Consider the following 42,932-nt stretch of genomic DNA (forward strand, 5'->3'; position numbering starts at 1 on the left):
CTTTGGTACTAAGCTCCATGCTCTTAAGCCTTCCCGAACAAGGAGGTTTTGCATAAATCTTGACATCCCGGGGCAGACTTGTACACTGTAGATAGGAATATTCCTATTTAGCCAACGGTTTATTCGCCAGGGTTCTGTCATATCCATAAGTGACGAATCCTAAGAGAAGGAGATGTTCATCCATGAGAACCCTTGTGATGGCGGTAGTGGTGTCTTTGTTCATATCGACCCCTTGTCTGGCTGGCCCGTTAAAAGTGGGGGCTAGCATTTTCCCCGTTTACGATTTTCTCTGCCAGATCATGGATCCTGCTTCCGTCCAGTTGATTCTACCCCCCGGGACCGATCCCCATCATTATGAGCTGGGTCCCCGGGATATTATCCGTTTGCAGGAACTGGATCTCATTTTTTACGTAGGTTTCGGGATGGAGTATTGGTTGGAGAGTTCCTTGAAACTAATCGACCCGGTGCGGGTGGTGTGTTTGGGTGAGGGCTTGGCGGAAAAGAAGGGAAACGAGGTGGACTATCACCTTTGGCTGGATCCCTTGATCGCCAAGGAGATGGTAAAGAGGATCGGGCAGGCTTTGAGCAGTGCGGACCCTGCCAATGGAACGCGATACCAGCAAGCGGTGGATCGCTATGTGCAGGAATTGGAACGGCTCCACCAGGAGTATGTCCAGGCCCTGAAACCCTGGCAAGGCCAGGCCTTTTTAGTGTCCCACGGGGCCTTTGGGTATTTGGCCCGGCGCTATGGGCTGGTACAGTTGGCGGTAATGGGTGTTTCCGCGGAGGAGCAGCCTTCGGCCAAAAGACTAGCGGAGATTGTCACCGAGGCTCGCAGGCTGCGATGCAAGGCCGTTTTCTACGAACCGTGGGGAGAGCGGAAGACGGTGGAGCTTTTGGCCCAGGAACTGGGTGTTACCCCCCTGGAATTGCATCCTTTGGGTACGGTAATGCCCTCGGAGCTGGGCAAGCGAACCTATCTTTCGATTATGCGGGATAACCTCACCAATCTGCTAAAGGGTTTTTCCGGGGGTAAATAGACATGTCCGAAGTCCTGTTGCTGCAAGGGGTTACCCACTTTTACAACGGTCTGTGCTCGTTGGAAGAGGTGAGCTTAAAGGTCCAACGGGGGGAATTCGTTGGCTTGGTGGGACCCAATGGTTCCGGGAAGACTACGTTGATCAAGATCATCTTGGGGCTTTTAAAGCCCACGGCGGGGATGGTGAGGCTTTTGTCCCAGCCACCGGAAAGGAGTCGGGGGAAATATGTGGGCTATTTACCCCAAGATGCCGTGCATTTTAATCCCTTGTTTCCTGCCACCGTGGAAGAGGTAATCCGCAGTGGATTGGTGCAGAAGAAGTCTGTAGACGAGAAAGCTGTCGCCCAGGTGATGGAAGAACTCCATTTACTTCCCCTCCGCCAACGGCCCATTGGTCATCTTTCCGGTGGACAGAAGCAACGGGTCCTTATTGCCCGCACTTTGGTGCGGGATCCCCAGTTGCTCATCCTTGATGAGCCTGCCACCGGGGTGGACTTCGGTGCACAGGAGGAACTGATGGCTCTCCTTGCCCGGTTGAACCAAAAGCGGGGTATTACCATCCTCATGAGTGGCCATGATCTAAATCAACTGCTCCGCTATGCTAAACGGGTGGTGTGTCTGAACCGGCGAGTGCTTTATGATGGTGCCACCGCGGAGCTTTCTACCGAGGATCTTGTGGCCACATTGTTCAGCGGCCTTGGTAAACCTACAGCAAAGGACGGAAACCTGTGAGCTTATTGGTTGAGATGTTCAGTTACTCTTTTATGCAAAGGGCCCTTCTTGCTGGCATACTGGTGGGGATCAGCTACCCGGTGTTGGGGGTGTTCTTGATCCTGCGCCGGATGCCCTTTTTGGGCAACACCATTGGTCATGTGGCCTTCACTGGAGTGGCTCTGGGTTTGTTGCTCGGTGTCAGTCCCTTAGGGATGGCCCTAGTGGCCGCCTGTGTGGCCGCCATCGGCATCGAACGGTTAGGCAGGGTGTATACCACTTTCGGAGAGCTTAGCACCGCGCTGATTTTGGCGGTAGCCCTTTCTTTGGGCATTGTATTTGTAGGGCTAGGCAAGGGTTTCGGTGTCAATGTGATGGGGTATCTTTTTGGCAGCATTCTCACCGTCACCACCGCGGAATTGTGGCTCATTGTGGCTTTGACCGTGGGCAGTCTTGCCTTCGTCCTATTTACCTACCGTTCCCTCTTCGCTATTGCCTTCCACCAGGAGTCGGCCCGGGTGGCGGGGGTCCCGGTGGATGGATTGAACCTGGCTTTCAGTATCATTGTAGCTTTGGTGACTGGTGCCGCGTTGAAAATAGTGGGGGTTTTTCTGGTTTCTGCCCTCTTGGTTCTGCCCGCGGGGGCTGCGGTGAGGGTGGCCAGGAGTTTTCGCCAAGCCCTGGTACTTAGCGCCCTTTTTGGTGTCATTTCCGTTTTTGGTGGTTTGTATATTTCCTTTGCTTTCAATCTGGCAGCCGGTGGTGCCATTGGAATCGTGGCCGGTGTAGTGTTGTTGATGGCCTTGGTCTTCAGTGGCCGGACCGGCAGGTAGGGGTGCTTGTCTGTGGATGCGTTGGAAAAGACCTACGCAAGATTAAAGACTTTGGGGTACCGGCTGACCGACCAGCGTAAAGAGATCTTGAAAGTGTTGGGCCAGGCTCCGGGGCCTCTGACCGCGCAAGAAGTCCAAACTCTGGTGAGCCAGCAGTTGCCCCAGGTGAGTTTGGATACAGTCTACCGGAACCTTGCGTTGTTAGGTGAATTAGGAATTGTGCAACAGGGGTACCTGGGGGATCGGGTGGCCAGATTCGCCCTCCAGACCGGCCAGGAACACCATCATCATCTGGTCTGTGTCCGTTGTGGCCAGCTTCGCCAGGTGGATCTTTGTCCCATGGAAGAGCTCGCGGCCAGGTTGAAGGAGGAATGGGACTTTTACGTCACGGGCCATTCCTTCCAGGTGTACGGGTTCTGTAAGGAATGCCGGTAGCGGGAGCCAAGCTCCCGCCTCAGTCAGAAACAGGTTCCCGGCGCTCCGCCGAAAGCTGGGCATAAAGGGCCCAACGGGTGGTGGCGAAGATATCCTCAGCCTTAATGGGTGTAGCCCCCTCACCCCTCAGATAACTAATAAACTGGGCGAACAGGGAAGGGACTTTCTTCGACGTTTCTTCCAACGTAAGGTCTGTGCTAATGTCGAGATAGTTTTCATCGAGTCTGGCCTCCAGGGTGCCTTTGGTGCCTACGATCCGGATCCGGTCGTCCCCATGGGTTTTTGCCCTGGGGTGGCGGTGGTAGTCGTAAGATATGATGGCACTGCCCCCGTCAGCAAAGGCGAAATGCAGTGTGCCAGCGCTGTCCAGGTTGGGATATTCGGGCAACAGGTGTTGGGTATGGGCCTCCACCTGGCAGAACTCCTTGCCCGTGAGGAACCTCGTCCAGTCGATGGCGTGGATGGCCACCCATAGGATGCTGCTTCCGTATAAAGCCGGGTCATTGAACCATTGGGGGCGGGAGCCAAATTTGTAGGACTTTTGTCCGAAGGCCAGAGCAATTTCCCCCAGGGTTCCCTGTTCGATCAGCTGTTTTGCCCGCTGGACCAAGGGATGGGTTCGGGTGTCCAGCATGCAGCCGAAGGGCAACCCACGTTCGATGACCAGTCTTTCCAACTGCGCCAGTTCCTCCAGGTTTGTGGCCACGGGCTTTTCGCAGTAGATGGGTAGGTTCCGCTCCGCGGCCTGGATGCAGAACTTGCCGTGGAAACCATAGACACTGTCTACGATCACCAGGTCCAGGTTTTGATCTAGCAGCTCCTCGGGAGACGCAAAAAGCTGTGTATGTTCCTGAAAGGCCCGATGGGTGGGGATCCTTTCCGCTGGATGGCTCTTGGCAAATCCCACCAATTGTAATTGCGGATCCTGGGCGATGATATCCAGCGCATACCCATAATGCCCCGAAGACCCGATAAGACCAATTTTGATCATTCTAACTGTGCAACCTCCTAAGCTCAATTACTCCGATCAGGGATGAAGGGGAGAATCTTCTGAACCAGGTTTACCACCGGCATGGTCTGGAGCCACACGCGTCCTGGGCCCCGCAGCACCGCGAAGAAATATTCGCCGCCGAAAAGCAGGTTGGTGAACCCCTTGACCAGTTCCACATCGAAACTGACTGTTGGTTCGAACATGGCCACATGTCCCGTATCCACCTTGATGATTTCGTTGGGCCCCAGGTTCCGTTCGATCACTTCACCGTCGATTTCCAAGAAGGCATAACCGGGTCCGGTGAGACTTTGGAGGATGAAACCTTCTCCCCCGAACAGTCCCCGGGCCAGTTTCTTGCGGAAGTGGATGCCTAGTTGTACCGACTCTTCACTGCACAAAAAGGCTCCCTTCTGGCAGATCATCTGCTGTCCGGGTTCCAAGTGAAGGGGAATGATGTTCCCAGGAAAACCCGCCGAAAAGGCAATTTGGCCCATATCACGGTAACAGGTGTACCGGGTGAGGAACATGGATTCACCTGCAAGGGCCCGTTTGAAGCCTCCCAACAACCCTCCAGCCATGTTGGTTTCCATGTGGAAGTTGTCGGTCATCCAGGTCATTCCGCCGGCTTGGGTGACCACGGTCTCCCCGGGATTCAGGGTGAGGGTGACCACCTGCATTACTTTCCCACTGATTTCGTACTTCATAGCCATTCCTCCCGAGCTCAAGGCATGATTATCGGTAGGGCCTGCTTTAGGTTCCGGATCTCAATAGTCCGGGGCAACTCTACCGGGTTACCGTCAATTTGGGCGGTGATGGGCCCACGGCCGTGGATGATCACCTCCCTGGCCTGGGATTGGATCAGACCCTTGGGCGGAATCCCGGCCCGAGCCTCCAGCAGCAAAGCCGCCACATCAAGTTTGGACATGTGGGGAATCACGTTTACTTCCAAGGATCCGTCGGTGTAATCTGCATGGGGATTTACGGGCATGGTGGCATAGAAGGGCAGGTTACTAAGGGCGAAGAGCCAGATGCCCTCCAAATCCATCTTGGTACCGTCTGCTTCCACCGTCAGATCAAAGGGTACGAAAGAGCTCCAGCAGTCCAAAATAGCGTGGAGATATCCTAACCTTCTTAATCTCCGCAGGCGCGGCGAGTGATAAACCAGCCTGGCCACATAGGCATCTAAGCCGATGCCAAAGTAGTTTAGGGCGTATTGAACATGGTCCGTGACGGTGATTTCCATCACATCCATCGAGGTGATGGTGCCATGCAGTAGATTGTGGTATGCCCTTTGGGGCTGAAGGGTGGCATCGATGGTCCGGGCCAGATCGTTGCCAGTGCCGGCGGGGATGATGGCAATGGGTACTCCTTTGTCCTGGGTCATAAGGACTTGGACCGATTCGTTGATGGTTCCATCGCCGCCAATGATCGCCAGACGATCAACATTTTGCCGCAGCAATTGGGCACACACCCGGGAAACCTGGCCTGGACGACTGGTTTTGTAGGCACAGTAGTTCAGCTGATCCCGTTTGAGCAGGGGACGGATCTTCTCCCAGATCCTTTGACCCTGTCCTCCGCCGGAGGAAGGGTTGATGAGAAATCCGATTTTCATTATCCTTAGACGACCCAACCCCCGGGAGGTTTCCTGGGGACAGTCGTCTCACCGCCTTTCCGGTGGCGTCAACTAGTACCACACTATATATATTCGCTTCTAAAGCAAAGATCCTTCTATTGTTTTCCCCAATGGGCTATAATGACATCTAGACAATCGCGGCACTTCAGGGAGGTAATCCGATTGATACAGCTTTATCCTTTCACATTCCAGCCGGTATACCAAGAACGGCTCTGGGGCGGTACGGGATTACGCAAGTACCGGCCGGATGTGCCCGGAGACCGCATCGGTGAAAGCTGGGAGATCTCTGCCCATGAGCACGGGGCAAGCTTAGTGGCCAATGGTCCTTTGCGCGGTGAGTCCCTGGACCGATTAGTGGCCCAATTCCCTGAAGAACTCCTGGGTTCACAGGAAGCGCAATTTCCCCTTCTGCTGAAGCTTATCTCTTCCCGGGATACCCTTTCGGTGCAAGTGCATCCCCAAGATCACTATGCCCAGATTCATGAAGAGGGTAGCCTGGGTAAACACGAACTTTGGTATGTCTTGGATGCGGAGCCTGGTGCCTGGATCGTTTACGGATTGAAACCAGAGGTCACTTCCTTTGAGTTCCGACAAGCCATCGCCGGCGGTAGAGTACCGGAGACACTGCGCAAGGTGTCGGTAAAACCGGGAGACGTCTTTGACATTCCCCCAGGCCTGGTACATGCCTTGGGTCCCGGCGTAACCTTGGCGGAAATCCAACAAAGCTCCGATGTTACCTATCGGGTGTACGATTGGGATCGGGTGGATGCCAATGGCAAACCCAGGGAGTTGCATATAGAAAAGGCCCTAGATGTCATCGATTTTGGTCTGCGTCCGAAGCTGGACAGTCCGGGCTTGGGCTATGGCCTGCCCGGCGGACGGGTGCAGATCCGGGGAGCAAATCCTTATTTTGCCGTAGAAGAACTCACCTGTGAGGGACAGATATCCTGGACCGAACCGGTGCGTCGCTTTGTTCTGTATTTCCTTCTGGAGGGCAACCTGGAGCTCATGTGGTCTGCGGGGCAGCTGCCCGTGGATCGGGGAGCCACGATCCTGGTGCCCGCAGCGGTGAATGAGTACACCTTTGGGGGTAAGGGTAAGCTTCTGCGCTTTTATGTTCCAGAACTGAAGCAGGATGTGCTTTCTCCTCTGCAGGCGGAAGGATTCAATCGGGAGGAAATACTCTCGGCCATTGCAGGCCTTGATGCCAGCATGCTTTAGTGATGATCTAAATGGTCGGCCAAGAAGGCCGACCATTTTATTCCCGTTCCTCGAGGGGAATGTACTCGTTGCCGACAGGACCGGAATATACCGCTCGGGGTCGGAAGATCCGATTGTTCTCCAAATACTCCAAACAACGGGCCACCCAGCCTACTACCCGGCTGACCGCGAAGATGGGTGTGAACATGCAGGGTTCGAAACCAAGGCCCTTGTAGATGAGACCGGAATAGTAGTCTACGTTGGGGAAGATCTTTTTCTCTTGGCCTAGTTCTTTGATTACCACCTCTTCCAGTTTCAAGGCAGTCTCGTAAAGCCGGGTGATTTCCGGATTGTCCTTGGTAACCAACTCTGCCAAGGGTTTTAGCACCCGGGCCCGGGGGTCATAGGTCTTGTAAACCCGATGGCCAAAGCCCATGATTTTCCGCTTTTCGGCCCGGGCTTTGCGGAACCAGTCCTCTACGTTTTCGGGCCCGCCGATCTCCTCTAGCATATGGACCACCGCTTCGTTGGCACCGCCATGTAAGGGGCCGCTCAAAGCACCGATCCCCGCCCCTACACAGTGGAAGAGATCCGACTGGGTAGAGGCCACCAGCATTGCGGCGAAGGTGGAGGCGTTCATGCCGTGGTCCATGTGCAGGATGAGACTAATGTCCATCAAACGCTCGGCAGTCTTGCTAGGCCGCTGTCCGGTGGTCATATATAGGAAATTGGCGGCGAAGCCTAACTCAGGATCCGGCTCGATGGGCAAACGCCCCTGACGGATCCGGGCAATGGCGGCGGTGATGGTGCCCAGGCCCGCCACCAGGCGGTAGGCGATTTCCAGATTGTCCTCGGTGTTACCCTTGGCCTTGTACTCCAACTCTTCTCCGTTGGCGCCAATTTCTGCCACCGTATCCGCGTCGGTATCCACCGGGGTACGGGGCCGTTTGGGGCTGGTGCCCCCGGTCAGAATGGTACGCATGGCGTCGATACCGATGCTTAGGGCGGCCATGGGGCTGTATTGCTCCAACGGCAAGCTACCGATGGTCCGGATGGTCCTAGGTAGTTCCCTATAGGTTACCAGTTTTTCCTTGAAAGCCGCCAGTTCCGCATCATTAGGTAGCTTACCGTGAATGATTAAGTACGCGGTTTCTTCAAAAGTGGAATAGGCGGCAAGATCGAAGATGTCGTAGCCGCGATAAACCAACCGGCCCTCTGCGCCGTTTACATATCCGATTTTGGTTTCACAGGCGATGGCTCCCTCCAGACCCCGGTCGATGGTACAGGTCACGGGCCACTCCACCGACCTCAGCAACGCCGCTTCCTTGTGTAGATCCGGTTCTTTGATGTCCTTCATGGAGTCCTTCAGGAGTTTTGCCGTCTTGTTAATGATCGTCATGCTTTGGTATCGGCCTCCTTTCGCATCATTGCGTTTCCATCATTTATACCATAGCTTGCAGAGCTTGGGAAGGCTTTCCCTAATCAATCCTCCACGAACTTGGCCAGGATAAGCTCCTCTAAAGGCCGTTTGGGCACGTGATGCACTTGGTTCTCATCCCGCCAGTACTTAATACTGTCGGTGGCGGTGGTGATGGTCACCTGCTCCACAGGTTTGCCCAGGGCCAACACCAGCAAGATCGCGTAGCGTTCCGGGATATTTAGGATTGTCCTGAGGGACTCGCGTTTTACCGACCCGATTATACAGCCACCATAGCCCAACTCCACGGCCTGCAGGAGGATGGTCTGGGCCGCGATACCGTGATCACAACCGAAGTCTGTGGAGATCTCCTGATCCCCCAGGATGACGATATATGCTGCGGGGCGTTCGCCCTCTTCGGGCCCTGGCCAGTGGGTCAGATACCCCGCCCAAGCCAGGGTGGAGAAAACCTGTCTGTTGAGCTCCCGTTGGTTGCAGCAGATATACTTCAGGGGTTGTTTGTTCGATGCGGAAGGGGATAGTCGCGCTGCTTCGATCATCTGTTCCAAGGCTTCTTTCGGTACACTGATGTTTTCATCGAACCGACGATAACTCCGATTACGGCGGACTAAATCAATGAACATGGAAACTCACCCCTTACCAGGTTTATGGTCAGTCTTAGGATAGCATACTTCCAAGGTCACTGCCAAGGATAGCCAGGTCTTTCCGCCTCCAGAGGAATCCTCGTGGGTCTGCCAAGGGAAGGAGTACCATTTGTCTTTGACGAACCTAACTATTGCGAAACAATGGGACCTGCCCCGGGTTCAACAGACTGTTGCCCTTTGACAACCACATAGTAATTCCACAGTATTGGGTGGAGCTTCCCTGCAAATTGGGGTTTGCCACCGATGGTGGTTCCTAGGGAATAGACCCAGTGGCGCAAAGGCCTGCGATGGGGGTTTTGGCGAGTTCCTATCGTTGCCTGTGGGAACGTGTCCCTAGGATTCCTTTGTTCTGTGGGGTATGGAGACTGTCAGGGAAGTCGATGGCCTCCGCGGCGCTTTTTTGCAGTTTGTCATTGAATCCTAAGGTCTGGCAATATGTCACCGGCATCGGGATAAGGAATGGGTTGAGTTTTCCCCCGCCGGATCGAGCCCGCCAAAGTATAGGCCGATGGCGCCTTTTGGCTTTGTTTCCAAGTCCAGGATGAGTCTTTTGGATTCCTTGTTCCAAGGTTCTAGTTTGAGGTTCTTATTCTCTTTTTGGGCGCAATGCTCTTGTAAAAATCCGAAGGAAACCGGCGGGTTTACGAGAACAATAGAATGTTTCTGTGGAATTACTTCGTGGTTGTCGAAGGAGCGGACTTTGGTTCTGTGGCATGTCCACAACATATTTACAAGGAGGGTACGTTGATGTCCAAGTACAGAGTTGGTGTTGTTGGTCTGGTGCACGGACATATCTGGGGACTACTTAAGGAATGGAATGCGGATCCCAGAGCGGAACTGGTAGCGGTGGCCGAGGCGGATCCGCAGCTGCTGCAGCAGGCTACTGCCTACGGACTCACAAAACACTATACTTCCTGGCAGGAAATGTTGGAAAAGGAAGAGTTGGATATCCTCCAGCTGGGCAATGAAAACAACGCGGCCACCGAGGTGGTGGAAGCCGCTGCCGCTCGGGGGATCCATTGCATCTTGGAAAAACCCATGGCGGCTACCTATGAGCAGGCCCAGCGAATGTATGATGCTTGCAAGCAGGCTTCGGTGCAGCTGATGGTCAACTGGTGGACCAACTGGGTTCCCGCAATTCACCGGGCCATGGAAATGGCGAAGGCTCAAAAGATCGGACAGGTGGTGCAGATCTCCTTCCGCGTGGGTCATGCGGGGCCCAAGGAGATCGGTTGTTCTCCCGCCTTTTACAACTGGCTCTACGACCCGGAGAAAAACGGTGCCGGTGCCTACATGGACTTTTGTGGTTATGGTGCCGCTATCTGCGCTTGGGTCTTGGGCGAAGCCCCGGAATGCCTGGCGGTGGCGGGTCGGTTGGCTAAAGATTACATTGAAACGGACGACAATGGTATCTTAATCCTAAAGTATCCCAAAGCCATCGGCCTTTGTGAAGGAACCTGGACCCAGATCGGTCCCGTGCCGAAGGAAAACCCCGTATTTTACGGTAGTGAGGGTACTTTGAAGGTGGTGGGGGATAAGATCCACTGGTACAAACCAGGGGCGAAGACACCGGAGATTATTGATCCCGAACCCTTGCCTCCGGGCAGGGCCAAAGCGGTGGAGTATTTCCTCACCTGTCTTGACGAAGGAACACCGGTGGACGGGATGTGTAGTGCCGAGGTGGGGCTCATGTCCCAAGCTATGTTGCAGAAGGGTTTGGATTACTTAAGCAAATAATCGGTAAGGGGACTTCGGTCCCCTTACTTGATGGTCTGTGTTGTACGATCCCGCCTTTTTTCCTTCAGCCAACCTGCTTTTTGTAAAGGGTCATTCGCTTTTTCCGGAACAGACCTATCGTGTAAGGGAAGACTCTAGTGTAGGTGTGGCTGAGCAAGACAGCGATTGAGCAGCTGTACCTACACCCTTGCCTTCCTTGGGAGAGAGGGCGGTGGATGAGGAGGCCAAAGAAAGTGGAACGGGGAAGAATCAGGCTCGAAAAGGTCCGCAAGGACTTCACCATGGGCGATGAGACCATTACCATCCTGAAGGACGTGAATTGGGAAATCAGCAGTGGAGAGGTGGTTGCCATTGTTGGTCCTTCGGGCAGTGGAAAAAGTACACTTCTGGGCATCATGGCCGGTCTTGATCGACCCACCGGCGGAGAAGTCTGGCTGGGGGATATCAGGATTACGAAGCTTCCGGAGAAAAAACTGGCTACGATCCGGGGTCAGTTCCTCGGGGTTGTGTTTCAAAACTACAACCTGATCCCGCGTCTTAGCGCGTACGAGAATATTGAATTGGCCCTGATTTTGAACAACAAATTGAAGCACAGGGATCGCCGGGTGCGGGAGCTTCTGGAGGCGGTGGGCCTTGGGGCCCGCAAGGACCATCTGCCGGGACAGATGTCCGGAGGAGAACAGCAGCGGGTGGCCCTCGCTCGGGCCCTGGCCTGTGACCCGCCCATCATCTTGGCCGACGAGCCCACGGGTAATCTTGATCGCAAGTCCAGCCAACAAGTTGCAGACCTGTTGTTTGACAGTTGCCGGGAGGCAGGACGTACTTTGGTGGTGGTCACCCATGATCTGAACCTAGCCGAACGGGCCGATTACATCCTGCGGATCGAAGATGGTGTCCTGGTTAAGGAGGTAGCTTAAGTGACGCTGATCCTCTACGCCTTGCGGAAATTTCCCAAGGAGTTTTTCTACCAGAAGCAAAGAGCCCTGGTGGTGATCCTTTGTGTGGCCGTTGGAGTCTCCTCGGTGGCTGCGGTGCAGATCTTTGGCCGTTCGATTATTGAGTACTATCGGAGCAATGGGCAGATGATCACCGGAGGCGATCTGGTGGTTACCACCCGCCGGTTGTCTACCGAACAGCTGCAACAGCTGGCCGGAGCGGAAGGCCTTACGTACACCATCGTCACCACAGACAACCAGGTGGCCTTTCATCCGGAGAAACGGAAGACCATGCTGGTGGAGATCCAAGGGGTAGACCCGGAAGTCTATCCCCTGTATGGTGAGCTGGTCCTACAATACCACTCCGGTTTGGCGGCGGCCCTTAGAGACGGTAAAGCGGTGATCTGCCAGGCCACCCAAGCTGCGTTGAATGCGGACGTCGGGGATCAGATCTGGTTGGGCCAGAGGGTTTATACCGTTGGTGATATCCTCTTGGAACAGCCCAATCCGCAGGGCGCGGGGCTGTTCGGTACAGTCTTGGTGCCCCTAGAAAGGGAGACCCTTGTGGATCAGGAGCAGCCCATGCGCCTGTTATTCAAACTGGAATCGGACGCCGATCTGGAGGCGGTGGCCAATTGGCTAAGAGAGGTGTTTCCCTATAGTAGGGTGCAGACCTATCTAGACTATTTTGCACGCTTTGAGGAGGCGGCCACTCGGGTCAACAGCTTTGTTCTGGTCGTCGCTATGATTTCCCTCCTGCTTGGGGGATTGGGTGTCGCCAGTGCTGCCCAGGTTATGATGCGCCAACGGCTGCCAGAGTTGGCGATTATGAAGTCCGTGGGGGGGAGGACCGGCCAGGTGATCGCCTACTTTCTCACCCAGGTTCTGCTTTTGGGCTTGATTGGTACAGGGCTTGGCCTTTTCCTCGGTGCCATCGTGGTACAATTGCTGCCTGATCTTTTGGGGGTGCTGCCCATCCGGCCGGAATTCTCTGTAACCTTGCCGGTGGTATTCGTGTCCGCCCTCTTGGGTTTGTCGGTTACTTTGGTTTTCTCCCTATTGCCGGTGGTACGGGGAGCCTATGCCCGTCCTTTGCCCATTTTGAAGGGTGAGGAACAGCTTTCCGATGGGAAGAGGAGTCGCTGGCAACAAGGAGGCACAGTACTACTATTGGCCTTCTTCTTTGGTTTGGTGGTCTCCTATTTGGTTTCCTCGCTGCGCCTGGGCCTGGGGTTTGTCTTTGCGATGTTGATCCTGACGGGGATCCTGTGGCTGATGATTCGCGGGCTCATTAGGCTTGTGGCTTCCCTGCCCATCTTTTGGGGACGCAGTGGGCTGCTGGTGAAAAGCAGCTTGCAAAGCCAGGGAGGCCGTTTGGTGGCTTCCATTTGTGTGCTTACCATCGGATTGGGTGCCGTTTCCGTTGTGTTGTTCCTCCAGCAGAATGTCATTGGTCTTTTGGAGGAGACCCTCCAGGATGCCAGAGCGTACAATATTGTCATCGCGGGGGTCCCCGGGGAAGATACCGATAGCCTTGTGGAATTCCTCCAGGAACACCCCGGGGTGGAGCAGTATGTGGAGATCGCCTCCGTACGGGCGCGGGCCCGGGTAAGCAAGGAAGCTGCGACAGGGGTGGAGCCAGTACAATCGTCATTCATCCTGAGTCTTCTGGGGGTAGATCCAGCGGATTCCTATTTTTCCCGCCACATTGTGGCCGGAAGGGATTTGGGAGAAGACGCCGTGGAGGAGGTTGTGCTAAGGCTGGAAATCGCCCAAAGATACGGCATTGAACTAGGGGATGAATTGCTCCTGGAACTAGGTACCACCACGGTGCGGTGTGTGGTGGTGGGTGTGGAAGAGTCTGCAGAGGGTGTGGGAATCGGTGTGAGCTTCGGACAGGGGGCTTATGTAAATAAGGCGTTGATTGGGCAGACCGATGCGGAGGTGGAAAGCCTATTCATGGCCCGTAGCCCCGACGGGGCGGCGGAAGTGGTCAATGACCTCCGGTTTGCCTTTCCCAAGATAGCCCTGATCCTTGATGTGGGGCAGTTATTGGATATCTTCTACCGGATCTTCAGTGCCGTTACCACTTTTGTTCAGTTTCTGGGACTGTTTAGTATCGTAACGGGGTTTGTGATCCTGGCTGGTTCGATACTGTTGTATAAGATGGAAAGACGAAGGGAGATCGCGGTGATCCGTTGTCTCGGTGGCGACACCCGCACGCTTCTGTTCCAGTATTTGGCCGAAAGCGGACTGACGGGTCTACTGGCAGCCCTACTTGGTATCGGTACCGCCCACTTGGTGACTTGGGTGCTGACGACAAAGTTGCTTTCGGGGTACTACCGATTTGATGGGTTGTTCTCCTTTGGGGTCGGGGGCGGCGTGATCGTGCTTGCTGCGGCCATCGGCTTCTTGTCCATTGTGGATGTGCTGCGGGAAAAACCTTTAACAGTCCTGAGGAACGAATAGCAGAAGAACACCCCAGGACAGGATCTTCTGTCCTGGGGTGTGGTCGCGATTACAAAAGAGGTTTCAGGACTGGTTCTAAGGCCGCGGCCATGCGCATAAAACCTAGGTCCGTGGGATGGGAACTGTCCACGGTGCCTTCCCCGTCGGTGCCGAAGAGTTCCTCCCCGGGGACATAGTACAGGTCCTGCATCCCTGCTTGTTGGAGTTGTTCGAAGGCGGCCCTAAGGGCTGCCCGCCGTCCTTGGTGAGCCCGTTGTACGTCGGGACGGAAGTAGCTATTGGCGAGACTCCGGTCTTCCACCAATACGATGGGTGTGGTGGGACGGGCCGCCCGCAGGGTCTGTACCAAAGGGACTGTCCGTTCCCGGACCAGCTGTTCACTCATGTTCGGAAGACAATCAATGACGTAGACCCGCGGATCCAGCTCCGCAAGGAGTGCAGCTACTTCTGGTTCCATGATGCCGTTACCCGAGAACCCCAGGTTGATTACCGGTACGTCCAGACGGCGGCCCAGAATTCCCACATGATGCATGCCGGGCCGGGAGGCGGAGGCCCCGTGGGTGATAGAGGTTCCATAAAAGACAATGGGTTTGTCCTCCCGAGGGGCTAAAGGCGTGAAGCTAGCCTCTTCGTTCACCCCGATCTCCACCCGGTGTACGCCGTTGTACAGGGGGAGGTAGAGCATGAACTCTCGGGACACCGGTTCCAGGCCTTGGATGATGACCGCTTCTGCATTTTGGCCCGTGGGAATTCCCACACCTACCCAACGCCACTTACCCTCGTGATCCCGCGCGTACAGATCGACGCCACTGACTCCGGTACTTGGCATGTGGGCTAAGGCCAAATTAGCGGATGTTAACCCCCAGCGGACCCGGACGGTGGTGGCATCGGTGCGAAACCGGACCACCATCCCTGCTGAATGGCGACTGAGTTCCCATACGGGTTGCCGGACCACTCCCTCGGCCTTGGCGGGCAACCGGTCATAATAGGCCTTGGTATCTTGCCAGCCCTTGCCTTCCACGCCCCAACTTTCCACATCGAACCATCGTATTTCACTCATAGTGTTCCTGCCTCACTTCTTTTCTTATTGGTAACCCTTGGGTGATGTGTATCTATTTAGATACAAGAATGAAGATCCCTGCGTCCTAGGTGATTCGTTTTGTATTATCTATCTGTATCGAAGTCTAGGTTTATCCTTTGCTGACGGGGGCTTTGCCGAGAAGATGGGGAAGAGCATAGGGATTGTTTAACGGATAAATCGAATATTGTACATAAAAGCTCTGTCCTTTCACGATAAATTGACAGGACAAGCTTTATTTACATACAATGAATCTGTGAGTCCTCGCTCGGTCCCTCCGGCACTTTTCGAGAGTGCTTTGACGGCACGCAACCTCGGTTAGCGTGGGCGGACTTCACCAGTACATATTATTTTGGAGGGATAGTATGCCTGCTTCTCCGAGGGAACACTCTACGGTCAATCTGGGTCTGAAGAAGGTCATTCAGGAGCGTCCTTGTATGGTCTGCGGCCATATTTATTCCAACAGTACTCTTAATCTAGTTAGTGATGGTCGGGACACCGTTGCTGTTTGCGAGCATTGTTCCGACCGATTTGGACTTTATCGCTGTCCCGTTTGTCAACGCTTGGTAGTGCATTTGTACGAAGGATTGAATGGACTTGCCTGCTGTTTGATGTGCCTGTAGCGTTCATGGGGAAAGGGGTTCGGCATGCTGGAAACAGGTACTGCTGTAGAGCGGGAACTGTTGATGGACTTCGTACGGGTTACTGAGGCGGCAGCCCTCCGGGCCGCCTCCTTTATGGGTAAAGGAACCGCGGAAGCGGCGGCGAGGGCGGCTGTTGATGGGATGCTGGGGATGTTCTCGCTGGTAAATATTGATGGCGTGATCAAGCATCCCCAGGGCAAACCGGAGTTTGCTCCTTTGCTGGATTACGGTACTGCCGTGGGTAGGGGAGTGGGGCCCAAGTTGGACGTGGTGCCTCTTCCCATCGATGGCAGTCGGCTAGTGGCTTTGGGTTTGCCTAACGCCCTCTCGGTTTTAGTGGTGGCCCGGCGGGGTAGTTTTCACAATATTCCAACTAAATATGTGCTGAAGCTTGCTGTGGGTCCCAAGGCCCGGGGACATATTGATTTGTCTTTGTCTATCCGTGACAATTTGCGAATCATTGCCCGGGTGTTGCGCCGAAAACTGAAGCATTTGACTGTGGCAGTGCTGGATCGTCCCCGAAACCAACCGTTAATCAACGAGGTACTCCAAACCGGTGTCCGGATCAAACTCATTTCCGACGGTGATGTGGCCGCAGGATTGGCTGCGGCCTTGGAATACACCGGTGTCGATGCCCTTTACGGGATCGGTGGGGCCATGGAGGCGGTGGTTACCGCGGCGGCTTTGAAATGTCTGGAGGGGGAAATCCAGGTGCAACCCTGGCCGTTGGCCGAGGAGGAGGTCCCCTGGACCGGAGCCCGGCTTCCGGTGCTTACCACCGAACAGTTGATTTGTGGGGAGGATCTGGTGTTTTGTGCCACCGGTATTACCGATGGGGATATTCTTCATGGGGTGCGCTATTACGGCGCTCGGGCGGTGACCCATTCCATCGTGTTGCGGGCCAAGACCGGTACCCTGCGGGTGATCGAGACTAGCCACAACCTGCGCAGGAAAACCCTTCGGTCCCAAAGAACAGGCAGGGAAGTCTCACTTTAGCACGAATATACCAATAGCAAGAGAAAACCGATGTGCTATAAACGGGCGAGTTGATCCTGGCACAGGGGGCGAGGGATTCACTGTCATGTCTTCGGTAATTCCTTGCCGGTTTATGCTGTGATCAGGTATGGGAAAAAGAACGAAGTCCAATAAGCCACGAAAGGAGCGAGGGCGGCAGAGCTTCTGGAAAGACCAGGGTAGCTCTGCCTCACCAAGGAGTATGGGTTTTCAGGTGAAAGATTTTGCTGTGCCACCGAAGGAGTTCAGGCCGGTGCCCTTTTGGTCCTGGAACGATGATCTACAGGAGGAAGAGCTGATCCGACAGATTGCCATGATGGACGAGCAGGGGTGGGGTGGGTTTTTCATGCACTCCCGCATTGGACTGCGCACTCCGTACCTGACGGAGGAATGGATGCATCTGGTCAAGGTCTGCGTGGAAGAAGCCAAAAAGCGGGGAATGAGTGCTTGGCTTTACGATGAAGATCGTTGGCCCAGTGGATTTGGTGGGGGAGCGGTACCTGCCCTAGGTGAGCGGTATCGGATGAAGAATCTGGTCTTGGCCATTGATGAGATTGCTGACCCTGAGGACTTGGTGGAGATTTACCGGGTGTACCGGTGTACCTTGGATGGGGATCAGCCTCGGAACATTGAGGAGATTTCCTTGGAAGAGGCGGATGTAGCCAAGGCTGATGGATTTACAGTGCTGTATGTATATCAGCGGACTTGTCCCATCGGTCACCGTTGGTTCAACGGTTATTGTTACCCCGATTTGTTGGATCCAGTCGTTACTGATGCCTTTTTGGAGTCTACATATGAGCGTTATAAGCAGTATCTACAAGAGGACTTTGGTGGGGCGGTTCCCGGCTTTTTTACGGACGAGCCGGCCTGTCACTATCGGAATCATGCGCCGCGCCAGAGCTATCAGTGGACTCCCGCCTTTCCCCAGTGGTTTCAGGAGAAATATGGATATGATCTTACTGATCATTTCTTGTCCCTGTTTTTCGATTTAGGTGACTACCAGAGAATCCGCTACGATTTTTGGAAGTTGCTGACCGAGTGTTTCGTGGAGAATTTCTCCAAACGGGTCTATCAGTGGTGCGAGACTCATAAGTTGAAACTGACCGGCCATTATATGGCGGAAGAGACCTTTGTCAGTCAGATGGAATGGATCTGCAGTGCCATGCCCCATTACGAGTATATGCATGTTCCGGGCATTGACCATCTGGCGCGCAACATCAACAATGATATTACGGCCAAGCAATGTAGCAGTGTGGCGCACCAGTTGGGCAAAAAACGGGTGCTTTCTGAGATGTTTGGGGTTAGCGGCCAGAATATGTCCATGGAAGACATGAAATGGATCGCGGACTGGCACTTTGTCCATGGTATCAACCTGGTGAACCCCCATTTGTCCCTGTACAGTTTCCGGGGTTGTCGCAAACGGGATTATCCGCCGAACATTTTCTTCCAGCAGCCATACTGGCCCGATATGCGAGGTCTATCCGATTATCTGTCGCGAACTTCCTATGTGTTATCCTGTGGTCGGCGGGTAACGGAGGTGCTGCTGCTGCACCCCATTGAGACTGCGTGGACGCTTTATACGCCGGGGGCAGGCCAGCGGGTCGAGGAATATTACAAGGACTTTGTGGAGATTATCGAGCAGCTTCTCCGTCAACAGATCGATTTTGATCTAGGGGATGAGGGGCTCATCGCCAAGTATGGTAAGGTAGTCGATGGCCGCTTCCAAGTAGGTATGCAGGATTACGGTGTGGTGGTGGCACCGCCTATGCTGACCATACGTTCCAGTACATTGGAACTGTTGACCCGGTTCGCCCAAGAGGGCGGCGTTGTGCTCTTCGTGGATCAGGTGCCAAGTCTAGTTGACGGCCGACCGTCGGATCTGTTGGTGGACCAAGAGTGGATTGCCATGGAGCAATTGACGGCAGTGCTGGAAGGTCACTTGCAGGAACGGGTCCGATTGCAGGCTCCCAAGGAGGAACTTCGCCAGGCCATCTGGTACCAGCACCGTCGTCTGGACAATGGCGACGAGATCTGGTTCTTTGCCAATACCAGTCGGGACCAGGGTGGACCAGTCCATTTGCAGCTGCCTGGTAAGAAACATCTGTTGCGTCTGGACAGTGAGTCGGGGCAGCTGTATCAGTTGGACAATGACAATTCCGTGACCGAGAGCTTTATCTGGAACTTTGCCCCGGCGGGTTCCCTTTTGCTCTTGGCTACTGCCGAGCCCCAACGCTATGGGTTCGTCTATCGAACTCGCAAGGAGTTCATTCCCCGCAGGGTATTGGAGCTCGATGAACCATGGTCCTTTGAGCGCCTGGCTCCCAACGCCCTGTGCCTGGACTTCTGCCAGTACCGGGTTGGTAACGGCCAGTGGAGCGAGCCGATGTTTGTTCTCTTTGCCCTTGGGGAATTGTACCAGCTGGGTAAGACTCAGGGAGAATTTCCATTCGGCATCCGTCAGGTGTTCCAGGTGGAACAATTGCCATCCAGGGTGGCTTTGGCCATGGAGAGCCCCAGCGCGTATAGTGTGTTCCTGAACGGGCGGCGAGTTTTCACCAACGATGACGGGTATTGGCTGGATCCATCCCTCCGCAAGAAAGATGTGACCTATCTAGTGCAGGAGGGTGAGAATGTATTGGAGTACTATGGGGTGTACCGGGATCCCGAAGGTCTGAACGAGCTGTATTTCAACTGGCATTCCGGTTACATCCCTGAGCCTTTAGATCCTTCCCGTCCCTCCAGGGTGCCATCTACGGAGATCGACGCAGTCTTTGTGATTGGTGATTTCGCCCTAAAGCAGCGGGAAGGGCGGTTCGTGATTGTGAAGGAGCCCCAAGGTTTGCAGCCGATGGATATTACGAAGCAGGGTTATCCCTTCTACGCTGGGAAGGTTCGGCTGAGTACAACGGTGGAACTTGCCCAAGTGCCCCGGCGAGCCCGTCTAGTCTTTGATGGGTTTGCCGCCACGGTCGCAGAGCTAGTGGTTAACGGTGAGCATCTGGGGAAACTCATATTCGGTCCCCGGAGCTTTGATTTGGGTCAAACCCTGCGGGCCGGGACCAATCGGATTGAAGTCATCGTGACGAACAACCTACGGAATCTCCTGGGTCCCCATCATCATGTTGGGGTCGAGCTGAAATCTGTTGGCCCTGGTACCTTTGTGGATCGTAGGAACTGGACCGACGAGTACAAATTTACGCCGGTGGGGCTTGGACGGGTGCGCTTGGAATTGGCATAGCAGTCTATCGCGAAATGTCTAGAGTAAGGAGGGGTTGGCATGTTTTGGGATAATCCGGGACCGGAGAACACACAAGCCACACTGGAAATAGCTTGCAGGGAGGCAGTTGCCCGCAACATCCGGCATCTGGTGGTAGCCTCGAATGAGGGCAATACCATCCGTCAACTCTTGGCAGATTTCGACGTTGATAATCTGAATATCGTCTGCGTTACCCACCACGTGGGTTTCCGCGGCCCTGGGGTGGACGAGATGTCGGCGGAGGTACGGGAGGAATTGGCTAGTAAAGGGGTGAAGTTGCTTACCACCACCCACCTGCTGGCAGGGATTAACCGGGGTCTTCGCTATGAATTTGGCGGACTTTATCCGCCGGAGATTATCGCCAATACTTTGCGAATGTTTGGGCAGGGTGTAAAGGTTTGTGTGGAGGTTAGCATGATGGCCCTTGACGCGGGTCTTGTGCCCTATGGGGAGGATGTGATTGCCGTGGCAGGCAAAAGTAGGGGTGCCGACACGGCTTGCGTGGTCAGGCCTGCCCATTCTACTGCCGTATTCGAGACCAAGGTCAAAGAGATTCTTTGCCGCCCGCGCCTGTAATCAGGCGGATTCCCTGGTAATCCGTTGCTCCGAGGGAAGGGGTGAAAAGACGTCTGTTAAAACGTTGTATCAAGCCCGCGTCGTCCGAAATGATGGGAAAACCTGTAGATGCTGCATTTTTTGATGCAGAAGGAAGGATTTGATGCAGGACGCGACGAATAACTCAAAGAAACTTATAAAGGTTTTGTGTCCTGGAACCAGATTTGGTCAAGGATGTCATGGGTGGTAGTAGAGGTTGGAGTCGCTAATTCCAAGTGGTTACTTAGACCTCCTTATTTGCGCGGGCAATGGATCGATTGCCAGATAAGAAAATGAAGAGGTGTCGAAGGATGAGAAAGCTAGGTTATGTCTTAATGACGGTGCTCATTACAATCGGCTGTTTTACGGCGATGGGAGCAGCGTTTCAGATCGGCTACGTCTTAGATCCGGAATCGCCGAATATCCGCGTGCCCTCTCCCTTAGGTTATGTCTATGAGCGGGAGATCCGGGATGTAGGCCTTGACAATCCGGTGGACCTGTTCATCGACAAGCATGATAATATCTATGTCGTTGACACCTTGAATAATAGGATTGTCAAACTGGATCTCCAGGGCAATGTCCTGGCGACCTATGGCCAGTCCTTCGGTGAAGGTCGGCTGAACAGACCTGAGGGCGTCCATGTGGATGAAGAAGGCAACGTCTGGGTAGCTGATACCCAGAATGCCCGCGTTGTAAGGTTCAATCCCGAAGGAGAGGTTACCTTAGTCTTGGGTCGGCCGCAGCACGAACTCCTCGGTGAGGATTTTCAGTATCGTCCGACCAAGCTGACCGTGGATAGTACGGGCAAAGTCTACGTGATCAACAGCAACGACTACCGAGGCATTGTCGTTCTCGACCAGCAAGGCAATTTCGTAGAATTCTTTGCCCATAACCCTGTGGGGTGGAGCTTGAGACGTCTATTGATCCGGCTCTTTGCTACCGAAGCGCAAAAAGAGAGGTTTGCCCGTGACCTGCCACCGCCCCACTCCAATATTTTCTTGCGGGATGACGGCTTCTTCTACACCACTACCATCTATGAGACCACCAATCAAATCAAGCGGTTAAGTCCTGTAGGGGTGAACGTTTATCCCGCCGGCTTTTATGGAGAAAGGGTCCGACAGGGCTGGCAGTGGGTGATGCCGCGGTTCATCGATCTGACAGTGAACCAGTATGGCGTAATCTCTGCTTTGGACTCTTCGTCCAGTAAGGTCTACCAGTACGACCAGGATGGGAATTTGCTGCTGGTCTTCGGTAACAAGGGCGAAGGCAAGGGCTTTGTAAGTAATGCCGCCAGTATCGACGTGGACTCCAACGGACTCCTATATATCCTTGACAAAGATCGGGCCCGTATCCAGATCTTCAGACCTACGGAGTTTGCGAATCTTGTACATTTGGCAACTCAGTTGTATTACGAAGGCCGCTATGAAGAGGCGGCGATTCCCTGGCAGCAGGTAATCGAACTGAACAGCAACTATACCATGGGTTACGTTGGTATGGGTAAGGTGTATCATCGTCAGGAGAACTACGACCTGGCTATGAAATACTATGAGCTTGGTAATGATAAGGCAGGATACAGTAAGTCCTTCTCTGAGAAACGGCTTATCTTGCTACGGGAGAACTTCGGCTGGCTTATCATCGGAGTCATCGTTCTCTTTATCCTAGTGTCATTGCTTGTGCGGGCTATGCGCTGGTTGTTGTCGAAGCCCGACGAAGAGACAGGCAAGTTTGGTCGAGCGATCAAGCTGATTTACATGTGTATGTTCCATCCCGGTGAGGGCTTCCTGCGTGCAAAGCAAGAGGTTAGTCTAACGGCGAGCTTGATCTTACTGTTCTTGTTCCTTGCCGCACGCTTCTTTACGTTGAAGTTCACCCACTTCCCACTTCAATCGGTGGATCCGGCTAAAGTGCATGAACTGGTGGAATTGGGTAGGATGCTTCTGCCCTTCGGAGTGTGGGTGTTTGCCAACTGGGCCGTTACCGCCATTGCTGGTAGTGAAGCATCTCTAAAAGACGTGTTTATCGGTTCATCGATATGTATTGTTCCTTATATAATCGTAGTACCTCTGTTGACCATTTTCAGCCATATCTGCTGTGCCCATGAGGCAGGGCTGTACGCTTCGATTCTTTCTATCATGAACTTTGCCATGGTTATGATGTTCCTAAACATGGTAAGGGTCATGCACAACTACAATTGGAAACGCACCATCGGTATTTCCATCATGTCCATTATTTGTATGGCTTTCTTCGTGGGTGGCGCAGCCCTGGTGTTTGGACTAATCAACCAGATGGTGGATTTCATCAAGGAGGTCATTATCGAGATTTCGATCCGATAAGCAGATATCCACGAAGTTCAGATATTTATCGAACGGCTCTGGTTGGAGGAGGTTAATAGCGTGAGGAAAGGCAACCTAATCTTGTTCATGCTGGCTGTTATAATCTTGGGGGCGATTGGCATCGTAGGAGCATCGTCCCGACCGGAAGGGGTTCCGCCTGAGTATGTTCAGGCGGCATCCAGTAGAAATCTTGAGCTCTATGTTGATATGGAGACTGCCAAGTTTATCGTTTATGACAAGAGGAACGGTATGCTTTGGCGTACTTCTCCGGAATCTAACCCCCAGTACACCATGACGGAGTTGTGGGAAGGCCATATCAACTCCAACTTCATCTTGCACTATGTAGATGAAAAGAAACGGAACCCGCGGCAGACTAACCCGTATTCCCAGAATGCCATCATCGATTACGAACAGATCCCAAACGGGGTGCGGGTTCACTACAATCTTAAAGCTGACTTGGGCATCGCTTTAGCCCTAGACTTTACCATTGGTGATGACTACTTCGAGGTTACCTTTGATCCGGCAACCTTGGTGGAATCTAACGATTACTATGCGGTCCGGATTGAGCTTACGCCCTTCTTTGGTGCCGCGTGGCCCGATGAAGAGGGGTACCTATTCATCCCTGACGGTAGTGGTGCTCTAGCTTACTTCCGGCCAAATCCTCCTGACTACTCTCGAGGGTTTAACGAAGCAATCTACGGTCAGGATAAGTTCGAGTTCCGGACAACGGTGGAACAGTTGCTGACCAAGCGAAGCCAGGTGGTCATGCCGGTCTTCGGGTTGGCCAAGACCGCGGAGAATGCGGCCTACCTCGGTGTGGTAACGCAAGGTGAGTACAACTCCTCAATTATGGCGGGACCCGCGGGGTATACGGTGCGATTGAACAGAATCGGTGCCAGCTTCATTATCCGGCGGGAATACGAAGCCATGATCCGCTGGGGTGTTTACGTAGCTACCGTAGAAGAAGAGATTATGAGTGGTCCGAAGCAGGTGCGGTACTATTTGCTGGCTAACGAGGATGCCAATTACGTTGGTATGGCTACCGCATACCGCGATCACTTGATTGAAGAGCACAACATTCAGCCGAAGGAAGATGTGCGCCGGCCGGCTTTGCAGTTGCGTATTTTCGGTGGTCTTAGTCGTACCGAGGTATTGTTCCGGGAGTTCATTGCCATGACCACCTTTGAACAGGTGAAGGAGATTGTCACCGCACTGCAGGATGCCGGTGTGGAAAACATCGATGTCATCTTTTACGGATGGAATCTCTATGGATATGATGGTGCCTATCCGAAGCGCTTGCCTGTAGCCAAGGAGCTGGGCGGAGCGGCGGGCCTAACGGATCTTGCCAACTTTCTCTTTGAGCGAGGTTGCCGCCTGTTCCTGGAGGACAACTACCTTGATGCTAGGAGCGAGAATGGTGGATTCAGTAACCGGCGAGACATTGTACGTCTGCCCAACAAACTGCCCATGAACAGTGGAAGCAGGTACCTGTTGAATCCAGTGTTCGCGTGGGAGCATTACGCAAAACCGGATATTACGAAACTAGCAGGGCTTGGTGTTCACGGCATTCAATTTAGATATTTGGGTAGCGTGGTTCTCACGGACCGGAACTTCGATAAACCGTTGACCCGACAACAGTTTGCCGAGTATTTACTCAAGATGGCGGACTATGCTCGGGAGACTATGGGTGCTGCCATTTCCGACGGCGGAAACATCTACGCTATTAACCATGTGGACGCGATCACCAACGTACCACTATACCAAAGCTCCTATGACTTTGTGGATGTGTCGATTCCATTCTACCAGATCGTCCTCCACGGGTTCGTGCCCTACAGCGCCTATCCGGGTAACCTGAGGAGCGATCCTGAGCTGGAGTTCTTACGGATGTTAGAGTACGGCGCTCTGCCGTGTTTTGAGCTGACCTATCAAGAACCTGGTCTGCTCCAGGAGACGCAGTACAACATTTTGTTTAGCTCCCACTATGAACAATGGTTACCGAAGGTTGTCGAGGAGTACAACATTGTGGTGAAGGAACTGGGTGACGTCAGAGACCGCTATATTATCGGTCATGAGTACGTATTGCCCAATGTGGTGCGAGTAACCTATGAGGGCGGCAGTTCGTTGGTGATCAACTACAATGCCGACCCTGTGGAGTGGGAAGGCGTTACCATAGGTGGAATGGACTACGCCATAATTAAGGGGGGCGGCGCGCAATGAAGAATGTGTTAAGTAAGATTTGGGGAATTGTTGAGGTGGTGGCCACGGCCATTACCCAGTATTTTGAGGACATGACCACTATTGCAGGGCAGGGGTTTGGCAAAGTGCCATTTCTCCGTCGGATCAGCCGGTTGTCCCTGACTGCCCGCAGGAGCCTGGTGGGCTACGTGTTCATCCTGCCGTGGTTCTATGGGTTCATTCGCTATGTGGCATATCCTTTGGTCAGATCCTTTATCATCAGTTTTCAGACCGTGGAGAGCCTCCTGGGCTTTAAGATGAAGTGGGTTGGGCTCCAGAACTATGCCGAAGCCTTCTTCGTTAACGAGCAATTTGTTCCTATGCTCTTGGGTCAGATCAGAGACACGATCGTCGACGTGCCGATCATTTTGATTTTCTCTATCTTCGTGTCCTATCTGGTTTGCAAACCGATCCGGTTCGTTGGCCTTTTCCGAGCGATCTTCTTCTTGCCTGTAGTAGTCGCTTCGGGATTGGTGGTTCAGCGGCTGTTCAACCAGGGCGTTGGTAGTCAGATTGGTGTATCTGCCTTCATCGGGAACCTGGGTGTTGCTGAGTTAGTATTTACGTACTTCGGTGCCAATGCTACAACGTACTTCTTGGAGCTGCTAAACCGCATGACCCTGGTGTTGTGGCGTTCGGGTGTGCAGATCCTGTTGTTTATCGCTGGGTTCCAGAGTATTGGTAGCAGTTATTACGAGGCCGCTCGGGTTGACGGTGCCAATGAGTGGGAGATGTTCTGGAAGATTACGCTCCCCATGTTGTCGCCCATCATCTTGGTGAATATCATCTATTCAATTGTGGATTCCTTCACGGACATCTTTAACCCGATCATCAATTTCATCAAGAATACTGCTTTTACTGGGCAGTTCCGATTGGGCCTGGCAGCGGCTTACGGATGGGTGTATTTTAGCATCATCTTTGTGCTGATTTTGATCGTCCTTGCCAGCTCTCGGAAGTGGGTATTCTACGGCGGACAACGGGATTAAGAGTGTAAGAGTGGGAGGAGACAGGTATGACAACTTTTGCGCAAGCCTTAGGTAAGCTGCGGAAACGAGCACTTCCGATTCTAACGGTGTTTACTTACCGGGCGCGGAAGGGCTTGTTCCAGCTGTTGGTTTACATCATCCTGGTGTCGGTGGCCTTTACGTTCTTGCTTCCTATTATATACATGACGACCACGGGAATGATGACGGTAGAGGATTCGTACGACCCAGGTGTACACTGGATCCCTCGTACGCTGCAGTGGGAGAACTTTGAGCTGGCTTGGCAGGGATTGCACTATCCAGACGCGTTGCGGAACAGTGCCTACGTCTCAATCTTGGCTGCGATAGGCCAGGTGATCTCTGCGGGTGTCACCGGTTATGCCTTCGCACGCATTCGGTTCCCAGGCCGGGAGTTTCTGTTCATTTGTCTGCTGTTTACGTTTATCGTACCACCCCAGACTATTATTGTACCTTTGTTCATGTTGTTCAAGGAACTGGAGTGGATCGACACGTATAACCCGTTTATTGTGCCGGCCTTCTTTGCCCAAGGTTTGCGTGGTTCGCTATTTGTTTTGATTTTCCGTCAGTTTTTTGCGAAGCTGCCCTATGAGCTTGAAGACGCAGCCAGAATTGACGGATGTGGAGAGTTCCGCACCTTTAGTAGTATTATGTTGCCCTTAGCTAGACCGGCGATTCTAGTTAGCTTTTTGTTCTCCTTGGTTTGGCACTGGAATGACTTCTATGAGCCAATGATGTACCTGATGACCACGGAACGCTTTACGATGCCTTTGCGTTTGAGCATTCTGTGGAACTCGTTGAACGAGTTAACAGGCGGTCAGGCGAATGAAATATACAACCAGCCTTTGATCATGGCTGCATGCTTCCTGGTCATTCTACCTCCGCTGATTCTATACATGTTCACACAGCGCTACTTCGTAGAGGGCGTAGAACGCACAGGATTGGTCGACTAATGGCGTTAGGGGTAAGACCCCGGGGAGCATAGCATTACGGGTGGGAGGATTTCCGATGAATAATCTTGCGAGAACAGGAATCAGGCCGGAAGACAAGAAGCGACTCACCATCGCTGTTGCAGCGGTAGCCGTCGTGGTGATCATTGTCGTGGCGGTGGTTCTCAGTGGCCGGCCTAAGACTATGTATAAACTAGCCGCTGATAGCATTACCCGGATTAGTATCACTGGTGGGGCTAATCTGAGGTTGGAGCGCAAGAATGGAGAATGGCTCATAACCGACCCGGTGAGCTGGCCGGTGGGCGATGAGCGCTTGGAGCAGATACTGGCCTTCGTGACCGCGCCAAAAGGGCACAAGGCAGGCAAGGCGGGAGCAGATCTGTCCAAATATGGGTTGGATAATCCCTTGGCCCAGGTGACTGTGGAAGCCGGTTCCGAACGGGTCGCGATATTGATAGGAAGCCGTGTGCCTCGGAAGGCCGCCCACTACGTAAAGCTCGCGGACAGCAGCCTTGTCTGGGAGGTCAGTGAGGCAGACGTTGTCTTTTTCGCCCAATCAGAGCTGACCTACCGGAGCAGACACGTAGGTAAGTTCGGCAAAGACGTGGTTTCTTTGCAGATCGTGCGTGGGGATGAGACCATTGCGCTGCGCCGGCAGGATGATGGCCGGTGGCATGTGTTGCAGCCTTTCCAGGATATAGGTGATCAGGCTGTTATCCAAGAGTTGCTTGACTATCTAAGCTCCCTTTATATTAGGGACTATATCGATAACCCCGGTGCCTTGGATCAGTACGGTTTAGCTGAACCGGCAGCACGGGTGATCGCGGTTACCGAGGATGGGGATCGGGTGGAAGTAAGCTTTGGAGATGTGGCAGGACTCGGTGTTCGGTACGCCAAGAATGCCGACTTCGGTTCTGTGGTAACCCTAACCGGTGTACGTTTCTTGCCACTGTATATTGAGGCAAAAGACGTAGTGAAGCAGACTCTGCTGGATTTTCAGGTGGATGACGTAGTGGGGTTACGGATTCGCAACGAGTATGGCGAAGATCTCCAATTCAAGAAGATTAATGGGATCTGGTACGTGCATCCTGATACAGAGGATCAAGCCATGGCATTTAACGTCAATGCTTTGCTAAATGCGCTGCTTGATATTCGGATTCAGGGTGTAGAAGTGGGGATGGAAGGTATTGATGATGAGGAATTAGATAGTTCCCGCTTCGACGTGGAATTGGTCAATGGGCAGCGACTTTGGTTGCGCGTTTTCCTCCCCAGTGAGGGAATTGGTGAGGGGTTGGTGCAGGTATCCGACACAAATCGGCCGCACTATTACCGGATCCTGGAGTTTGGTAGTATGTTGCTGGCACGACGGATTGAGGCGGTGAGCACCAGTATCATCGATCTGCCCGTGGAGGAGGCCACCTTGATTCAGATCATGACGCCGGAGATCGTCGAGGCTACCACCCGGGGAACGCCGCAACCGTTGGAATACCGGTTGGATGTGGCCAACGGTGTCTGGAAGTCGGGACGTGACGTCTATTTTGGTGTGGAGGAATTCATCCAGAGCTTTTTGGACATCGTAGTGGAGACGATGGTGCCTGAGGAAGCAGGTGTTGACTATGGATTTGATCCCGCCAAAGGAGGACGTTGGTACTACCTAGCTACTGATCGAGACAACGTGCGGTTGGAAATTGGTGGGGAGGCCTCGTCTGATGGTTCTGTTCGGTATCTGCGGGTATCGGAGCGGCCCGGCATCTTCCTAGCAGAGGTCGGTTCCCTGGAGAATGTAGAAAAGGTTCACGCTCGGATGCACACCAGTCTGTTGGATGTTGATGTGGAGCGTCTGGCCAGGGTCGAGGTCTATAGGAATGGTGAAGAGTATGTCGTGGAGAAGTCTGGTGGCAATTGGGTGAATATCGAGGCTAGTGCCGTGCAGACCTTGGTAGACCAGGTGAAGACAGTGACGGTTCAGTCAGCTGCCCTTGATGTAGACCCTGCGGATTGCAAGTTCTATCCGGATAGTGTGGGTGTGCAGTTGCTATTCGTCTATGATGATGGTTCCTACGACCGGTTAGACTTAGGCGACCGGATCCAGCAAGGTGTTGGTTGGTTCGCATCTTATGTTTACTACCTGCGGGGTAGTGGAGAGACTGTCTACTTGGCAGCAGACTCTGTTGGTAGAAATCTGACTACGGCGATTAACAACTTCGTGAATCAGATTAAGTAAAGACGAGAAGAGGGGGGTAACCCCCTCTTTTACTTTGTGGTGGAGAGTCTCCCTCAAAGGGGACGCTTCCGGTAAGCGGTAATAGCTGTCGAGGGTTTTGTGTTTGGCCTTGGAGACCGCGACAATGGCAAGAAGCGGTAAGAAGTAGATGCTTGTTTGGGTCATGGTAGCAATAATTGTCCATGCTGCCAGGACTGTTCTGAGAAGGACGCCGGTTAACCCCATGTGTGATATGGGGTTTTCCCTTTTTGTAGTCGGGGCTAATGGGACTACGGGAGTGGCGAAGTTCGGTGTGTCCACTGTGGTAAAGCCGTCTTTGCGCAGTGGTCTACGGGGAGTAGTTTTCCAGTTGTGTAAGATAGTGGCCGGGCGGAGGAGCTTGTGGGGCTTCGGAGTACTAAGATGCTGTCTGTTGCTTTGGTGGGCAACTCATCAGAACTTCTTAACCGAGACCCTTTTGTGAGGCGTGAAAGCCTGATGGTAACGTCGTTTGCCGCAGAAATTTCATTGCAGCAGACGGCACTGATGTGATAAACTATGAAAGTATTAGCGCTGGGGACGGAGGAGATGCACATGAAGATTACAAGGGTGTATGTACAAAGAAGGAGCGAGCCCCAAGAGGTGCGCTTAAGGGAGACGCTTGTCAAAAGAGGCTATCCTGTTACGGAATGCAGGATTGAGCGGGTCTACCGGTTGGCTGGAGACCCCGTAGACGAGCGACTGCTTCAGTTACTGGTGAATCCTGTCTATGAGACATGGTCCTCCGAAAGCAGACTTGACCCCGCCGCTGGGCCTATTGTAGAGGTTAGCTACAAACGAGCGGTAATCGATCCTGAGAGCAACAGTATACTTGAGGGAGCAAAGGCGGTCAGTTTTGCGGGTTTGGTATGGGCAAGACTGAGTTACCGGTATCAGTTGCTGGGCGTTACTTCTGAGGAGGCGGACAGAATCGCCGAAGAAGAACTGATGAATCCCATCGTGCAGGAGATGGTGGCGAAGGAATGGGAGAAACTACTGCCCGGTGGGAAGAGTGATCCCGTACGATGGATCGATCTTAGCGGCTGTTCCGATGAGGAGTTGGTGCGGATTTCCGAGGAAAATTCCTGGTTTGCTCCCCTTGAGCAGATGAAGGTGCTCCAGGCTTACCAGGAGGAGCTGGGACGTCCCTTCTCCGATGCGGAGATCGAGATAGTGGTCCAAAGCTGGAGCGACCACTGTTACCATACCACCTGGAAAGCCTTGGGTCTAATGAAAGAACTGAAAAGGGCCACCAAGACCATTGATCATCCCCTGATGGTCTCGGTGTTTACAGATAATGCCGGTGGGATGGAATTCTACGACGGGTGGGTGGTCACCATCAAAGGTGAGACCCACAACTATCCTTCTTCCATCTCACCCTATGGCGGTGTAGCCACGAAGCACGGCGGTGTCATTCGAGACACCATCGGTTTTGGTAAAGGAGCCTATCCCATAGGGGGAAGCACCGTTATGGGTACGCTGGATCCCCGGACGCCGGCGGACGAGCTTCCTTCCGGTGCCTTGGCTCCGAGGTTCATCTTAAAGGAAGCCATTCGGGCTACCGCGGACTACTGTAATCCCATGGGGATTCCCCTGATGTATGCTGCCTACCGTCAGCATCCAGGCTATCCGAAATGTTTAGCCTTGGGGCACTCCCTAGGCTTGGTGCCCCGGGAGTATGCCCACAAGGATAAGGTCCAACCGGGCGATTTGGTAGTAGTGCTCGGTGGTCGTACGGGCCGAGATGGACTCCATGGCGCCACGTCCAGTTCCGCTACGATGAGTGGGGAAGACTCGGAGAAGGAGTCCGCCGCAGTACAGATTGGCGATCCCCTTATCGAAGCTAAGTTTATGCAAGCTATACCCCAATTGCGGGACGCAGATTGCATCCGGGCCATCACCGACTTGGGCGCGGGAGGTATTTCCTGCGGCGCTGGGGAGATGGGGGCCGAGACAGGAGTCATGCTGGACTTGGATAAGGTCCCCGTGAAGTATCCGGGGCTGACGGCTTGGGAGATTCTGCTTTCCGAATCCCAAGAGCGGATGCTTCTGGCCATTCCCAGGGACAAGCTAGCCCAGGCCGAAAAGATTTTAGAACAGTATGATGTGGAGATGGCGGTAATTGGTGAATTCACGGCCACCAAGCGTTTCCAGGCCACCTGGCAGGGCGAGCTGGTGGTGGATATCGGTATGGATTTCCTGTGGGGACGTTGTCCCATTGTGCCTATGGACATTGCGGAACCGCAGCCTAAAGCCCTGGTGGCAGAAGTAGATGCGCCGAGGAACCTTAAGGAGCTTGCGCCAGCCCTAAAGGCTGTACTCGCCCATTATCACTGTTGTGATCAATCGGCGGCCATCTTCCAGTTTGACACTACCGCGCAGGGGCGGACGGTCCAGGGACCCCTGGGAGGTATTACCGGTAAGATGCCCACCGATGCCTTTGTGGCAGCGCCCCTGTGGGGTAAGCCCTATGGTGTGGTGAGTACCTTGGCCTACAATCCCTTCTATGGGGATGTGGATCCCGTGGGCCTTGCCCGGTTGATGATGATTGAAGCCATCAGTAAGGCTGTGGTAGTCGGTGCCGATCCCGATGCCATCGCCCTTTGTGACAACTTCTATACCCCCCGTTGTGATGCGGAAGTGGGGTGGAATCTGAAGGGGATGGTGTCAGCCATTGCAGCACTTTCGGTGAAACTGGGCACTCCCTTCATTTCCGGTAAAGATTCTAGTTCAGGTACCTTCGTCTCCAAAGACGGGCAAGTTATTGATGTTCCCTACACCTTCGCAGTGGCCACCTTGGGCCGCATGCCAGACGTAGGGAAATTGGTGACCAAGGAATTCAAGCGACCGGGTAGCCAGATTCTTTTGGTGGGCTATTTGGATCCTGACAAACTGGGCGGTTCTGTTTACCTGGATTGTTACGGGCGTCGGGGTAATGAGTTGGCGGATCTTACCGATGAGAAAATTCTCGAACTGAAACAGTTGTGGAGAAAGCTCTATGGGCTCTACCAGAGTGAACAAAACCCGATCCTGGCCGCAGGCACCATCGGCGAGGGTGGGTTGTTTGTGAAGCTCTTTGAAATGTGCTATGGAGCTGGACTGGGGGCCGAGCTCGATCTGGGAGCCTTGCCCGAGGGCCGCTTGGATGGCAAGCTGTTGAGCGAAGCAGTCGGTGCTATCTTGGTAGAACTGCCACCAGAGGTGGATCCGGCTTCCGTTTTTGGGAGCTTCCCCTGGCAGGTGATCGGGCGCACCCTGGAACAACCGGTGATTAGACTGCAATCCGGTGCAGAAGAATTGGCGCTACCCATGGCCGAGTTAGTCAGTGTCTGGGAGAGCACCTTTAAGGAGATGATCTTGTGAGCAAGCCTACTATTGCCGTTATTTATGCCCCTGGGACCACCGACCACAAGGAGACCGTAGCGGCCATCGAGCTGGCCGGGGGCATCGGTGAGGTGGTCCTGTTAAGCGAGCTTGTATCCCGGGACCGAAGCCTGGGGGATTATCAGGGGGTGGTGATCCCCGGCGGGTCTTCTTGGGGAGATCATCTGGCACCCGGAAGGATCTTCGCGGCCCATCTGATCCACTATTTAGCCGATGACCTGCGGGTTCTCAGGGAAAAACAATGCCCGATCCTAGGGATCGGCAATGGTTTTCAAGTCCTCTGCGAGACGGGATTGCTTCCGGAAGGACAGGTCGGAACACCTACAGTCGCTCTCTTGGAAAACAGTTCTGGTCTAGCGGAGAACCGCTGGGTCCAGATGACAGTGGCCGATTCTAGTCACCCCTGGTTGCGGGATTTCCCCGAGCAGTTTAGGATGCCCGTGTCCTGTCGTGCCGGTCGCCTTAGCGGCGAGAATATCCGACCTGCCCTTTACTATGTGGACGAGTCCGGAGCGCCCACTGAGGAGTATCCCCACAACCCCACCGGTTCCAAGGGGGGGATCGCCGGTATCCTGGATAACTCGGGTGTGGTGCTGGGCATGATGGCCCATCCGGAACGGGCGGTGCTATCTGTGCAAGGTTCCACCGCAGGCTTGGTGGTATTCAAAAACATGCTCGCCATGTTGATTTAGGCTGATCAGTTTGGGCACTTACCAAATGATTCTGGTTGATACTGCGGGCGGTCCGGTGCATCCGTTGCACACTGCGGATTGCCCGCAGCACCATCCGCCAATGACTCACTTTGCCGCTGAAAGAAGCAATTCCACGCTGTTCCATGGTAAAACCTCCTCCTTCTTTACTTATTTCCATTATTGACGGAAAATAGAAAAATTATGCATGGAGGGAGGGCGGCGCTTGTACGTTGGCCGAACAATGACACTAAAAGAGAGGCAGTACAAATCTGGCCAGAAAGTACAGGATAGCAAGGACAATGACGACAATGGCACCCCACTTGATGGCAGCTACACCTACGGGTTCACCGCCGCGAAAGGTTTCGTTCATAGTTCGGACACCTCCCGGTGAGACTTTTACTAGTAGTATGTCGCACATCCATTACAGATTATGATCTGGTATAATGGCAATAACTGCTGAAGATGGGGGTGGCTTGCTGGTGCAGGTATCGGTGGTTGGTGCAGGTAGTTGGGGTACCGCTTTGGCTTACCTACTGGGTAACAAGGGCCTTTCGGTCCTACTTTGGTCCCGCCGGAGGGAAGTAGCCGACAGGATCAATGCAAGCAGAGAAAATACGGCCTACTTGCCCGTGAAACTGCCGTCCAACGTCCGGGCTACTTCCTGCCTGGAAGAGGCCGTAAGCAATACTCAACTCATTGTCCTTACCGTTCCCGCCCAGAACCTCCGTGGTGTCCTGGAACAGCTCCGTGCCCTCTACCGTCCCGAGGTCCCTATGGTCCATGGCGCCAAGGGCATTGAAGTCGGTACCGGCCTTCGGATGTCCCAGGTGGCGGAAGAGATCCTGGGTTACCCCATCGCCGTTTTGTCCGGCCCCAATCACGCCGAGGAAGTAGTGCGTCAGATGCCCACCGCTTCCGTAGTGGCCTTTCCTGATCTATCCGTAGGACAGTTTATCCAGGAGGTGCTTAGCACCGACCGCTTCCGGGTCTATTTGGAGCAGGACCTGGTGGGGGTGGAACTGGGCGGGGCCCTAAAGAACGTCATTGCCTTGGCCGCCGGTATTAGTGATGGGTTAGGCTATGGGGACAACACCAAAGCCGCACTGATTACCCGGGGGTTGGCGGAGATCGTGCGCTTGGGCATGTCCCAGGGGGCGGAACCCTTGACCTTTTCGGGCTTGTCCGGTTTGGGGGACCTGGTGGCTACCTGCAGCAGCAAGTGGAGTCGCAATCGCAATGCAGGGGAGAAGATTGGTAAGGGTTATCCCCTAGAAGAGGTTTTGGCTGGTCCCATGGTGGTGGAAGGGGTCTACACTACTGCCGCCGCCTGTCGCCTGGCAGAGAAGACCGGTGTGGATTTGCCCATCGCTTCTGCCCTGATGCGCGTTCTGGCCGGTGAGGTTTCCCCCAAGGATGCGGTGGACGAACTGATGACCCGTGAGTTAAAACTGGAGCGGATCTAACCTCTTGTCCTGGCAGCGAGTGTGGCAGGAATCTCTAGGGGAGCAGCGAACTTCTCTATCAGGTGTTCCTTTGTATTCGGAAGCAGCAAGGAGGGTAGAGGGCATAGCATTTGAACATGACTGATAACTCAAAGGCAGGACCCCAGTTTGCTCCGGTCTCTAAGACCAAGGTTTACGAGCAAATCATCTCGCAAATCAAGGATTTGATCTACACGGGCCAACTGAAACGGGGGGATCGGTTACCTGCGGAGCGGGTATTGACCAAACAGCTACAGGTGTCCAGGGCATCGGTGCGGGAAGCCTTCAGTGCTCTGGAGATGATCGGTCTGATTGAAAGCAAGCCCCGGGACGGTACCTATATCGCGGCCAATACCCGGGGGATGGTAGAACCCCTGTCGTTGGCCTTTATGTTGGAGGAGAACTTCGAACCGGCTTTTCTGGAGTTTAGGCAGATCCTGGAGGTGGCAGCCGCCCGGTTAGCCGCGATGCACATCACGGAGAAGCGGCTACAGGAGTTGGCGGAGCAGGTGGATCAGCTGGCCGTGCCCGATGAGAACAGGTCCATTGAGGCGGATCGCTGGTTTCACTATAACCTGAGCAAGGCGTCGAATAATCCGATCCTGGTTACGGTACTCGATGCCATCTCTGATGTCATAGATTTGAATATCCGGTCCCATCGGCAACGGTTGTTCTCCGATTCCGAGCTCAAGGCCCGCCTGGTGGAACAGCATCGGGACATTCTCCGGTGTGTCGGAGAGAGGGATCCCGATGCCGCCGCCGCTGCCATGGAACGACACTTTCAGTTCGTAGAGGAACGAATCGAAGTCTTAGGTTGGACGCGGAACAAGTGAGTCAACTTTGGTCTGACCATCAGGCCAAATGGAGGTGGATAGATTTGCGGATCTTAGTGTGCATCAAACAGGTCCCGGAGACCAGGGATGTGGAGGTGGATGAGAATACCGGGGTTCTAAAACGAGAGGGCGTTGACAGTAAGATGAACCCCTATGATCTTTATGCCCTGGAAGCCGGGGTGCAGCTGAAGGAGCAACTAGGAGCCACGGTGACAGTGATCACCATGGGTCCTCCCCAGGCCGCCGCGGTGGTCAAGGAGGCATACATGATGGGGGCCGACGAGGGGATCTTGATTTCAGATCGGAAGTTTGCCGGAGCCGATACCCTGGCGACAGCCTTTACCCTGGCCCAGGGGATTAGGCAGACCGGTCCCTACGATCTTATCCTTTGTGGCAAACAGACCACTGACGGTGATACGGCCCAGGTGGGTCCCGGGATCGCCGAGTTCTTGGGGCTGCCCCATGTGGCTTACGTCAGTGCTATCCTGGAGTCGACCTTGGAGCACATTACCGTTGAGATGGACCTTGCAGACAGTGTCCAGATCTGCCAGGTGGCCTATCCCTGTTTGCTCACGGTGACCGAGGCGACAAACCAGCCAAGGCTGCCGTCCTATCGGCTGAAGTTAGCCACCGCCGATCGCCCCATCCGGACGATCAGTCACGGCGATTTGCCCCCCTTTGAGGAAGTCTATTATGGCTTAGACGGCTCGCCCACCCAAGTGGAGCGGATCTTTCCTCCAGAGAGTAGGACCACTAGGAATGTCTACCGGGGCGATGCGGAGGAGTTGGCGGAACAGGTTTATCGGCAACTTAAGGAACAAAGGTTCATTTGAGGGGGGCTGTTGGGATGCTGTTTATTGACTACGACAAGTGCGATCGCTGTGGTCGCTGTATAGAGGTCTGTCCCTTCGGTGGCCTAGAGATGGCGGAAGGGCGGGTTGTTGTCAACGAGAAGTGCCGGCTCTGCCGGCAATGTCTAAAACACTGCCCACAGGAAGCCCTATCCATCGTGCGGGCCCGCAGGAAACGGCAGGATCTGTCCGCCTGGCGAGGGGTCTTAGTCTACGCGGAGCAATCGGCAGGGAAAATTCACCCGGTCACTTACGAACTCATTGGCAAAGGCAAGGAGTTGGCCCAGAAGTTGGATCAGCCCCTAAGCTGCGTTCTGGTGGGCCATGGGGTGCGCGAGGCGGCACAGGACCTACTGAAGTACGGTCTAGACAAAGTCTATGTCTATGACTATCCGGAGTTGAAGTATTTTTCTATCGAACCCTATGCCGCAGCGGTGGGGGATGCGATTGCCAAGTTGCGACCCAGTATTCTTTTGATTGGAGCCACTTCCATCGGCCGTTCTCTGGCCCCCGTTTTGGCCGTGCGCTTCCGTACGGGACTTACCGCGGATTGTACGGTATTGGATGTGAAAGAGAACGGTGATTTGGTCCAGATTCGCCCTGCCTTTGGGGGCAATATTATGGCCCAGATTGTCACACCCCGGCATCGGCCCCAAATGGCCACAGTCCGGTATAAAGTCATGGAGCCGGCGGTGGCAAGTCCAGCGGTCCAGGGCGAGGTGGTAGTCTGTTCCCTCACACCGGAGCAGCTACAGTCTAAGGTAAAGGTCTTGCAAGTTACACCGAAGCCTGAGGAAGCCAGTATTACCGATGCGGAGGTTATTGTGGCTGTGGGCCGGGGGATCCGTTCCGAGGGGGACCTGCAGTTGGCGGCGGAGCTGGCCCAACTCCTGGGGGGGCAGCTGGGAGCTACTCGGCCCCTGGTGGAAAATGGTTGGCTGCCCTATACTCGACAAATTGGTCTGAGCGGTCGAACCGTAAGACCCAAGCTATTGATCGCGTGCGGTATATCAGGAGCTGTTCAGTTTGTGGCAGGTATGGGCAATGCGGAACAGATCTATGCGATCAATACGGATCCTAACGCCCCCATTTTCAACGTGGCCACCCACGCGATTGTGGGGGATCTGTATCAAGTAATTCCGCGGCTCATTGAGCGGATCAAAGGGGAGGGTATCCATGGCTTGGAATAGGTTAACTGAGGAGGATGTGGCCCGACTGAGGGAGATCTGTACTCCTGAACGAGTGTATGTAGGCGAAGCGATCAACGAGGATTACTACCACGATGAGCTAGCGGAAGTCCGTGCCCAACCGGAGGTGCTGGTGGAACCGCTCACCACCGAGGAAGTGGCGGAGATTATGAAATACGCCTACGAACACAATATCCCCGTAACGCCCCGGGGAGCTGGTACGGGACTGTGCGGCGGTGCGGTGGCTATCCACGGGGGGATCCTGCTTTCCACGGCCAAGATGAACCAAGTGCTGGAGATTGACGAGGCCAATCTCACCGCCACCGTCCAGCCAGGAATTCTGCTGATGGAATTCAGGGACATCGTAGAGAGTCGTGGGTTGTTTTACCCGCCGGATCCAGGGGAGAAGAGTGCCACCATCGGTGGGAATATCATGACCAATGCCGGCGGCATGCGGGCGGTCAAGTATGGTGTGACCAGGGATTACGTGTTGGGTTTGGAGGTAGTGCTACCCACGGGACAAGTGATTCACACCGGGGGCAAGGTGGTCAAGAATAGCTCCGGATACAGTCTGCAAAACCTTTTCATCGGCTCCGAGGGCACCCTGGGGATTGTCACCAAGGCTATTCTCAAGTTGCTTCCTAAACCCAAGAAGCAAATCAGTTTGCTGATCCCCTTCGCGGATCTTAAAAACGCTATCGATACCGTGCCAAAGATCATTCAATCCAAGGTGATTCCCACCGCCATTGAGTTCATGGAGCGGGAAGTGATCCTCGCTGCTGAAAAATATCTGGGGAAGGCTTTTCCAGATAAATCCGCACCAGCTTACCTCTTGCTCTCCTTTGATGGTAATTCCACAGAGGAGCTGGAGGCCATTTACGACCTAGTGGCTCAAAGGGCCCTCGACTGCGGTGCCGTTGATGTATTGATCGCGGATAGTCTAGAGCGGCAAGAGGCCATTTGGGAGGCCCGGGGGGCATTCCTGGAAGCCCTCAAGGCCATGAGTGACATGGACGAAGTTGACGTGGTGCTGCCGCGGGACACCATTGCTGACTTTGTGGCCTTCACCCATCAGTTAGCCAAAGAAAGCGGAATCCGGATCCTAAGTTTTGGTCATGCGGGTGATGGCAACTTGCATGTGTACATCCTCAAAGATGAGCTTCCGGAGGAAATCTGGCGTCCGCAGATGGAAGAGCTAATGAAGCGCATGTACGATGAGGCCCACCGCTTAGGCGGTCAGGTCTCCGGCGAGCATGGGATCGGTTACGCCAAACGATCCTATCTAAAGGATTCCCTGGGTCCGGTTCAGATGGAACTGATGCGGGCCATTAAGCAGGCCTTCGATCCCAAGGGGCTCTTGAATCCCGGCAAAGTGGTATGAGAATAAAACCCGGCCTTTGGGCCGGGTTTTATGTTACATGCAACCGGTACACACCGTGGGGAAACGTTTCTTGGGATACCTGATACATTTGCCTTCGTAGTTTTGGAGATATAGTTCCGTCGGCGTTTCTTTAATGATCCGTCGAGGTTCCAACGGGATCTTGCCCCCTCCGCCCGGCGCGTCGATTACGAAGCGGGGGATAGCAAATCCAGTGGTACGCCCTTGCAATGCGCTGATGATCCGCAGTCCCACCTCCGGTGAGGTACGGAAGTGTTCGATTCCCGCCACCAAGTCGCACTGATAGAGGTAATAGGGCTGTACTTTCATCTGTACCAGTTTGCGGACCAATTCCTGTTGCACTTCCGCAGAATCATTGATTCCGGCGAGGAGGACCGTTTGGTTAAGGACGGGAATGCCGCCGTTTACCAGCTTGGTACAAGCTTCCCTTGCTTCGGGGGTAATCTCCTTGGGATGATTGAAATGAGTGCTCACCCACACCGTGGGATAACCCTGGAGCACCTGGACCAACTCATCGGTGACGCGGAAAGGATTGGTTACTGGTGCGCGAGTGCCAATACGTATGATCTCTACATGGGGGACCGAGGCAATCACGTCCATGATGTGAACTAACCGTTCATCGGAGAGGGTCAAGGGATCGCCACCGGAGATGATGACATCCTTGATCTGCTCATGGGTCTGCAAGTATTCCCGGATCCGCTCCAGGTCTTGTTCCGTAAGGGCCACATTTTCCAGTCCCACCCGCCGCCGTCGGGTGCAATGACGACAGTAGGTGGCGCACAGCTGGGTCGCGATGACGAGGGCCCGGTCGGGATAGCGATGGACCAGGAAGGGTACCGGCGATTGCTCTTCCTCAGCCAAGGCATCGATGTGCTCAAAGGGATAAGACCTGGCCTCTGCAGGCAGAGGAATGGCCTGCCGCCGAATGGGGCAGGTGGGATCTTTGGGATCGCACAGTGAAGCGTAATAGGGTGTGACGGCTGTAGGGAAAGTGATCTGATTGCTTTCCAAGGCCGCCTTTTCCTCTTCGGTCAGTTCAATCAGCCCGGAGAAATCGTCAACAGTCTTTAACCGATTTCTGAGTTGCCAACGCCAATCGGACCATTCTGCGCTTTGGCCTTGTTTCATGGAGGTCTTCAACTCCTTCTGTCTTCTCCCGTGGACGGTACTGCCGCTACGGTCATAATCGCGTCGGTCATCCCGTGGATGATCTTTTTGTCACTGGGACAAAGGGTTACTAACACGCCAGCTAACTGAACCTGATTATCCTCAACGAAATAGTAAGGACAAAGGCGTGCCCGGGCCTGCATTTCTTGTTCTTGCTGGTGGTCAAAATCGTAGTAGGTGGTACTAAACTGCCTGCCCTTGTGGAATTCCTGGAGAATATGGGGTGTGGTTGCGAAGCTAGCCAAGGCATTGTCGATGGCCGCCGCCCATTCTTCATTATTGACGTCGTTGCCAACTACTACCCCGCGGCTTCCCCATGCCAGCTCTGAGAAACCAGAAGGCTTGATGACGAAGTCTCTTTGTCGCCGCGAAGCTTCCTTGAGTTCCGTCCATTGACCGACTATTTTGCCGTTAATGGTTAACCCCGGGATTACCCCATAGGGTGGCAGCGCAGTAGGATCCAGGATCCACGTTTTCGGAAATACCTCTGCAAGTAGGGTAAAATGGGCTTTGCTTAGGTTATTTCGCCAGAAGGATTTCAGACGGGGATTGTGAAAGAGCCCCATCATCATTTTTTCTTCCAGATAACTCTTCAAAGGCGGTGTAGCCTTAAGCATTTCCTTCCGGATCGCATAGAGAATCAAGTCAATCTTGGGGATATTCGGTAGATCGAATAACTCAAAGAAGCGGTACAGGATATCGATTCGCTGATTATTGACGTATAACCCCGTTTCATCAAATTGTAAGTCTCGGGGATGCACCTGATGGGCGCGCAGTCCTTCTACGGTCAGTTGTCTTGCCACATAGTTCATCTCCGGCCGGTAATCCTCGGACTCATCGGAGACTACGATCGCCACCACGGGATCCTCTTTTTCTACCAGCCCTTTCAGAGCCTTGCCGAAATAGTGGATTATCCCGGTGGCACCGCCCACTATTTCGTATCCTAAGGCGCTGTATCCTTCGGCTAAAGCTGCCGTAAGTCCGATACCTCCGGGGACCGAGTCCAGTTCTGTGATCACAAAGCCTGTGTCTGTGGGGATGATATCCGGACGGATGACTAGTGGCAAGTCATGCTTGAAGCGGTTCATCCTACCATAATCCCTGACTCGTTCCGGTTTGCCTACGCTCAGGTAATGGTTCACCCATGCCAAGTCCCTATTCCTAAGGCTATAGCGATATAGAGCGTTCAACGCTTGATAAAACTCATACAAAGCTGGACCTAGTTTGCTAAGAAACTCAGCGGTGGCGGGATCTAGGGGAAAGGGGGCGGGAGAGATACGGAAAGGGACACAGCCTCTTTCCAGGAAGGAACTCCTTCCGGTTACCTCCGCCGCGATGAGCCTTTCCCGAATCGCCAAACAGTTTGTGCGAACAGAATCCTGAAGTTCTTTCAAGTTGCTCACCCAATATGTCTTTAGGTTATGCCAAATTATATCACTCATTATGGGAAGTAGCAAGGTAAGACAAGTTGCCACCGAAGCTGCAACTATACCCTCAAACTAGATCTGTCGTCGATAACTGTAACCGCGGTCTCCTCCGCTAGTTGGGTCATCTTGGAATCTGTTTACCCGGTAGTATTGTGACCTTACAACCGAGGCGGCAGTCCGTGTTCCCAAACGCACACGCGGGTAGAAAAGACCTTCTAATGGGACTGCAGGTTGCCCATCCTTAGGGGAAAGCGTCTGTTTCGGGGCAGATCCTCTGGTTCCTTCCAGTGCCCATCTAGGAAAGCACGGACTTGAGGGAGCTAGAACCAAATGGATCGAACTCATAGAGAGGCAGGGTACTACAAAGACTTCGTCTACTCACCATACTCCCCGCCTAGAACACCAGGTGGAGGTTTCTTGATACTCACAGAACTCTGCCTGCTGGACAGCGAACATATGACAACCCAAGATGACTCCCAATATTTCCTCTTCCACCTGTTCCAATGTCCTATTCGGCCCATTCCACGCATAGTTGACATCAGACTCATTGTACACGGGTAAGCTGAAACTTGCACTAGATAGTCATATAAAAATATAGTAAAATAAAAAACAATTAAAGAACATTATGTTCGTAGGTTGGTAAATTCGGGTTATGTCGTAGGAGAACCGGAACAGTGGTTTCCCTGTGTTCTGACGGTGAGTGCTGCTTTGGGTATTGCCAATAAAGCCTGAGACACAAAACCCATTTGCCTGTTTGTATATCGAAAAAGTCAGACCCTGGGGTGCCTTTCCGCTGTTTGTCACCAAGGGCCTATTACTGTTGAAAGGGTGGTACTATGGGCTCTGAAACCCGGATCTCGCAAGGGTCGGTTACTACAGTGCATTTTTTGTAAAACCAAGCCGTTTTTCTCCCGGTGGGTTTATCAAGAGAGAGTTTTGGCAGGTTCAGCAGTAAATCTGGTGACATAAACTAGTAGTAGTGGGATATTATGGCAGACAATAGGTGGAGTTGGACACACTTACCCTTTTCCCTTTCTAGCAAAGTCTTTGTTCTTTGAAGGTGTGGATTCAGGCTACACTTGGACGGCTTGTCTCCATA

At 53.7% G+C, this 42,932-nt stretch carries 32 protein-coding genes; 23 read left to right on the forward strand and 9 right to left on the reverse strand.

Translation table 11 applies throughout. The features are described from left to right. Positions 1-182: 182 nt before the first annotated feature. From GXX57_04810 to GXX57_04825, 4 genes are read left to right on the forward strand one after another with little or no spacing between them, the layout of a single operon-like run. Positions 183-1,040, forward strand: a complete 858-nt coding sequence (locus tag GXX57_04810) for a zinc ABC transporter substrate-binding protein (GenBank protein HHV43967.1) — start codon at positions 183-185, stop codon at positions 1,038-1,040. A 2-nt stretch (positions 1,041-1,042) separates the two neighbouring features. After that, positions 1,043-1,771 carry a metal ABC transporter ATP-binding protein gene (locus GXX57_04815; protein ID HHV43968.1) on the forward strand — a complete coding sequence of 243 codons (729 nt, stop codon included), beginning with the start codon at positions 1,043-1,045 and terminating at the stop codon, positions 1,769-1,771. Continuing rightward, entirely contained in the window at positions 1,768-2,583 is an 816-nt protein-coding gene (locus GXX57_04820) for a metal ABC transporter permease (protein HHV43969.1), read from the forward strand. The genes GXX57_04815 and GXX57_04820 overlap by 4 nt, the downstream gene beginning before the upstream one ends. A gap of 12 nt (positions 2,584-2,595) precedes the next feature. After that, positions 2,596-3,018: a transcriptional repressor gene (locus GXX57_04825; GenBank protein HHV43970.1), complete on the forward strand. Its 423-nt coding sequence runs from the start codon at positions 2,596-2,598 to the stop codon at positions 3,016-3,018. Between the two features lie 19 nt (positions 3,019-3,037). Here the strand turns inward: GXX57_04825 and GXX57_04830 are convergent, their stop codons facing one another. The 3 genes from GXX57_04830 to GXX57_04840 are packed head-to-tail and all read right to left on the reverse strand — an operon-like array spanning position 3,038 to position 5,621. After that, entirely contained in the window at positions 3,038-4,009 is a 972-nt protein-coding gene (locus tag GXX57_04830; GenBank protein ID HHV43971.1) for a Gfo/Idh/MocA family oxidoreductase, read from the reverse strand. A gap of 23 nt (positions 4,010-4,032) precedes the next feature. Further along, complete coding sequence (locus GXX57_04835; GenBank protein HHV43972.1) at positions 4,033-4,713, reverse strand: TIGR00266 family protein; 681 nt, start codon at positions 4,711-4,713, stop codon at positions 4,033-4,035. A gap of 17 nt (positions 4,714-4,730) precedes the next feature. Beyond that, on the reverse strand, positions 4,731-5,621 hold the full coding sequence (locus GXX57_04840) for a hypothetical protein (GenBank protein HHV43973.1): 891 nt from the start codon (positions 5,619-5,621) through the stop codon (positions 4,731-4,733). Between the two features lie 183 nt (positions 5,622-5,804). Between GXX57_04840 and GXX57_04845 the strand changes: the two genes are divergently transcribed. Next, positions 5,805-6,863: a class I mannose-6-phosphate isomerase gene (locus GXX57_04845; protein ID HHV43974.1), complete on the forward strand. Its 1,059-nt coding sequence runs from the start codon at positions 5,805-5,807 to the stop codon at positions 6,861-6,863. A 37-nt stretch (positions 6,864-6,900) separates the two neighbouring features. Here GXX57_04845 and GXX57_04850 read toward each other — a convergent pair whose 3' ends face one another. Further along, positions 6,901-8,199 (reverse strand): citrate synthase/methylcitrate synthase, encoded by a 1,299-nt coding sequence (locus tag GXX57_04850; GenBank protein HHV43975.1) that lies wholly within the window; start codon positions 8,197-8,199, stop codon positions 6,901-6,903. Between the two features lie 125 nt (positions 8,200-8,324). After that, positions 8,325-8,903, reverse strand: coding sequence for a nitroreductase family protein (locus GXX57_04855; protein HHV43976.1), 579 nt, complete (start codon positions 8,901-8,903; stop codon positions 8,325-8,327). A gap of 768 nt (positions 8,904-9,671) precedes the next feature. On the opposite strand from GXX57_04855, the gene GXX57_04860 reads away from it, so the two are divergent. The 3 genes from GXX57_04860 to GXX57_04870 all read left to right on the forward strand — a co-directional run bounded on the left by GXX57_04860 (position 9,672) and on the right by GXX57_04870 (position 14,065). Further along, positions 9,672-10,661, forward strand: a complete 990-nt coding sequence (locus GXX57_04860; GenBank protein ID HHV43977.1) for a Gfo/Idh/MocA family oxidoreductase — start codon at positions 9,672-9,674, stop codon at positions 10,659-10,661. Positions 10,662-10,876: 215 nt separating this feature from the next. Next, the gene (locus GXX57_04865) at positions 10,877-11,578 is read left to right on the forward strand and encodes an ABC transporter ATP-binding protein (protein ID HHV43978.1); all 702 of its coding nucleotides are present in this window, start codon (positions 10,877-10,879) and stop codon (positions 11,576-11,578) included. Next, on the forward strand, positions 11,579-14,065 hold the full coding sequence (locus tag GXX57_04870; GenBank protein HHV43979.1) for an FtsX-like permease family protein: 2,487 nt from the start codon (positions 11,579-11,581) through the stop codon (positions 14,063-14,065). A 49-nt stretch (positions 14,066-14,114) separates the two neighbouring features. On the opposite strand, the gene GXX57_04875 is transcribed toward GXX57_04870, so the two are convergent. Then, on the reverse strand, positions 14,115-15,125 hold the full coding sequence (locus GXX57_04875; protein HHV43980.1) for a hypothetical protein: 1,011 nt from the start codon (positions 15,123-15,125) through the stop codon (positions 14,115-14,117). Between the two features lie 665 nt (positions 15,126-15,790). Between GXX57_04875 and GXX57_04880 the strand changes: the two genes are divergently transcribed. The 10 genes from GXX57_04880 (at position 15,791) to GXX57_04925 (ending at position 33,488) form a co-directional block, all read left to right on the forward strand. Then, on the forward strand, positions 15,791-16,783 hold the full coding sequence (locus GXX57_04880) for a fructose-bisphosphatase class II family protein (GenBank protein ID HHV43981.1): 993 nt from the start codon (positions 15,791-15,793) through the stop codon (positions 16,781-16,783). A gap of 220 nt (positions 16,784-17,003) precedes the next feature. Continuing rightward, entirely contained in the window at positions 17,004-20,039 is a 3,036-nt protein-coding gene (locus GXX57_04885) for a hypothetical protein (protein ID HHV43982.1), read from the forward strand. A gap of 39 nt (positions 20,040-20,078) precedes the next feature. After that, on the forward strand, positions 20,079-20,633 hold the full coding sequence (locus GXX57_04890; GenBank protein HHV43983.1) for a hypothetical protein: 555 nt from the start codon (positions 20,079-20,081) through the stop codon (positions 20,631-20,633). A 329-nt stretch (positions 20,634-20,962) separates the two neighbouring features. Beyond that, on the forward strand, positions 20,963-22,984 hold the full coding sequence (locus tag GXX57_04895) for a hypothetical protein (GenBank protein HHV43984.1): 2,022 nt from the start codon (positions 20,963-20,965) through the stop codon (positions 22,982-22,984). Positions 22,985-23,044: 60 nt separating this feature from the next. Further along, a complete protein-coding gene (locus GXX57_04900) occupies positions 23,045-25,201 on the forward strand; it encodes a hypothetical protein (protein HHV43985.1) in 2,157 nt (718 codons plus the stop codon). Next, the gene (locus GXX57_04905; protein HHV43986.1) at positions 25,198-26,205 is read left to right on the forward strand and encodes a sugar ABC transporter permease; all 1,008 of its coding nucleotides are present in this window, start codon (positions 25,198-25,200) and stop codon (positions 26,203-26,205) included. The genes GXX57_04900 and GXX57_04905 overlap by 4 nt, the downstream gene beginning before the upstream one ends. Positions 26,206-26,231: 26 nt before the next feature. Further along, positions 26,232-27,173 carry a carbohydrate ABC transporter permease gene (locus tag GXX57_04910; GenBank protein ID HHV43987.1) on the forward strand — a complete coding sequence of 314 codons (942 nt, stop codon included), beginning with the start codon at positions 26,232-26,234 and terminating at the stop codon, positions 27,171-27,173. 55 nt (positions 27,174-27,228) lie between these two features. Next, positions 27,229-29,394, forward strand: a complete 2,166-nt coding sequence (locus GXX57_04915) for a DUF4340 domain-containing protein (protein ID HHV43988.1) — start codon at positions 27,229-27,231, stop codon at positions 29,392-29,394. 573 nt (positions 29,395-29,967) lie between these two features. After that, positions 29,968-32,775, forward strand: coding sequence for a hypothetical protein (locus GXX57_04920; protein HHV43989.1), 2,808 nt, complete (start codon positions 29,968-29,970; stop codon positions 32,773-32,775). Continuing rightward, complete coding sequence (locus GXX57_04925) at positions 32,772-33,488, forward strand: phosphoribosylformylglycinamidine synthase (protein HHV43990.1); 717 nt, start codon at positions 32,772-32,774, stop codon at positions 33,486-33,488. The genes GXX57_04920 and GXX57_04925 overlap by 4 nt, the downstream gene beginning before the upstream one ends. Here the strand turns inward: GXX57_04925 and GXX57_04930 are convergent. Further along, entirely contained in the window at positions 33,460-33,633 is a 174-nt protein-coding gene (locus tag GXX57_04930; GenBank protein HHV43991.1) for a hypothetical protein, read from the reverse strand. The two genes, GXX57_04925 and GXX57_04930, sit on opposite strands and share 29 nt — an antisense overlap. A 331-nt stretch (positions 33,634-33,964) precedes the next feature. Here GXX57_04930 and GXX57_04935 point away from each other — a divergent pair, with 331 nt between their 5' ends. The 5 genes from GXX57_04935 to GXX57_04955 all read left to right on the forward strand — a co-directional run bounded on the left by GXX57_04935 (position 33,965) and on the right by GXX57_04955 (position 39,221). Next, positions 33,965-34,951, forward strand: a complete 987-nt coding sequence (locus GXX57_04935) for an NAD(P)-dependent glycerol-3-phosphate dehydrogenase (GenBank protein ID HHV43992.1) — start codon at positions 33,965-33,967, stop codon at positions 34,949-34,951. Between the two features lie 116 nt (positions 34,952-35,067). Further along, positions 35,068-35,802 carry a FadR family transcriptional regulator gene (locus GXX57_04940; GenBank protein ID HHV43993.1) on the forward strand — a complete coding sequence of 245 codons (735 nt, stop codon included), beginning with the start codon at positions 35,068-35,070 and terminating at the stop codon, positions 35,800-35,802. A gap of 44 nt (positions 35,803-35,846) precedes the next feature. Continuing rightward, entirely contained in the window at positions 35,847-36,635 is a 789-nt protein-coding gene (locus GXX57_04945; protein ID HHV43994.1) for an electron transfer flavoprotein subunit beta/FixA family protein, read from the forward strand. Between the two features lie 14 nt (positions 36,636-36,649). Next, a complete protein-coding gene (locus tag GXX57_04950; protein HHV43995.1) occupies positions 36,650-37,843 on the forward strand; it encodes an electron transfer flavoprotein subunit alpha in 1,194 nt (397 codons plus the stop codon). Beyond that, the gene (locus tag GXX57_04955; GenBank protein ID HHV43996.1) at positions 37,830-39,221 is read left to right on the forward strand and encodes an FAD-binding protein; all 1,392 of its coding nucleotides are present in this window, start codon (positions 37,830-37,832) and stop codon (positions 39,219-39,221) included. The genes GXX57_04950 and GXX57_04955 overlap by 14 nt, the downstream gene beginning before the upstream one ends. Before the next feature lie 33 nt (positions 39,222-39,254). Here GXX57_04955 and GXX57_04960 read toward each other — a convergent pair whose 3' ends face one another. Beyond that, positions 39,255-40,367, reverse strand: coding sequence for a KamA family radical SAM protein (locus tag GXX57_04960; GenBank protein ID HHV43997.1), 1,113 nt, complete (start codon positions 40,365-40,367; stop codon positions 39,255-39,257). Positions 40,368-40,375: 8 nt separating this feature from the next. Further along, on the reverse strand, positions 40,376-41,764 hold the full coding sequence (locus tag GXX57_04965) for a hypothetical protein (protein ID HHV43998.1): 1,389 nt from the start codon (positions 41,762-41,764) through the stop codon (positions 40,376-40,378). Between the last annotated feature and the right edge of the window lie 1,168 nt (positions 41,765-42,932).

This window comes from Bacillota bacterium (genome assembly GCA_012839765.1).
Classification (GTDB): Bacteria; Bacillota; Limnochordia; order DUMW01; family DUMW01; genus DUMW01.

Excerpts from the sequence above, each read along its gene's own strand:
- GXX57_04810 (HHV43967.1), top strand. The coding sequence starts at position 183 with ATGAGAACCCTTGTGATGGCGGTAGTGGTGTCTTTGTTCATATCGACC.
- GXX57_04815 (HHV43968.1), top strand. The coding sequence starts at position 1,043 with ATGTCCGAAGTCCTGTTGCTGCAAGGGGTTACCCACTTTTACAACGGT.
- GXX57_04830 (HHV43971.1), bottom strand. The coding sequence starts at position 4,009 with ATGATCAAAATTGGTCTTATCGGGTCTTCGGGGCATTATGGGTATGCG.
- GXX57_04835 (HHV43972.1), bottom strand. The coding sequence starts at position 4,713 with ATGAAGTACGAAATCAGTGGGAAAGTAATGCAGGTGGTCACCCTCACC.
- GXX57_04840 (HHV43973.1), bottom strand. The coding sequence starts at position 5,621 with ATGAAAATCGGATTTCTCATCAACCCTTCCTCCGGCGGAGGACAGGGT.
- GXX57_04850 (HHV43975.1), bottom strand. The coding sequence starts at position 8,199 with ATGAAGGACATCAAAGAACCGGATCTACACAAGGAAGCGGCGTTGCTG.
- GXX57_04855 (HHV43976.1), bottom strand. The coding sequence starts at position 8,903 with ATGTTCATTGATTTAGTCCGCCGTAATCGGAGTTATCGTCGGTTCGAT.
- GXX57_04860 (HHV43977.1), top strand. The coding sequence starts at position 9,672 with ATGTCCAAGTACAGAGTTGGTGTTGTTGGTCTGGTGCACGGACATATC.
- GXX57_04865 (HHV43978.1), top strand. The coding sequence starts at position 10,877 with ATGAGGAGGCCAAAGAAAGTGGAACGGGGAAGAATCAGGCTCGAAAAG.
- GXX57_04875 (HHV43980.1), bottom strand. The coding sequence starts at position 15,125 with ATGAGTGAAATACGATGGTTCGATGTGGAAAGTTGGGGCGTGGAAGGC.
- GXX57_04880 (HHV43981.1), top strand. The coding sequence starts at position 15,791 with ATGCTGGAAACAGGTACTGCTGTAGAGCGGGAACTGTTGATGGACTTC.
- GXX57_04885 (HHV43982.1), top strand. The coding sequence starts at position 17,004 with ATGGGTTTTCAGGTGAAAGATTTTGCTGTGCCACCGAAGGAGTTCAGG.
- GXX57_04890 (HHV43983.1), top strand. The coding sequence starts at position 20,079 with ATGTTTTGGGATAATCCGGGACCGGAGAACACACAAGCCACACTGGAA.
- GXX57_04895 (HHV43984.1), top strand. The coding sequence starts at position 20,963 with ATGAGAAAGCTAGGTTATGTCTTAATGACGGTGCTCATTACAATCGGC.
- GXX57_04905 (HHV43986.1), top strand. The coding sequence starts at position 25,198 with ATGAAGAATGTGTTAAGTAAGATTTGGGGAATTGTTGAGGTGGTGGCC.
- GXX57_04910 (HHV43987.1), top strand. The coding sequence starts at position 26,232 with ATGACAACTTTTGCGCAAGCCTTAGGTAAGCTGCGGAAACGAGCACTT.
- GXX57_04915 (HHV43988.1), top strand. The coding sequence starts at position 27,229 with ATGAATAATCTTGCGAGAACAGGAATCAGGCCGGAAGACAAGAAGCGA.
- GXX57_04920 (HHV43989.1), top strand. The coding sequence starts at position 29,968 with ATGAAGATTACAAGGGTGTATGTACAAAGAAGGAGCGAGCCCCAAGAG.
- GXX57_04930 (HHV43991.1), bottom strand. The coding sequence starts at position 33,633 with ATGGAACAGCGTGGAATTGCTTCTTTCAGCGGCAAAGTGAGTCATTGG.
- GXX57_04940 (HHV43993.1), top strand. The coding sequence starts at position 35,068 with ATGACTGATAACTCAAAGGCAGGACCCCAGTTTGCTCCGGTCTCTAAG.
- GXX57_04950 (HHV43995.1), top strand. The coding sequence starts at position 36,650 with ATGCTGTTTATTGACTACGACAAGTGCGATCGCTGTGGTCGCTGTATA.
- GXX57_04955 (HHV43996.1), top strand. The coding sequence starts at position 37,830 with ATGGCTTGGAATAGGTTAACTGAGGAGGATGTGGCCCGACTGAGGGAG.
- GXX57_04960 (HHV43997.1), bottom strand. The coding sequence starts at position 40,367 with ATGAAACAAGGCCAAAGCGCAGAATGGTCCGATTGGCGTTGGCAACTC.